57 protein-coding genes and 1 pseudogene (2 of these 58 cut by a window edge) are annotated in these 55,592 nt (G+C 64.1%); 29 read left to right on the forward strand and 29 right to left on the reverse strand.

What is annotated here, in order from left to right; all coding sequences use genetic code 11:
- From murA to RTI28_RS03830, 7 genes are all read right to left on the reverse strand, one after another.
- Positions 1–91: the beginning of a UDP-N-acetylglucosamine 1-carboxyvinyltransferase gene (gene murA, locus RTI28_RS03800; protein WP_042120731.1), read on the reverse strand. 1,175 nt of this gene lie to the left of the window's left edge; the window shows 91 of its 1,266 coding nt (coding positions 1–91); its start codon is at positions 89–91; its stop codon lies beyond the left edge, outside the window.
- A gap of 22 nt (positions 92–113) precedes the next feature.
- Positions 114–353 (reverse strand): BolA family protein, encoded by a 240-nt coding sequence (locus RTI28_RS03805; RefSeq protein ID WP_042120732.1) that lies wholly within the window; start codon positions 351–353, stop codon positions 114–116.
- A 117-nt stretch (positions 354–470) separates the two neighbouring features.
- Positions 471–776, reverse strand: a complete 306-nt coding sequence (locus tag RTI28_RS03810) for an STAS domain-containing protein (RefSeq protein ID WP_316919205.1) — start codon at positions 774–776, stop codon at positions 471–473.
- Positions 773–1,426 (reverse strand): ABC transporter substrate-binding protein, encoded by a 654-nt coding sequence (locus RTI28_RS03815; protein WP_316919206.1) that lies wholly within the window; start codon positions 1,424–1,426, stop codon positions 773–775. The genes RTI28_RS03810 and RTI28_RS03815 overlap by 4 nt, the downstream gene beginning before the upstream one ends.
- Before the next feature lie 9 nt (positions 1,427–1,435).
- Positions 1,436–1,903: an outer membrane lipid asymmetry maintenance protein MlaD gene (mlaD, locus tag RTI28_RS03820; RefSeq protein WP_316919207.1), complete on the reverse strand. Its 468-nt coding sequence runs from the start codon at positions 1,901–1,903 to the stop codon at positions 1,436–1,438.
- Positions 1,903–2,700 (reverse strand): lipid asymmetry maintenance ABC transporter permease subunit MlaE, encoded by a 798-nt coding sequence (gene mlaE / locus RTI28_RS03825; protein WP_316919208.1) that lies wholly within the window; start codon positions 2,698–2,700, stop codon positions 1,903–1,905. The genes mlaD and mlaE overlap by 1 nt, the downstream gene beginning before the upstream one ends.
- A complete protein-coding gene (locus RTI28_RS03830; RefSeq protein ID WP_316919209.1) occupies positions 2,701–3,510 on the reverse strand; it encodes an ATP-binding cassette domain-containing protein in 810 nt (269 codons plus the stop codon).
- Positions 3,511–3,800: 290 nt separating this feature from the next.
- On the opposite strand from RTI28_RS03830, the gene RTI28_RS03835 reads away from it, so the two are divergent.
- The 10 genes from RTI28_RS03835 to RTI28_RS03880 all read left to right on the forward strand — a co-directional run bounded on the left by RTI28_RS03835 (position 3,801) and on the right by RTI28_RS03880 (position 10,805).
- On the forward strand, positions 3,801–4,775 hold the full coding sequence (locus RTI28_RS03835) for a KpsF/GutQ family sugar-phosphate isomerase (protein ID WP_316919210.1): 975 nt from the start codon (positions 3,801–3,803) through the stop codon (positions 4,773–4,775).
- On the forward strand, positions 4,775–5,296 hold the full coding sequence (locus RTI28_RS03840) for a KdsC family phosphatase (protein ID WP_042120742.1): 522 nt from the start codon (positions 4,775–4,777) through the stop codon (positions 5,294–5,296). Before RTI28_RS03835 ends, RTI28_RS03840 begins: the two co-directional genes overlap by 1 nt.
- 8 nt (positions 5,297–5,304) lie before the next feature.
- Positions 5,305–5,877, forward strand: coding sequence for an LPS export ABC transporter periplasmic protein LptC (gene lptC / locus RTI28_RS03845; RefSeq protein WP_316919211.1), 573 nt, complete (start codon positions 5,305–5,307; stop codon positions 5,875–5,877).
- Positions 5,864–6,391, forward strand: coding sequence for a lipopolysaccharide transport periplasmic protein LptA (gene lptA / locus RTI28_RS03850; RefSeq protein WP_316919212.1), 528 nt, complete (start codon positions 5,864–5,866; stop codon positions 6,389–6,391). Before lptC ends, lptA begins: the two co-directional genes overlap by 14 nt.
- Entirely contained in the window at positions 6,391–7,116 is a 726-nt protein-coding gene (lptB, locus tag RTI28_RS03855) for an LPS export ABC transporter ATP-binding protein (RefSeq protein ID WP_042120746.1), read from the forward strand. The genes lptA and lptB overlap by 1 nt, the downstream gene beginning before the upstream one ends.
- 178 nt (positions 7,117–7,294) lie before the next feature.
- Positions 7,295–8,788 (forward strand): RNA polymerase factor sigma-54, encoded by a 1,494-nt coding sequence (locus RTI28_RS03860; protein WP_316919213.1) that lies wholly within the window; start codon positions 7,295–7,297, stop codon positions 8,786–8,788.
- An 81-nt stretch (positions 8,789–8,869) separates the two neighbouring features.
- Entirely contained in the window at positions 8,870–9,178 is a 309-nt protein-coding gene (gene hpf, locus RTI28_RS03865) for a ribosome hibernation-promoting factor, HPF/YfiA family (RefSeq protein WP_042120748.1), read from the forward strand.
- A 12-nt stretch (positions 9,179–9,190) separates the two neighbouring features.
- Positions 9,191–9,655 (forward strand): PTS IIA-like nitrogen regulatory protein PtsN, encoded by a 465-nt coding sequence (gene ptsN, locus RTI28_RS03870; RefSeq protein ID WP_316919214.1) that lies wholly within the window; start codon positions 9,191–9,193, stop codon positions 9,653–9,655.
- A 2-nt stretch (positions 9,656–9,657) separates the two neighbouring features.
- Entirely contained in the window at positions 9,658–10,512 is an 855-nt protein-coding gene (gene rapZ / locus RTI28_RS03875; protein WP_316919215.1) for an RNase adapter RapZ, read from the forward strand.
- Between the two features lie 20 nt (positions 10,513–10,532).
- Entirely contained in the window at positions 10,533–10,805 is a 273-nt protein-coding gene (locus tag RTI28_RS03880; RefSeq protein WP_042120752.1) for an HPr family phosphocarrier protein, read from the forward strand.
- Positions 10,806–10,851: 46 nt separating this feature from the next.
- Here RTI28_RS03880 and RTI28_RS03885 read toward each other — a convergent pair whose 3' ends face one another.
- The 6 genes from RTI28_RS03885 to pmbA form a co-directional block, all read right to left on the reverse strand.
- Complete coding sequence (locus tag RTI28_RS03885; protein ID WP_316919216.1) at positions 10,852–11,745, reverse strand: ZIP family metal transporter; 894 nt, start codon at positions 11,743–11,745, stop codon at positions 10,852–10,854.
- Between the two features lie 11 nt (positions 11,746–11,756).
- Entirely contained in the window at positions 11,757–12,368 is a 612-nt protein-coding gene (locus tag RTI28_RS03890) for a superoxide dismutase (RefSeq protein WP_316919217.1), read from the reverse strand.
- A complete protein-coding gene (locus tag RTI28_RS03895; RefSeq protein WP_316919218.1) occupies positions 12,368–12,829 on the reverse strand; it encodes a tetratricopeptide repeat protein in 462 nt (153 codons plus the stop codon). Before RTI28_RS03895 ends, RTI28_RS03890 begins: the two co-directional genes overlap by 1 nt.
- Positions 12,830–12,856: 27 nt before the next feature.
- Positions 12,857–14,233 (reverse strand): class II fumarate hydratase, encoded by a 1,377-nt coding sequence (locus RTI28_RS03900; RefSeq protein ID WP_316919219.1) that lies wholly within the window; start codon positions 14,231–14,233, stop codon positions 12,857–12,859.
- Positions 14,226–14,627, reverse strand: coding sequence for a hypothetical protein (locus tag RTI28_RS03905; RefSeq protein ID WP_042120759.1), 402 nt, complete (start codon positions 14,625–14,627; stop codon positions 14,226–14,228). The genes RTI28_RS03900 and RTI28_RS03905 overlap by 8 nt, the downstream gene beginning before the upstream one ends.
- A 121-nt stretch (positions 14,628–14,748) precedes the next feature.
- Positions 14,749–16,095, reverse strand: coding sequence for a metalloprotease PmbA (gene pmbA / locus RTI28_RS03910; RefSeq protein WP_316919220.1), 1,347 nt, complete (start codon positions 16,093–16,095; stop codon positions 14,749–14,751).
- 108 nt (positions 16,096–16,203) lie between these two features.
- On the opposite strand from pmbA, the gene yjgA reads away from it, so the two are divergent.
- A complete protein-coding gene (yjgA, locus tag RTI28_RS03915; protein WP_042120762.1) occupies positions 16,204–16,725 on the forward strand; it encodes a ribosome biogenesis factor YjgA in 522 nt (173 codons plus the stop codon).
- A 42-nt stretch (positions 16,726–16,767) separates the two neighbouring features.
- Here yjgA and tldD read toward each other — a convergent pair whose 3' ends face one another.
- From tldD to mreB, 8 genes are all read right to left on the reverse strand, one after another.
- Positions 16,768–18,207, reverse strand: a complete 1,440-nt coding sequence (gene tldD, locus RTI28_RS03920; RefSeq protein WP_316919221.1) for a metalloprotease TldD — start codon at positions 18,205–18,207, stop codon at positions 16,768–16,770.
- A gap of 2 nt (positions 18,208–18,209) precedes the next feature.
- Positions 18,210–19,061 carry a carbon-nitrogen hydrolase family protein gene (locus RTI28_RS03925; RefSeq protein WP_316919222.1) on the reverse strand — a complete coding sequence of 284 codons (852 nt, stop codon included), beginning with the start codon at positions 19,059–19,061 and terminating at the stop codon, positions 18,210–18,212.
- Positions 19,062–19,070: 9 nt separating this feature from the next.
- On the reverse strand, positions 19,071–22,880 hold the full coding sequence (locus RTI28_RS03930) for a YhdP family protein (RefSeq protein ID WP_316919223.1): 3,810 nt from the start codon (positions 22,878–22,880) through the stop codon (positions 19,071–19,073).
- 85 nt (positions 22,881–22,965) lie between these two features.
- Positions 22,966–24,423 (reverse strand): ribonuclease G, encoded by a 1,458-nt coding sequence (rng, locus tag RTI28_RS03935; RefSeq protein ID WP_316919224.1) that lies wholly within the window; start codon positions 24,421–24,423, stop codon positions 22,966–22,968.
- An 84-nt stretch (positions 24,424–24,507) separates the two neighbouring features.
- Positions 24,508–25,116, reverse strand: coding sequence for a Maf family protein (locus RTI28_RS03940; RefSeq protein WP_316919225.1), 609 nt, complete (start codon positions 25,114–25,116; stop codon positions 24,508–24,510).
- Between the two features lie 36 nt (positions 25,117–25,152).
- A complete protein-coding gene (gene mreD, locus RTI28_RS03945) occupies positions 25,153–25,641 on the reverse strand; it encodes a rod shape-determining protein MreD (RefSeq protein ID WP_042120768.1) in 489 nt (162 codons plus the stop codon).
- Positions 25,641–26,699 (reverse strand): rod shape-determining protein MreC, encoded by a 1,059-nt coding sequence (mreC, locus tag RTI28_RS03950; RefSeq protein ID WP_316919611.1) that lies wholly within the window; start codon positions 26,697–26,699, stop codon positions 25,641–25,643. The genes mreD and mreC overlap by 1 nt, the downstream gene beginning before the upstream one ends.
- A 165-nt stretch (positions 26,700–26,864) precedes the next feature.
- Positions 26,865–27,902 (reverse strand): rod shape-determining protein MreB, encoded by a 1,038-nt coding sequence (gene mreB / locus RTI28_RS03955; protein ID WP_008371426.1) that lies wholly within the window; start codon positions 27,900–27,902, stop codon positions 26,865–26,867.
- Positions 27,903–28,098: 196 nt separating this feature from the next.
- On the opposite strand from mreB, the gene gatC reads away from it, so the two are divergent.
- The 6 genes from gatC (at position 28,099) to RTI28_RS03985 (ending at position 33,333) form a co-directional block, all read left to right on the forward strand.
- On the forward strand, positions 28,099–28,386 hold the full coding sequence (gene gatC / locus RTI28_RS03960; RefSeq protein ID WP_042120770.1) for an Asp-tRNA(Asn)/Glu-tRNA(Gln) amidotransferase subunit GatC: 288 nt from the start codon (positions 28,099–28,101) through the stop codon (positions 28,384–28,386).
- Positions 28,387–28,402: 16 nt separating this feature from the next.
- Positions 28,403–29,854 carry an Asp-tRNA(Asn)/Glu-tRNA(Gln) amidotransferase subunit GatA gene (gene gatA / locus RTI28_RS03965; RefSeq protein ID WP_316919226.1) on the forward strand — a complete coding sequence of 484 codons (1,452 nt, stop codon included), beginning with the start codon at positions 28,403–28,405 and terminating at the stop codon, positions 29,852–29,854.
- A gap of 11 nt (positions 29,855–29,865) precedes the next feature.
- On the forward strand, positions 29,866–31,311 hold the full coding sequence (gatB, locus tag RTI28_RS03970; RefSeq protein WP_316919227.1) for an Asp-tRNA(Asn)/Glu-tRNA(Gln) amidotransferase subunit GatB: 1,446 nt from the start codon (positions 29,866–29,868) through the stop codon (positions 31,309–31,311).
- A gap of 155 nt (positions 31,312–31,466) precedes the next feature.
- Positions 31,467–31,838: a septal ring lytic transglycosylase RlpA family protein gene (locus tag RTI28_RS03975; protein ID WP_316919228.1), complete on the forward strand. Its 372-nt coding sequence runs from the start codon at positions 31,467–31,469 to the stop codon at positions 31,836–31,838.
- A 63-nt stretch (positions 31,839–31,901) separates the two neighbouring features.
- A complete protein-coding gene (locus RTI28_RS03980) occupies positions 31,902–32,945 on the forward strand; it encodes a calcium/sodium antiporter (RefSeq protein ID WP_316919612.1) in 1,044 nt (347 codons plus the stop codon).
- Positions 32,946–32,955: 10 nt separating this feature from the next.
- Entirely contained in the window at positions 32,956–33,333 is a 378-nt protein-coding gene (locus tag RTI28_RS03985) for a carboxymuconolactone decarboxylase family protein (RefSeq protein ID WP_316919229.1), read from the forward strand.
- 24 nt (positions 33,334–33,357) lie between these two features.
- Here the strand turns inward: RTI28_RS03985 and RTI28_RS03990 are convergent, their stop codons facing one another.
- The 4 genes from RTI28_RS03990 to RTI28_RS04005 all read right to left on the reverse strand — a co-directional run bounded on the left by RTI28_RS03990 (position 33,358) and on the right by RTI28_RS04005 (position 37,745).
- Positions 33,358–34,719, reverse strand: a complete 1,362-nt coding sequence (locus RTI28_RS03990) for an amino acid permease (RefSeq protein ID WP_316919230.1) — start codon at positions 34,717–34,719, stop codon at positions 33,358–33,360.
- Between the two features lie 51 nt (positions 34,720–34,770).
- Positions 34,771–35,712, reverse strand: a complete 942-nt coding sequence (locus RTI28_RS03995) for an AEC family transporter (protein WP_316919231.1) — start codon at positions 35,710–35,712, stop codon at positions 34,771–34,773.
- A 210-nt stretch (positions 35,713–35,922) separates the two neighbouring features.
- The gene (locus tag RTI28_RS04000) at positions 35,923–36,483 is read right to left on the reverse strand and encodes a response regulator transcription factor (RefSeq protein ID WP_316919232.1); all 561 of its coding nucleotides are present in this window, start codon (positions 36,481–36,483) and stop codon (positions 35,923–35,925) included.
- Positions 36,483–37,745, reverse strand: coding sequence for an ATP-binding protein (locus tag RTI28_RS04005; protein WP_316919233.1), 1,263 nt, complete (start codon positions 37,743–37,745; stop codon positions 36,483–36,485). Before RTI28_RS04005 ends, RTI28_RS04000 begins: the two co-directional genes overlap by 1 nt.
- A 201-nt stretch (positions 37,746–37,946) precedes the next feature.
- On the opposite strand from RTI28_RS04005, the gene RTI28_RS04010 reads away from it, so the two are divergent.
- The 9 genes from RTI28_RS04010 to RTI28_RS04050 all read left to right on the forward strand — a co-directional run bounded on the left by RTI28_RS04010 (position 37,947) and on the right by RTI28_RS04050 (position 49,580).
- Positions 37,947–38,654, forward strand: coding sequence for an SIMPL domain-containing protein (locus RTI28_RS04010; RefSeq protein ID WP_316919234.1), 708 nt, complete (start codon positions 37,947–37,949; stop codon positions 38,652–38,654).
- Positions 38,655–39,000: 346 nt separating this feature from the next.
- Positions 39,001–40,626 carry an ABC transporter substrate-binding protein gene (locus RTI28_RS04015; RefSeq protein WP_316919235.1) on the forward strand — a complete coding sequence of 542 codons (1,626 nt, stop codon included), beginning with the start codon at positions 39,001–39,003 and terminating at the stop codon, positions 40,624–40,626.
- Between the two features lie 262 nt (positions 40,627–40,888).
- Positions 40,889–42,484: an ABC transporter substrate-binding protein gene (locus RTI28_RS04020; protein ID WP_316919236.1), complete on the forward strand. Its 1,596-nt coding sequence runs from the start codon at positions 40,889–40,891 to the stop codon at positions 42,482–42,484.
- A gap of 100 nt (positions 42,485–42,584) precedes the next feature.
- Positions 42,585–43,967 carry an OprD family outer membrane porin gene (locus RTI28_RS04025; RefSeq protein ID WP_410478955.1) on the forward strand — a complete coding sequence of 461 codons (1,383 nt, stop codon included), beginning with the start codon at positions 42,585–42,587 and terminating at the stop codon, positions 43,965–43,967.
- A 60-nt stretch (positions 43,968–44,027) separates the two neighbouring features.
- Positions 44,028–45,623, forward strand: coding sequence for an ABC transporter substrate-binding protein (locus RTI28_RS04030; protein WP_316919238.1), 1,596 nt, complete (start codon positions 44,028–44,030; stop codon positions 45,621–45,623).
- Between the two features lie 71 nt (positions 45,624–45,694).
- On the forward strand, positions 45,695–46,705 hold the full coding sequence (locus tag RTI28_RS04035) for an ABC transporter permease subunit (RefSeq protein WP_316919239.1): 1,011 nt from the start codon (positions 45,695–45,697) through the stop codon (positions 46,703–46,705).
- A 10-nt stretch (positions 46,706–46,715) separates the two neighbouring features.
- The gene (locus RTI28_RS04040) at positions 46,716–47,633 is read left to right on the forward strand and encodes an ABC transporter permease subunit (RefSeq protein WP_316919240.1); all 918 of its coding nucleotides are present in this window, start codon (positions 46,716–46,718) and stop codon (positions 47,631–47,633) included.
- Between the two features lie 10 nt (positions 47,634–47,643).
- Positions 47,644–48,612, forward strand: a complete 969-nt coding sequence (locus RTI28_RS04045; protein WP_316919241.1) for an ABC transporter ATP-binding protein — start codon at positions 47,644–47,646, stop codon at positions 48,610–48,612.
- Complete coding sequence (locus tag RTI28_RS04050) at positions 48,612–49,580, forward strand: peptide ABC transporter ATP-binding protein (RefSeq protein ID WP_316919242.1); 969 nt, start codon at positions 48,612–48,614, stop codon at positions 49,578–49,580. The genes RTI28_RS04045 and RTI28_RS04050 overlap by 1 nt, the downstream gene beginning before the upstream one ends.
- A gap of 236 nt (positions 49,581–49,816) precedes the next feature.
- Here the strand turns inward: RTI28_RS04050 and RTI28_RS04055 are convergent, their stop codons facing one another.
- The gene (locus RTI28_RS04055; RefSeq protein ID WP_316919243.1) at positions 49,817–50,728 is read right to left on the reverse strand and encodes a hypothetical protein; all 912 of its coding nucleotides are present in this window, start codon (positions 50,726–50,728) and stop codon (positions 49,817–49,819) included.
- 200 nt (positions 50,729–50,928) lie between these two features.
- Between RTI28_RS04055 and RTI28_RS04060 the strand changes: the two are divergent.
- Together RTI28_RS04060 and RTI28_RS04065 are read left to right on the forward strand one after the other, a co-directional pair.
- Positions 50,929–51,042 (forward strand): annotated as a pseudogene (locus tag RTI28_RS04060) (DUF4440 domain-containing protein); the annotation flags it as partial.
- A 43-nt stretch (positions 51,043–51,085) separates the two neighbouring features.
- Positions 51,086–52,492 (forward strand): FAD-dependent oxidoreductase, encoded by a 1,407-nt coding sequence (locus RTI28_RS04065; protein ID WP_316919244.1) that lies wholly within the window; start codon positions 51,086–51,088, stop codon positions 52,490–52,492.
- Positions 52,493–52,636: 144 nt separating this feature from the next.
- On the opposite strand, the gene RTI28_RS04070 is transcribed toward RTI28_RS04065, so the two are convergent.
- The 3 genes from RTI28_RS04070 to RTI28_RS04080 all read right to left on the reverse strand — a co-directional run bounded on the left by RTI28_RS04070 (position 52,637) and on the right by RTI28_RS04080 (position 55,009).
- Entirely contained in the window at positions 52,637–54,220 is a 1,584-nt protein-coding gene (locus tag RTI28_RS04070; RefSeq protein ID WP_316919245.1) for a peptide chain release factor 3, read from the reverse strand.
- Positions 54,221–54,327: 107 nt separating this feature from the next.
- On the reverse strand, positions 54,328–54,657 hold the full coding sequence (locus RTI28_RS04075) for an XRE family transcriptional regulator (protein ID WP_316919246.1): 330 nt from the start codon (positions 54,655–54,657) through the stop codon (positions 54,328–54,330).
- Positions 54,641–55,009 carry a type II toxin-antitoxin system RelE/ParE family toxin gene (locus RTI28_RS04080; protein WP_316919247.1) on the reverse strand — a complete coding sequence of 123 codons (369 nt, stop codon included), beginning with the start codon at positions 55,007–55,009 and terminating at the stop codon, positions 54,641–54,643. The genes RTI28_RS04075 and RTI28_RS04080 overlap by 17 nt, the downstream gene beginning before the upstream one ends.
- Before the next feature lie 402 nt (positions 55,010–55,411).
- Here RTI28_RS04080 and RTI28_RS04085 point away from each other — a divergent pair, with 402 nt between their 5' ends.
- A protein-coding gene (locus RTI28_RS04085; protein WP_316919248.1) for an ABC transporter permease crosses the window boundary here: on the forward strand, positions 55,412–55,592 show its start. It continues 533 nt past the right edge of the window; 181 of the gene's 714 nt are visible here — the first part of the coding sequence; the start codon lies at positions 55,412–55,414; its stop codon lies beyond the right edge, outside the window.

The raw sequence follows: 55,592 nt of genomic DNA on the forward strand, positions 1-55,592 counted from the left end.
CCGAGAGAATCGGCAGGGCCGCGTTCTTGGCACCGGAAATGCGGATTTCGCCGTCGAGGCGAGCGCCGCCAGTAATAATCAGTTTGTCCATTTGCAATCTCGCGCCAGTTGGCTCAGGTGCGCTCAGCCCAGGCTGCGCTGCTGAAAAATTTCATGGTGACCGCGTGGATACTGCCATCGGCGATCCACGGGTTCAGATGAGCATAGATCTGCTGCTGACGCTTGACAGGGCTCAGTGCCGCCAATTCGTCGCTGATCACGTTCAACTGGAAGTTGCAGCCCTCGCCTTCAACTTCGACCCGGGTTCCCGGCAACTTTTCTTCAAGGAAGCTCTTAACTTCTACGGCCTGCATGCTCAACCTCAATCGGCGCCCTGTGCGCGCGGGTCGGCCATCATACAAAAAAGCCCCTCGCCTGCGAACCCCGTAAACGAGGACTCTGACAGAGGGGCCGTGCTTTGTCGCGCTTGCTCACTGCAACGCGAGAATCTCGTCCAGCCCGTAGACCTCGGCGATCTCCCGCATGCCATGGGGCATGCCGCGGACTTCCAGGGCCTTGCCGGCGCCCTTGGCATCGCGCATGAAGGCCAGCAGCAGGGACAGGCCGACGCTGCTGGACATCTCCACCGCCGTGCAGTCCAGCACCAGCGCGGCAGCCGGGCTGGACGCGATCAGCGCCCTGCCCTGCTCGCGCAACTGCGGACCGGAGCGGTAGTCGAGGATGCCGGCCAGGCTCAATACCCCGGGCTCGGCCAATTGCACACTGCCACCCCTCATTGCGCCTGCTTCTCCGCGGCATCCTCGGTGACCGCCTTGGCCTTGGCGACTTCGCCAGCCCAGTTGTCGATGGTCTTGTCGAGGTCGTTGCCGTTGCGCTGCATGGCGTCGGCGAACTGGTCACGGAACAGCTTGCCGATGTTGATGCCGTTGACGATGACGTTACGCACTTTCCATTCGCCCTGGATCTTCTCCAGGGTGTAGGACACCGGATAGACGGCGCCATTGGTGCCGGTGACCTTCATGCCGACGCTGGTGCGATCGCCATCCTCGGGCTTGGCCGGATCCACGGTGATGCCCTGGTTGTTGTATTCCAGCAGGGCGTTGCCATAGAACTGCATCAGGCTGCGCTTGAAGTTTTCCTGGAAGCGCTGCATCTGATCAGGGGTCGCCCGTTTCGAATACTTCACGGTCATGATGCTTTTCGAGATGCCGTCGGCATCCACCACAGGACCGAGGATGCTGTTCATCGCGTCATAGAACGCACTCGGGTTGGCCCGGTACTGCTCCTTGTTGGACTTCAGGGCATCCAGCATTTGCGTGGTGGTGCCCTGAATCACATCACGGGCCGACTGGCCAGGTGCCGCAAGGGCCAGCATCGGCAGGGCAGCCAGCAGTACCAGCAAGCCACGGCGCAGGATCGAAATCATGGAAACTCCTTATTTAGCTTCTTTGCCTACGGTATTGAGCAGGAACTTGCCAATCAGATCCTCCAGCACCAACGCCGACTGGGTGTCATGGATGGTCCCGCCATCCTTGAGCACAGTGTCTTCCCCGCCGACGCTGATGCCGATGTACTTCTCGCCGAGCAAACCGGCGGTCAGGATCGATGCAGTGGAGTCGGAGGGCAGGTTGTCCACCCGTTTCTCCAGTTGCAGGGTCACCCGACCGGTGTAGGTATCGCGGTCCAGATCGATGGCAGTGACCTTGCCGATGGTCACACCGGCCATGGTCACTTTTGCTCTGACAGTCAAACCGGCGATATTGTCGAAATATGCATAAAGTTTATAGGTATCGCTGCTGGGGCTGGCGGACAGGCCGCTGACGCGCAGGGCCAGCAGGAGCAGCGCCAGGATCCCGGCCAGGAGGAACAGGCCGACACCGATTTCCAGGGTGCGGTTTTGCATCAGAAATCTCCAAACATCAGGGCGGTCAGAATAAAGTCCAGGCCCAGGACTGCCAACGAGGCGTAGACCACGGTCCTGGTGGTGGCTCGACTGATCCCCTCTGACGTGGGCTCGCAGTCATAGCCTTGAAATACGGCAATCCAGGTAACGACGAAGGCAAAGACGATGCTCTTGATGATGCCGTTGAGCACATCGTCGGTGAACGACACGCTGTTCTGCATGTTCGCCCAGAACGAGCCTTCATAGACCCCCAGCCAGTCCACGGCGACCCACGAACCGCCCCAGATACCGACCACGCTGAAGATCATTGCCAGCAGCGGCAGGGAAATGAAGCCGGCCCAGAGCCGCGGCGCAACGATGTACTTGAGCGGGTCGACACCGATCATTTCCAGGCTGGAGAGCTGCTCGGTGGATTTCATGTTGCCGATCTCGGCAGTCAGCGCGGAGCCGGCGCGCCCGGCGAACAGCAGCGCGGTGACCACCGGACCGAGCTCGCGCAGCAGGGTCAGGGCGACCATCTGCCCCACGGCCTGCTCCGAGCCGTACTTGGTGAGGATGCTGAAGCCCTGCAAGGCCAGGACCATGCCGATGAACACGCCGGAGACGACGATGATCGCCAGCGACAGCACGCCCACCGAGTACAGCTGGCGGACCAGCAGCTGGAAACCGCCGCCGATGCCACCACGCCCGACCAGCGCGTGCAGCAGGAACAGGCAGGAACGTCCCATCACCGCGACCACATCGATGGCCGAACGACCGAAACGGCGGATACGTTCGAGTAAGGATTTTCTGCGCATCTAACGCTTCCCCAGCAGATCGGCGCGATAGTCAGGCGCAGGAAAATGGAAAGGCACCGGACCGTCCGGGTCGCCCTTCATGAATTGGCGGATGCGCGGGTTGTCCGAATCCATCAGCTCGGCGGGCGTACCCTGGCCGAGCACCTGGCCGTCACCGACCACATAGATGTAGTCGGCGATGCTGGCGGTTTCCGCGAGGTCGTGGGACACCACGATGCTGGTGATGCCCAGGGCGTCGTTGAGCAGGCGGATCAGACGCACCAGAACGCCCATGGCGATCGGGTCCTGGCCCACGAACGGCTCGTCGTACATGAGGATCTGCGGATCCAGGGCAATCGCGCGGGCCAGCGCCACGCGGCGCTTCATGCCGCCGGAAAGCTCGTCCGGCATCAGCTCGATGGCGCCCCGCAGGCCGACGGCCTGGAGCTTCATCAGGACGATGTCGCGGATCATCTCTTCGGACAGCTTGGTGTGCACGCGCAGCGGAAAGGCGACGTTCTCGAACACGTCGAGGTCGGTGAACAGCGCGCCGCTCTGGAACAGCACGCCCATCTGCTTGCGGGCGTCGAACAGGTCACTGCGCGACAGTGTCGGCAGGTTCTGCCCCGCCACCCAGACTTCGCCACTGGCGGGCCGCAGTTGCGCGCCCATCAGGCGCAACAGCGTGGTCTTGCCACACCCGGAAGGCCCCATGATGCCGGTGACCTTGCCCTTGGGAATGCGTATGTCGACATTATTGAAGATGCTGCGCGAGCCGCGCTTGAAGGTCACGCCCTTCAACTCGACCGCGTAGGCGTTATCAACGCTCATCTAGACTCCTTGCGATGCAGCCTCGTCACTCAGACGCACGCCCCCTTCATGGAGGCACGCATGCATCGAGCGGGCCGAACTGGTGGCGAACTATAGCACCGCTGGCAAGCGCTTCCCAAGGCCATCGCGCGGCCTGTTCAGGCCCTGTACAGGCGTTTTCGGCTCATCCTTCCATGGAACCGGGAAGCGCCAAAACACTCCAAGGGGCCGCCGCCGGGTAATCCACAGGTGAGCCTTTCGCGCATAACCGCTATAATCCCGGCCTTTTCATCAGGCACCCGATTTTCGACATGAGCCAATCCACCGACCTGATCCAATCCGCACAGCGCACAATCCGTTATGAAATCGAAGCGGTGGAGGGCCTGCTGGCCCATATCGACGCCGATTTCGTCAAGGCCTGCGAACTGATCCTGGGCAGCAAGGGCCGTGTTGTCGTGGTGGGCATGGGCAAATCCGGACACATCGGCAACAAGATCGCCGCGACCCTGGCCAGTACCGGAACGCCGGCGTTCTTCGTGCATCCCGCGGAGGCCAGCCACGGCGACATGGGCATGATCACCCGGGACGACATCATCCTGGCCCTGTCCAACTCCGGCTCCACCGCCGAAATCGTCACCCTGCTGCCGCTGATCAAGCGCCTGGGCATCAAGCTGGTCAGCCTCACCGGCAATCCCGACTCACCGCTGGCCAAGGCCGCCGAGGTCAATCTCGACGCCCGCGTCGCCCAGGAAGCCTGCCCGCTGAACCTGGCGCCGACTTCCTCGACCACCGCCGCGCTGGTGCTCGGCGATGCCCTGGCCATCGCCCTGCTGGAAGCCCGCGGCTTCACCGCCGAGGACTTCGCCTTCTCGCACCCCGGCGGTGCCCTGGGCCGCCGCCTGCTGCTGAAGGTCGAGAACGTCATGCATGCGGGCGACGAACTGCCACAAGTGCAGCGCGGCACCCTGCTCAAGGACGCGCTGCTGGAAATGTCGCGCAAGGGCCTGGGCATGACCGTGGTGGCCGAGGCCGACGGTACCCTGGCCGGGATCTTCACCGACGGCGACCTGCGCCGCAGCCTCGATCGCAATATCGACGTGCACAAGACCCGCATCGAAGAAGTCATGACCGTCCATGGCAAGACCGCCCGGGCCGAGATGCTCGCGGCCGAAGCCCTGAAAATCATGGAAGACCACAAGATCAGCGCGCTGGTGGTGGTAGACAAGGCCGACCGTCCGGTCGGTGCCCTGAACATGCACGACCTGCTGCGCGCCGGAGTAATGTGATGAACACCCTGTTGCAACGCGGCAAAGCCATCAAGCTGGCGGTTTTCGACGTGGACGGCGTACTGACCGACGGTCGCCTGTACTTCCTCGAGGACGGCAGCGAATTCAAGACCTTCAACACCCTCGACGGCCAGGGCATCAAGATGCTGATGAACTCCGGGGTGACCACGGCGATCATCAGCGGCCGCAAGACCCCGGTGGTCGAGCGCCGGGCGAAGAACCTCGGCATCCCGCACCTGTACCAGGGCCGCGAGGACAAACTGGTGGTGCTGGACGAGCTTCTCGCCCAGCTCGGCCTAAGCTACGAAGAAGTCGCCTACCTGGGTGACGACCTGCCCGACCTGCCGGTGATCCGCCGGGTCGGCCTGGGGATGGCGGTCGCCAACGCTGCGGCGTTCGTCCGCGAGCACGCCCATGGCGTGACCCAGGCCCGCGGCGGAGAAGGCGCAGCCCGCGAATTCTGCGAGCTGATCCTGCAAGCCCAGGGCAACCTGGAAGCGGCAAACGCCCACTACCTGTAGAGCACGTCATGTTCAGCAAGAAGATCCGCCTGATTGCGCTGTTCGGCGCAATCGCCGCGTTGTTCGCGGCCATTGGCTACTGGAACATCAGTCCCGAGCGCTTCCTCGACCAGCCGGTTTCCCAGGTCGACGAAAGTGCCATCGACTACTACGCGATCAACGCCCACAGTGTGCAGTTCCTGCCCGACGGCAAGATGCAGTACGAGATGACCGCCGACAAGGTCGAGCACCTCAAGGCCAGCGAAGTCACCCTGCTGACCAAGCCGGACCTGCAGATGTACCGCGGCACGACTTTCCCCTGGCACGTGCAGAGCGAGCGCGGCGAGGTCAACCCCGATGGCACCGAGGTCGAGCTGATCGATTCGGTCCGGGTCGCGCGTACCGATGAACAGAACCGCACCACCATCATCACTTCCAGCCGCATGACGGTATTCCCGCAGAAGCAATATGCGCAAACCGAGCAAGACGTTAGAATCGACGGCGCCGGTGGCGTGACTACGGGCAAGGGAATGAAAGCGTATTTGAAAGACGGCAGGATGGACCTGCTGTCCAACGTAAGAGGACAGTATGAGGCTCGTTAAAACCCTCCCTTTTTTGCTCAGCCTGAGCGCAGCACTGGGAAGCGTGAATGCCTGGGCCCTGCCTACCGATCGCGACCAGCCCGTACGCATCCAGGCCGACCAAGCCCAGATGGACGACAAGAACAAGGTCGCCACCTACACCGGTGACGTGATCATCACCCAGGGCTCGATGATGATCAAAGGCAACGTCGTGACCATCACCCTGAACCAGGCTGGTGACATCGATACCGCAACCTCTGTGGGCAAGCCGGCTTATTTCGAACAGCAGCAGGACGCCGCCAAGCCGGACAAGATGCAGGGCTACGCCAAGCAGATCCAGTACCAGGCGGGCCGTGACCTCATCGTGCTGACCGACCAGGCCAAGGTGGTCAACGCCGGCAACACCACCGAAGGCGAGAAGATCGTCTACAACTCCAAGACCCAGGTCGCTACTGCCGGTCGCGGCGGCAAGGACATCCAGACACCACGTCAGCGTATCGACATGGTGATCCAGCCGAAGAAGAAGGCCGAGTAATGGCAACTCTCAAAGCCCAGCATCTGGCCAAGAGCTACAAGAGCCGGCAAGTCGTGCGTGACGTCAGCCTGTCCATCGACAGCGGCCAGATCGTCGGCCTGCTGGGGCCCAACGGCGCCGGCAAGACCACCTGCTTCTACATGATCGTCGGCCTGGTCCAGGCCGATCAGGGCCGCGTCCTGATCGACGACCTGGACGTCAGCCACCAGCCGATGCACGGTCGCGCCCGCGCCGGCATCGGCTATCTGCCGCAGGAAGCGTCGATCTTCCGCAAGCTGTCGGTGGCCGACAACATCATGGCCATCCTGGAAACCCGCAAGGACCTCGATCGCGATGGGCGCCGCAAGGAGCTGGAAAGCCTGCTGCAGGAATTCCACATCAGCCACATCCGCGACAACCTAGGCATGAGTCTGTCCGGTGGCGAGCGTCGCCGCGTGGAAATCGCCCGCGCCCTGGCGACCGCACCAAAGTTCATCCTGCTCGACGAACCCTTTGCCGGTGTCGACCCGATTTCGGTCGGCGACATCAAGCAGATCATCCACCACCTGAAGGCCAAGGGCATCGGCGTTCTGATCACCGACCACAACGTCCGTGAGACCCTGGATATCTGCGAAACCGCTTACATCGTCAACGATGGTCAACTGATCGCCGAAGGCGACTCGGAAACCATCCTGGCCAACCAGTTGGTGAAAGAGGTGTACCTCGGCCACGAGTTCCGCTTGTAGGTTCGAGGTCGTTGGAATGACCGGGCGCTGGCCTTAAGCCACTATTCGCGGCTTAATTGTTACAGCGCTCTAGGCAAACGCTACAATTTCAGGCATATATCTTGCTTAAAATTGGCGCCCCGCGTCCGTGTAGTAGATGGCGCATGCGCGCCGGCGAATAAGGTGTTAAGCCCCAGCCATGAAACCATCGCTCGTCCTAAGAATGGGCCAGCAACTGACGATGACCCCGCAGTTGCAACAGGCCATACGTCTGCTCCAGCTTTCCACGCTGGACCTGCAGCAGGAAATCCAGGAAGCCCTGGAGTCCAACCCGATGCTCGAACGTCAGGAAGAAGGCGACGACTTCGACAACAGCGACCCCATGGCCGACAACGCCGAGAGCAAGCCGGTCGCGGAAACGCAGGAAAGCAGCTTCGAACAGTCCGCACCGAGTGCGGAGAACCTCGAAGAAGGCGAATGGAACGAGCGCATCCCCAACGAACTGCCGGTCGACACTGCCTGGGAAGACATCTACCAGACCAGCGCCAGCAGCCTGCCCAGCAATGACGACGACGAGTGGGACTTCACCACCCGCACCTCGGCGGGCGAGAGCCTGCAGAGCCACCTGCTCTGGCAACTGAACCTGGCGCCGATGTCGGACACCGACCGGCTGATCGCCGTCACCCTGATCGACTGCATCAACAACCAGGGCTACCTCGACGAAACCCTGGAAGAAATCTGCGACTCCTTCGATCCCGAACTGGATATCGAGCTGGACGAGATCGAAGCCGTCCTGCACCGCATCCAGCAGTTCGAACCCGCCGGCATCGGCGCGCGCAACCTCGGCGAATGCCTGCTGCTGCAACTGCGTCAGCTGCCCGCCAATACGCCGTGGATGGGCGAAGCACAGCGCCTGGTCAGCGACTACATCGACCTGCTCGGCAGCCGTGACTACAGCCAGCTGATGCGCCGCATGAAGCTCAAGGAAGACGAACTGCGCCAGGTCATCGAACTGGTGCAGAGCCTCAATCCGCGCCCTGGCTCGCAGATCGAATCCAGCGAGCCCGAATACGTGGTTCCCGACGTGATCGTGCGCAAGGACAACGAGCGCTGGCTGGTGGAACTCAACCAGGAAGCAGTACCGCGCCTGCGGGTCAACCCGCAGTACGCCGGTTTCGTCCGCCGCGCCGACACCAGCGCCGACAACACCTTCATGCGCAACCAGTTGCAGGAAGCGCGCTGGTTCATCAAGAGCCTGCAGAGCCGTAACGAAACCCTGATGAAGGTGGCGACCCAGATCGTCGAGCACCAGCGCGGTTTCCTCGACCATGGCGACGAGGCCATGAAGCCGCTGGTCCTGCACGACATCGCCGAGGCGGTGGGCATGCACGAATCGACCATCTCCCGGGTGACCACGCAGAAATACATGCACACGCCCCGCGGAATCTATGAGCTGAAGTACTTTTTCTCCAGCCATGTGAGCACCTCCGAAGGGGGGGAATGCTCCTCCACCGCTATCCGCGCGATCATCAAGAAACTGGTTGCCGCGGAAAATCAGAAAAAGCCATTGAGTGACAGCAAGATCGCTGGTTTACTGGAGGCACAAGGCATCCAGGTAGCACGTCGCACCGTCGCCAAGTACCGCGAGTCGCTCGGCATCGCACCCTCGAGTGAACGCAAGCGATTGATGTGACAGTTCCTGAGATGTGCCATCGCAATTCAGTGGCAGGCGCAACACCTGCCTCTTTATGCACGGCAACAAAGGAGAAGCAGTATGCAAGTCAACATCAGTGGACAACATGTAGAAGTCACTCCACCGCTTCGTGAATATGTCGAATCGAAGCTGAAGCGTCTGGAGGGTCATTTCGACAGGATCACCAACGTGCAGGTCATCATGAAGGTCGAGAAACTCCAGCAGAAAGTGGAGGCGACCTTGCAGATTCCGGGTGGTGAAGTGGTTGCGAATGCCGAAGACGCCGACATGTATGCCGCCATCGACTCCTTGACCGACAAGCTCGACCGCCAACTGAAAAAACACAAGGAAAAACAGCAAAGTCTGCTGCAAGGTGCAGCGGCACGCTGATCCCCCTCATCCATGATCCGACTTGAATCCATCCTGACCCCCGGCCGTTCCCTGGTGAACGTGCCGGGCGGCAGTAAAAAGCGCGTACTCGAACAGATCGCCAACCTGATCGGCCAGGAAGTCCCCGAGCTGGACACCCAGGACGTATTCAAAAGCCTGATCGACCGGGAAAAACTCGGCTCGACGGGTTTCGGCAACGGCATCGCCATTCCCCACTGCCGCCTCAAGGGCTGCAACAGTCCAATCAGCGCGCTGCTGCATCTGGACGCCCCCATCGATTTCGACGCCATCGACGGCGCCCCGGTAGACCTGCTGTTCGTCCTGCTGGTACCGGAAGCCGCCACCGATGCGCACCTTGAGCTGCTGCGCCAGATCGCCAGCATGCTTGACCGCAAGGACGTGCGTGACCGACTGCGCGCCGCCCCGAGCAGCACCGCCCTTTACCAGGTTGTCCTGGACGAGCAGAACGGAAGCTGACCATGCGCCTGATCATTGTCAGCGGCCGTTCCGGATCCGGCAAAAGCACCGCCCTCGATGTCCTGGAAGACAATGGTTTCTACTGTATCGACAACCTCCCCGCCGGCCTGTTGCCGCAGTTGGCGGAGAGCGCGCTGATCAACACCGAATTGCTGCAACCGCGGGTCGCGGTGTCGATCGACGCCCGCAACCTGCCCAGCCACCTGACGCGCTTCCCGGAATTGCTCGACGAAGCCCGCGCACGGCACATCCAGTGCGATGTCCTGTATCTGGATGCAGACGAAGAAACCCTGCTCAAGCGTTTTTCCGAAACCCGTCGACGCCACCCGCTGACCAACCAGGACCGTTCCCTGGCCGAGGCGATCCGTGTCGAAAGCGACCTGCTCGGCCCCATCGCCGACCTCGCGGACCTGAAGATCGACACCACCAGCCTGAACCTGTATCAGCTGCGTGACACGATCAAGCTGCGCCTGCTCAACCAGCCGGAGCCCGGCACCGCCTTCCTCATCGAGTCCTTCGGCTTCAAGCGCGGCATGCCGGTCGATGCCGACCTGGTGTTCGATGTTCGCTGCCTGCCCAATCCGTACTGGAAACCCGAGCTGCGCGAGCATTCGGGCCAGGATCAACCGGTCATCGACTACCTGGCGACACAGCCCGACGTAGAAGAGATGTTCCAGGACATTTCGTCCTACCTGCTGAAATGGTTGCCGCGCTTCGCCGCCAGCAACCGCGCTTATGTCACCATTGCCATCGGCTGCACGGGTGGCCACCATCGCTCCGTCTACCTGACCGAACGTCTGGGCCAATTGCTGCAACCCATATTGAAGAACGTCCAGGTCCGCCACCGAGACCTCTAGTCCACAGGATTCCACGCGCGATGCCCGCAATCGAAATCGAGATCATCAACAAGCTGGGGCTGCATGCCCGTGCCGCCGCCAAGTTCGTCGGGGTGGCCGGCAAGTTTCCCTGTGCGGTCAAGGTTGGACGGGCGGCGGACCGACTGGTCGACGGCAAGAGCATCATGGCCGTGATGATGCTGGCCGCCGGCAAGGGCACCCAGGTGCACCTGCTGACCGAAGGGGACGAGGATCAGGCAGCGCTGGATGCACTGATCGAGTTGATCAACAACCGGTTCGACGAAGGCGAGTGATCCCCTTCAACAAAAAAGCCCGCCAATTGGCGGGCTTTTTCATGCATCACGACAACGCGGTATCCATCACCATCATCAGACAGAAACCGACGCAGAGCCCCAGACTGGCCAGACGATGATGACCATTGGCCCGTGACTCGGGAATGATCTCCTGGGTCACCACCAGCAACATGGCCCCGGCCGCAAAAGCCAGGCCCAGCGGCAACAGCAGCTCGGCCACCTTCACCAGCCAGGCGCAGAGTATCGCTGCAGCAGGCTCCACCAGCCCCGACGCCGCGCCGATCAGGAAGGCCTTGAAACGCGCCATCCCCGCCCCCGCCAGCACCAATGCGATCACCAGGCCTTCCGGGACGTCCTGCAAGGCGATACCCATCGCCAGACTGTCCGCGTCCGGCATGCCGCCGCCGGCGGAAACGCCGATGGCCATGCCTTCCGGAATGTTGTGGGCGATGATCGCGATGACGAACACCCAGATCCGCGCCGGAACCACCGGCTGAGTACCGCACGCGACCATGGCCTCCGGTGACGCACCGGTGATCTTGCGATCCACCAGGTACAGGCAGAAGGCACCGAACATCAGCCCGGCACTGATCAGGCCACCCGCGCCCCACTTGCCGAAACCGACGGCCTGGGCGGCGTCCAGCCCCGGAATGATCAGCGAGAACGCCGTGGCGGCCAGCATCACCCCGGCACCGAACCCCAGCAGGGTATCGGCCACCGTCACCGGCATATTGCGGATCACCAGCACCGGCACGGCCCCCAGTGCCGTACCCAGGGCACACAGCGCCCCACCCTCCAGCGCGCGCATCATGCGCGGCTCCAGGTCGAGCCAGGCGATTCCCTGGGCCACCAGCAACGCGGTACCGACCAGCAACAGCAAGGTACCCAGGGCCAGACGGAACAAGCGCACACTGCCTATCGACAAGACATCCGAACGCATCCGTCTGTCACTCACGCCAGGGCAGCAACGTAGCGCCGCTCAACTTCGGCCCAGTCGACCACGTTGTAGAAGGCATTGATGTATTCCGGACGACGGTTCTGGTACTGCAGGTAGTAGGCATGCTCCCAGACGTCCAGGCCGAGGATCGGCGTATTGCCGTTCATCAGCGGGCTGTCCTGGTTGCCACTGCTCTCGACCACCAGTGTCTTCTCCGGGGTGACGCTCAGCCAGGCCCAACCGCTGCCGAAGCGGGTAAGCGCAGCCTTGGTGAAGGCATCCTTGAACGCCTCGAAACCACCCAGTTGCTCTTCGATGGCCTTGGCGACCGCGCCGTGGGGCACGCCGCCACCGCTTGGCGACATGACGGTCCAGAACAGGGTGTGGTTGGCGTGACCACCGCCCTGGTTGATCACCGCAGGCTGCAGGTTCTGTGGCAATTGCTTGACCGCGCCCACCAGTTTTTCCACCGGCCACTCGGCCCACTCGGTGCCCTCGATGGCCGCGTTGAGGTTGTTGATGTAGGTCTGATGGTGCTTGGTATGGTGGATCTGCATGGTCTGGGTATCGATGTGCGGTTCCAGCGCATCGTAGGCGTACGGCAATGCAGGCAAGGTATGAGGCATTAGTGAATTCCTTGTTGGAAGGCTTGGTGGATCACGGGGTCCTGACCAGCCAGCACGCCGGGCTGGGGTTCCTGCCGGTACAGCAGGCGCTCGGTGCGCGGGTACTGGCCGTACTCGCTGATGAAGCTCAAGAGTTCGGTGTAGGTCTTGCCGCTCTGGCGCAGCGCTGCTTCACGCAGACTGCGCGCCAGACGCATGTCCTGGCTGGCCCCCAGCAGGCGCTGGTGGATAGCGCAGAGGTATTCGGCGCTTTCCTGCGGCTGCTGGAGGCGCAGATGAAGGTCCGCCAGGTTGTGATGGGAAATCACACAGGCGGCCACCGCTTCGTCGGCGTCATGCCAGCGTTCGAAGAGCACCTGGGCCAGGGCCAGGGCCTGCAAATACAGCTCGCGGGCATCGACCAGATCGCCCTGGTGGAACAGGCGGTTGGCGATTTCGGTGGTGCGTTTCCAATGCTGCATGGCGAACCTCCAAAGCGGTGGGCGGTGTCAGATGCCGCCGGCGGTGAGCTTCTCCGGGTCCAGCAGGACTTCCAGCTGGGCACGCGACAGCTCGGTGTGTTCCAGGGCCACGTCGATGATCGGACGGCCTTGCTTGTAGGCGGTCTTGGCGATTTCGGCGGCCTTCTGGTAACCGATGATCGGGTTCAGCGCAGTAACCAGGATCGGGTTGCGCGCCAGCGCCTCCTTGAGCTTCGGCTCGTTGACCCTGAAGCTGGCGATGGCCTTGTCGGCCAGCAGGCGGCTGGCGTTGGCCATCAGCTCGATGCTGTCGAGCAGGTTCAGGGCGATGACCGGCAGCATGACGTTCAGCTCGAAGTTGCCCGACTGGCCGGCGACGGCGATGGTGGCGTCGTTGCCGATGACCTGCGCGGCGACCATGGCGGTCGCTTCCGGAATCACCGGGTTGACCTTGCCCGGCATGATCGAGGAGCCCGGCTGCAGGCCTTCCAGCTCGATTTCACCGAGACCGGCCAGTGGACCGGAGTTCATCCAGCGCAGGTCGTTGGCGATCTTCATCAGCGCCACGGCGGTGGCCTTCAGTTGGCCGGACACGGCAACCGCGGTGTCCTGGGAACCGATCAGGGCGAACAGGTTGTCACCGGGCACGAAGTCGAGCTGGGTCAGCCCACTCAACTGCCTGGCGAACAGCGCGGAGAACTGCGGATGCGCGTTGATCCCGGTACCGACCGCGGTACCGCCCTGGGCCAGGGCCTGCAGGCTCGGCAGGGTGTTTTCCAGGTGACCGATGCTGGCCTTGATCTGCGCCGCCCAGCCGCCAAGCACCTGGCTCATGCGCACCGGCATGGCGTCCATCAGGTGGGTGCGGCCGGTCTTGACGAACGGATGGACCTGCTCGGCCTTGGCCTCGATGGTCTGGACCAGGTGCTTCAGTGCCGGCAGCAATTGTTCGTGCAGGGTCAGCGCGGCACTGACGTGGATCGTGGTGGGGATGATGTCGTTGCTGCTCTGACCGCAGTTGACGTGATCGTTGGGATTGACCTGCTCGCCCAGCACGCGGCTGGCGAGCGTCGCGATCACCTCGTTGGCGTTCATGTTGGAACTGGTGCCGGAACCGGTCTGGAACACATCCACCGGGAAGTGCTGCATGAAATCGCCGGCGAGCAGTTGCTCCACCGCGGTGACAATCGCCTCACCCTGGGCCGCGCTCACCTGCTCCAGCTGCACGTTGGCCTTGGCTGCGGCGGCCTTGGCCAGCAGCAGCGCCCGGATGAACTGGGTCGGCATGGGTTGCTGGCTGATCGGGAAGTTGTTGACCGCGCGCTGGGTCTGGGCGCCGTACAGGGCCTCGGCCGGCACCTGCAGTTCACCCATGCTGTCACGCTCGATACGGGTATTACTCATCGTCAAGTCCTTGCATCAGTTCAGCGGAAGAAATCGAAGGCAACAGCGTGCAGTTCGCCAGTTGCAGGGCCAGCGGCTGCCAGCGCTGGCCGTGCTCGCCGCCATCGAGCTTGCGCAGCTGCAGCAGCGGTCGCCAGGCCTGGTCCAGGCACAGGCAGCGCCAATGCCACGGCAGCATGCGGTCGCAGGCGGTATCGAGCAGAAGTCGGAAAGACGTCAGGGACACGGTCCACGCCGAGGTATCGGTGCAGCAGACCAGATAGCGTCCTTCAGCGAGGTAGTGTTCGATCAGACGCGGCTCGTCGGGCTCGAGCGCGCAGCGGATGCGCCGACTCAGCCAGCGCCAGTTTTCGAGGTAGGGCAATTCGTGAAGGACGGGTTTCATGAACATCATCGCTCAGATAATGATATTCATTATTAATTGATAAATAGAATCAATTCAAGTTGGTTTCGCCAGGAAAACAAAAAGCCCGGCGCTGAGGCCGGGCTTTCGGGTACTGCGACAGGCGCTTGAATCAGCTACCGGCAACCGTCATGCGCTCGATCAGAATCGAGCCTGTGTGAATGTTGCTTCGAGTCTCCAGATCGCTGCCGATAGCGACAATCTGCTGGAACATATCTTTCATATTCCCGGCGATCGTCACCTCCTGCACGGCGAACTGAATTTCGCCGTTTTCCACCCAGTAACCGGCCGCGCCACGGGAATAGTCGCCGGTGACCATGTTCAGGCCATGCCCCATCAGCTCGGTTACCAGCAACCCGCGCCCCATGCGCCGGATCAGCGCCGCCTGGTCCTCGACGCCATGGCTGACGAACAGGTTGTGCACGCCGCCGGCGTTGGCGGTACTCGGCAGGCCCAGCTTGCGCCCCGAGTAGGTCCCGAGCACATAGGACACCAGTTGGCCGTTTTCGACGAACGGTTTGGCGTAGGTCGCCAGGCCATCGCCGTCGAACGCCGCGCTGCCCAGCGCCCGTGGCAGGTGCGGGCGCTCATCCAGGGTCAGCCAGCTGGGAAACAGGCGCTGGCCGATGGTGCCTTCGAGGAACGACGACTTGCGATACAGGTTGCCGCCGGAAATCGCCGACAGGAAACTGCCGAACAGCCCGCCGGCCAGTTCCGCGGAAAACAGCACCGGGACCTCGCAGGTCGGCACCGGCCGCGCGCCCAGGCGACTCGCGGCACGCTGGGCGGCACGCTGACCGATGCTCAACGGGTCGGCCAGCAGCTCGCCCTGGCGATTGACGTCGTACCAGTAGTCGCGCTGCATCTGCCCGTCGCCTTCGGCGATCATCACGCAGCTCAGGCTGTGCCGGGTCGAGGCATAGCCGCCGATGAAGCCGTTGCTGTTGCCATAGACGCGGCAGCCCTGATGGGTGTTCAGCGTGGTGCCATCGGCATTCTTGATCCGCGCATCGGCGTCGAAGGCCGCGGCCTCGCAGGCCAGGGCCTTTTCGATGGCCTGCTCGGGAGTGATGTCCCAGGCGTGATACAGGTCGAAATCGACGACATCGCGAGCCATCAGGGCCGGATCGGCCAGGCCCGCGCAATCGTCTTCAGAAGTATGCTTGGCAATCGCCAGTGCGGCGGCGACCGTCTCGCGAATCGCCTCGGCACCGCTGGCCGAGGTGCTGGCCGAGCCCTTGCGCTGGCCCACATAGAGGGTGATGCCGAAGCCCTGGTCACGGTTGAACTCCACCGTTTCCACTTCGCGCTGGCGCACCGAAGTCGACAACCCCTGCTCCAGCGACACCGCCACTTCGCAGGCGCTGGCGCCCTGGCGTTTGGCTTCGGCGATGATCTGTTCGACCTGCTCCTGCAAGGCCGGCAGGGCCTGCGGACCGACGCTCTGGACTGCACTCATGGTTTTCTCCACTCAAATACGGCGTTCGGCGAGGGTCATCGAGCGACCGGGCCGGACAAGCGGCCCCCGACTGGTTATCATGGCGGCGTTTCTCAGCGGACTGCCCCCATGGTTGATTCTTACGATGCCTTCGACGAAGGCGAAAAAAGCAAAACCCAGATCAAGCGCGAACTTCAGGCGCTGGTCGAAATGGGCGAGCGCCTTACCACGCTCAAGCCCGACACTCTGGCCAAACTGCCCCTGACCGACGAGTTGCGCAAGGCGCTGGAAGAGCACAAGCGGCACACCGCCAACGAGGCGAAACGCCGTCACCGCTCGTTCATCGGCAAGCTGATGCGCGACCAGGACCTCGACGCGATCAACGCCCTGCTCGATCAACTCGATGCCTCCAGTCGCCAGTACAACGAGCGCTTCCACAACCTGGAACGCTGGCGCGACCGCCTGATCGGCGGCAGCGACGATGTACTGGAGAAGTTCGTCCAGGAATACCCGGACGCCGATCGCCAGCAACTGCGCTCGCAGATCCGCCAGGCCCAGCACGAGGCGAAGACCAACAAGCCGCCAAGTGCCGCACGCAAGCTCTTCAAGTACATCCGCGATCTCGACGAAACCCAGCGCGGCCTGCGCTGAGTTCCAGTGCCGGGCAGGCACCCTGCCCGCCCGGCATCCTCTTCATGCGCCCGTGCCACCCACGGTGATCGCATCGATCTTCAGGGTCGGCTGACCCACACCCACCGGTACCGACTGTCCATCCTTGCCGCAGGTGCCGACGCCGCTGTCCAGGGCCAGGTCGCTGCCGACCATCGACACCCGGCTCATGGCTTCAGGACCGTTGCCGATCAGGGTCGCGCCCTTGACCGGAGCGGTGATCTTGCCGTCTTCGATGAGATAGGCCTCGCTGGTGGAGAAGACGAACTTGCCACTGGTGATATCCACTTGGCCGCCGCCGAGGTTGGCGCAGTACAGACCGCGTTTGACCGAAGCGATGATCTCCGCCGGGTCGCTCTCGCCGGCGCGCATGTAGGTGTTGGTCATGCGCGGCATCGGCAGGTGCGCATAGGACTCGCGCCGCCCGTTGCCGGTGACCGCCATGCCCATCAGGCGCGCGTTGAGCTTGTCCTGCATGTAGCCGACCAGCTTGCCGTTCTCGATCAGGGTGGTGCATTCGGTCGGCGTGCCTTCGTCGTCGACGCTCAGCGAACCGCGACGCCCTTCCAGGGTGCCGTCATCGACGATGGTGCACAGGCTCGATGCGACCATCTCGCCAATGCGTCCGCTGTAGGCCGAACTGCCCTTGCGGTTGAAGTCGCCTTCCAGGCCATGGCCGACCGCTTCGTGCAGCAGCACACCGGACCACCCCGAACCGAGGACCACCGGCAGCGTGCCGGCCGGCGCCGGAACGGCCTCGAGGTTGACCAGCGCCTGGCGCAGCGCCTCACGGGCGAAGCCCATGACGCGATCTTCGGTGAAATAGCGGTAATCGGTACGCCCGCCACCGCCATGGCCGCCACGCTCGCGACGGCCGTTCTGCTCGACGATCACACTGACATTGAACCGCACCAGCGGACGGATATCCGCGGCCAGACTACCGTCGGCGGCGGCGATCAGGATGCGCTCCCAGACCCCGGCCATGCTCACGCTGACCTGCTGGATGCGCGGATCGAGCGCACGGGTGGCGACATCGACACGCTTGAGCAGGTCGACCTTTTCCGCACGGCTCATGACGTCCAGCGGGTTGTCCGGCGCATACAGCGCAGTGACCGCCTGGCTGCGGAAGGCCTGCACCGTGCCGTTCTGCCCGGCCCGGGAAATCGAACGGGCGGCGTGGGCGGCGGAGGTCAGGGCTTCGAGGTTGATCGCGTTGCTGTAGGCGAAGCCGGTCTTCTCGCCGGACTGGGCACGCACGCCCACGCCCTGGTCGAGGTTGAAGCTGCCTTCCTTGACGATGCCGTCTTCCAGCGCCCAGGACTCCGAGATCTGGCCCTGGAAATACAGGTCGGCCGCGTCGATGCCCGGACCGGCCAGCTCACCCAGCACGCTCTGCAGGCTGTCGAGGCTCAGGTCGCCGGGAGCCAGCAGTTGCTCGCTGACGCTTGTTAACAACTCGCTCATAGTCACTCCGAGAGGTGCGCGGGCCGCAAGGCGTCCCGCGAAAAGAAGCGCCGGTGCAAGGTCACCGGCATCCGCGCCCGAATGGACGCTTGTTCGGCGCTGTCGCGCGTGGCCAGCAGCACGGCTTCGCCGCGGGCCTGTTGGGCGAGGATCCGTCCCCAGGGATCGACGATCGCCGCATGACCGTGGGTTTCCCGCGGTCCCGGATGTACGCCGCCCTGGGCGGCGGCCAGCACATAACACTGGTTCTCGATGGCGCGCGCGCGGATCAGCACGTCCCAGTGCGCCGCACCGGTGACCGCGGTGAACGCGGCCGGCGCGCTGATCAGCTCGGCCCCGGCCTCGCGCAAGGCGCTGTACAACTCAGGAAAACGCAGGTCGTAGCACACGCTCAGGCCCAGCTTGCCCACCGGGGTATCGGCGACCACCACCCGCGCGCCGTGGGCATAGTCATCGGACTCGCGATAGCGACCGCGGTTATCGGCAACATCCACGTCGAACAGGTGCAATTTGTCGTAGCGGGCGACCAGCTCGCCGTGCTCGTCCACCAGCAGGGAGCAGGCATGGGCTTTGGCCTCGGGCCGGTCGACAGGCGGCAGCGGCAGGGTGCCCGCCACAATCCATAAGCTGAGGTCACGAGCGGTCTGTTTCAACCACGGCAGGATCGGCCCTTCTCCGCGGGCCTCGGCCAGGCCGATGGCGGCGCTGTCGCGACGGCCCATGGCGGCGAAGTTTTCCGGCAACACGGCAAGCCGCGCGCCCTGCTCCGCAGCCTGTTCAAGCAGGGCCCGGGCCCGGGCCAGATTGCCCGCGATATCGTCCTGACTGATCATCTGAATGACGGCGCTGGTCATATCCATGCTCTACCTGGACTTCTCGAAAGGTTTGATAAAGGTGATTTTAGGCTCTTTCACCGGGCCTTCGACCCGATAGTTGACGCTGGCATAGCGCGCGACCTTGTCGCCGAGCAGCCGATCGACGAGAAACAGCGCCCCGCCAATGGCCGGGGCGCCAACGATCAGCGCGGCCAGCGGCAGATTGTTGGTCACCGGCAGCGTGACCATCAGGTTGGCGTCGATACGGTCACGGACCATGTCCAGGGTGCCATCCAGCTCGAAATTGCTCGACGGCCCGGTCATGGCGATCGGACTGCGGGTCACGTAGACCCCGTCGCTGGCCACCAGCAGGCCTTTCACCCGGTCGTAGCTCAGCCCCTTGTCGAACAGGTCGGAGAAGTCCAGGCGCAGGCGCCGGCCGATCGAGTTGAAATTCAGCAGACCAAACACCCGCAGGGCCTGGGCGCCACCTTCCACTTCGACGAACTGGCCGCTGCGCAAGGTGGCATCCATGGTTCCGGAGAATCGCTTGAGGCTGATCCAGGCCGGCGACCCCTGCCAGCGGCCATCGACATCCATATGGAATTCGCGACTGGTGACGGACGGCGCGAAGTTCCATGCCTTCAGTACATCCGCCAGGTTCTTGCCTTCCAGACGCCCCTTGAACCAACTGCCGCTGGCCCCCGGCGCGCCTTCCCAGCCGGCAGTGCCATCGATCATCAGGCCGTTGAGATCAAGGTCGAGATCGTTGAAGGCGATACCTCGCGCGGTGGGACGCACTTTCAGCGACCAGCTCCCCAGCAGGTCGTCGCCGCGGAACAGCTTGGCGATGTTCAGGTCCAGCGCCGGAATGTTGCGCGGATCCACCGAAGCCAGCGGGTCGGGAGCATCGGGCGAGGCCTCCTCGCTCGGATCGGCGGCGGGCAGGTGCAGGGTCTGCAGGTTGATGGCGATGGGCGCGGCCTTGGCATCGGGGATGCGCGCATTGCCGATGACTTCCTGGCTGTCCAGGCGCAGGCCCCAGTTGTCGCTGTTGCGGTCCAGGCGCACTACCGCCTGGTTCAGTTCGAAGCTGTAGGCTTTCAACTTGCCGATGCTCAGGTCGATATCCCGCAGGATCTGCCGCGCGCTGCCGCCGGGGTCGCTGCCGGCATAGGCGCTGGCCTTGTTCTGCCAGCCTTCCACATCCACTTCGGCCAGCTTGCCCTTGACCCGCAGCCCCGGGATCGACGGCACCTGCGCAGTGCCGCCACCCAGCACCAGCTCACCGCGGACCTGCTCGGTCTTGCCCGGCTGCGCGGCCATGGCCAGACTGGCCAGGTCGGCATAGGTCGCATCGATCCGCCGCTCGGCGCCCTGCAGGTTCATGCGGAACTGGCTGGCACGGGTGTCGTTGGCGCCCTTGCCGAAAGGCGCCGGCAGATCGATGCTCAGTCCCTTGAGGTTGGAGTCGACGCTGAGTTCGCTGGTGCTGCCCAGCAACACCTGCAGTTGATAAGGCAACTCGCCCGAAACCGGCAGCGGCTGGTTGAACTGCAACCAGTCGGTCAGGGACTTAAGGGCGATCTGCCCCTTGGCGGCGATCCGCGTCTGCAGTTGACCAGGCTTGCCTTCGGCGAAGATCTCCGCGCTGACCGGCTTGCCGAACGCCGTGAGGGCGATGTTCCTGCCGCTCAGGCCCTTGTCCAGGTCGAAGCGGAAATCGCCCTTGAGCTGACTCAGTTCGAGCAGCGGTTCGCTGAGTTTCAAGCGTGCATCCCGGGTCTGGAAGTCCACCACCACCTTGGGCGTCTGGCCATGGGCCAGCGGGATGTCCAGTTTCAGCGAACCGTCGAGGCCGCCCTCGCCTTCCCAGCCGGCGAAGGTGGCAGCGGTGCCGATCGGCGCTTCCTGGAGAATCTTCAGGCCATCGCCGAGGGTGCCATCGAAGGCCCCGTCGACGTACAGATGGCTGTGCTCCCCCGCCGCAACATGGGGAATGTCCACCAGCACATCACTGACATAGGTGTTGAGCATCTGCCCGCGGCTGGCCTTGATCCGCACACCGTGATCGTCGATGAACACATCACCGTCGACCTTGCTCAGTTGCGGCCAGCCCGGCTGGAAGTCCAGGACCGCATCCTCGACCTTGAAGAACAGCGTGATGCTGCGGGCATGATCCGGCGCCCCATGATTCAGCGAGCCCTGATACTGGAAATAGCCCTCGTCGACCTTGCCCTTGAGGATTGCGGTACGCAGCCAGTGGGCCACATCGGGGCTGAGCACTTCCGGCAGGTACTTGCCGGTGTAGCGGCCATCGCCCTCGACCAGACCGACCCGCAGGTCCATGTAGTCCTCGCTGCCTTCGTCGAACAGCAGGCGGATAAGGAAGTCACCGGCGATCTTGCCCTCTTCGCCCAGGACCTTGAGATAGGGGGCGATCAGGGTGAAGCCGTCCTTGTCCAGCTTCCAGGTCAGCTGCGCGTTGGCTTTCAGGTAATGCCAGGGATCGGCGAAGATCGGCACCAGGTGCAGCATGAACTTCTCGGTATCCAGACGCAGTTCGCCGTGACCAAGGTCGCCGCTGATGCTGCCGCTGACATTCCCCGCCGCCGGCGCGCCATGGTAGGCATCGAAGCCGACCCGGTCGAGGTTGGCGGCGAAACTGAACATGCGATCGCCTTCGACCTGCGGGCGGATATCCAGCAGCACGTTGCGCAGGCCGCCGGTCACCTTCAGCCCATCGACCACCGCCATGCCCTGCTTCGGCAGCGGACCGAGGGCCTGGATCAGTGGCGTCAGGGGTGTCAGGTCAACACGGTCGGCCTGGATATGCCACAGCTCGCCATCCGTCTCATCGTTGCGCTGGCGGATCTGCACGCGGGATTCCCAGCGGGTGTCGCCAAGGCTCAGGGCCAGGGAGTCGAGGGTGATCTCCATGCCCTGCTCGCTGCGCCGCAGCCAGGCATTCAGCGCCAGGTTTTCCAGGCTGACCGGTTTGCGCTCGGCGTAGCCGGCGCGCAGTTTCGGTGCGTTCAGGCGCAGCGTCGCGCTCTGCAGCCGGCCTTCGCGCCAGTCGATCCAGACTTCGCCGCCGGCCCGCGCTTCCGGCAGTTGCCATTGGCCCAGCAGGCGCGCCGGCAACCATCGGGCCCAGTCGCTCTGCGGCAGGCTGAGATAGCCTTCGACCTGGCCATCGCGCCACTGCGCCGGGCGAATCCGACTCTTCAGGCTGATCGCCATGGGCTGGCCATCGGGCAGGGTCAGGCGCGCATCGAGGCGCTGGCGCACGCTGCCGGTCTGCAGGCTCAGGCCGACATAGGTCAGGGTCAGCGGATCGTGATCGAAGGGTTCCAGGGTGATCTGGCTGTCGAGAAGGGAGACTTTCGCCACCACCTGCATGCGTTGCAGCAGTTGCTCGACATCCAGCGGCTGGTCGTCGGTTACCGGCAAGCCCTTGAGCGTCCAGCGACCGTCCTCGGACTCATGCAGATTGAGCTGCAGACCGCCCAGTTCGACGCGGGCCAGGCGTACATCGCGATGAGTCAGGGAGGCCCACAGGTCGGGCACCACCTTGACCGCGTCCAGGCGCAGGGCCGAGTTGCCCTCGCCAACCTGCACGTCGCGCACCACCAGGATCGGTGCCAGGCCACTCCAGCGGCCCTCCAGCGCACCGATGTGCAGCGGCATGCCGAGCGCGGCCTCGGCCTTGTCCTGGACTTCGGTACGGTATTCGGCGACCAGCGGAATCAGCTCGCGACCGAGGCTGACGTACAGAGCAACCAGCACCGCCAGGAGCGCGCAGGCACCCAGCCCCCAGCGGGTCAATGCAGCCAGAACGCGGATCAGACGCTCCATAGTGGCCCCCCGAGTCGTTCTGTAACTATGGCCCGACGTGCCGGGTTTGCCAGCACCTGGGAGGCGGTCGAGGGTTCAGGACGAATCAGAGCAGCACCACGTCATATTGTTCCTGGGAATACATGGACTCCACCTGGAAACGAATGGTTCGCCCGATGAAGGCTTCAAGTTCGGCGACGTTGCCCGATTCCTCGTCCAGCAGGCGGTCCACCACCTTTTGATTGGCGAGCACTCTATACCCTTCGGCCTGATACGCCCGTGCCTCGCGAAGGATTTCCCTGAAAATCTCGTAGCAGACTGTTTCCGGGGTCTTCAGCTTGCCGCGCCCCTGGCAGCTGACGCACGGCTCGCAGAGCACCTGCTCGAGGCTTTCCCGGGTGCGCTTGCGGGTCATCTGCACCAGGCCCAGCTCGGTCAGGCCAATGATGTTGGTCTTGGCATGGTCGCGTTCGAGCTGTTTTTCCAGCGTGCGCAGGACCTGGCGCTGGTGCTCTTCGTCTTCCATGTCGATGAAGTCGATGATGATGATCCCGCCGATGTTGCGCAGGCGCAGCTGGCGGGCAATGGCGGTGGCGGCTTCGAGGTTGGTCTTGAAGATGGTTTCCTCGAGATTGCGATGGCCGACGAACGCCCCGGTGTTGACGTCGATGGTGGTCATGGCCTCGGCCGGGTCCACCACCAGGTAGCCGCCGGACTTGAGCGGCACCTTGCGCTCGAGGGCGCGCTGGATCTCGTCCTCGACGCCGTAGAGGTCGAAGATCGGCCGCTCGCCCGGGTAATGCTCCAGGCGATCGGCGATTTCCGGCATCAGTTCGGCGACGAACTGCGTGGTTTTCTGGAAGGTTTCCCGCGAGTCGATGCGGATCTTCTCGATCTTCGGGTTGACCAGGTCGCGCAGGGTACGCAGGGCCAGGCCCAGGTCCTCGTAGATCTCCGTGGGCGCACCGACGGTCTTGATCTGCACGCCGATCTGGTCCCAGAGGCGGCGCAGGTAGCGGATGTCCATGAGGATCTCGTCGGCCCCGGCGCCTTCGGCGGCGGTACGCAGGATGAAACCACCGGAATCCTGGATGTTCTCCTGGGCCACGCACTCGCTGACCACCTGCTTCAGGCGTTCGCGCTCGGCTTCGTCCTCGATCTTCAGGGAAATGCCGACATGCTTGGTGCGCGGCATGTACACCAGGTAGCGCGATGGAATCGACAGCTGCGTGGTCAGGCGCGCGCCCTTGGAGCCGATCGGATCCTTGGTCACCTGCACCACCAGGCTCTGGCCCTCGTGGACCAGCGCGCTGATGCTCTCCACGGTCGTGCCTTCGCGCAGGGAGATTTCCGAGGCATGGATGAAGGCGGCCCGCTCCAGGCCGATATCGACGAACGCCGCCTGCATGCCCGGCAGCACCCGTACCACCTTGCCCTTGTAGATATTGCCGACGATGCCGCGGCGCTGGGTGCGCTCGACATGGACCTCCTGAAGGACGCCGTTTTCCACCACCGCCACGCGGGATTCCATCGGGGTGATGTTGATCAGAATCTCTTCACTCATGGCAGGCTCTCGTCAAAGGGTCTTCAGGTAATCATGGATTGCCCGGCGCTGGCTGGCGAGCAATAAACGGTGATCAGGACATCCTCACGCTACGCCCGGCACGCCCTGCCAGCAGGGAATGCCGAAACGGGCCAGCAGTTCGGCGGTCTCCGCGACGGGCAGGCCGACCACGCCGGAATAGCTGCCCTGCAGGCCCTGCACGAATACCGCGCCGAGGCCCTGGATGGCGTAGGCGCCGGCCTTGTCGCACGGCTCGCCGCTGGCCCAGTAGGCCTGCGCCCGGGATTCGCTGATGGCGTTGAAGGAAACGCGGCTGGTGATGCACAGGCTTTCCGTGCGCTGGCCATCGGTGACGGCGACAGCGGTCAGCACTTCGTGCTCGCGACCGGACAGGGCAGCCAGCATGGCCAGGGCATCGTCGCGATCGAGCGGCTTGCCGAGAATCCGCCCATCGAGGACGACGGCAGTATCGGCGCCCAGCACGGCCAGGGGTTCGCGGGTGCCGCTGGCCGTGAGCAGGGCCAGGCCGGCGGCAGCCTTGCCCCGGGCCAGGCGCTCGACATAGGCACCGGCCTGTTCGCCGGGCAGTGGGGTTTCATCGATGGAAGCGCTGACGACCGTGAAGGGAATGCCGATCTGGGTCAGCAGTTCACGGCGGCGCGGCGAACCGGAAGCCAGGTACAGCGGGGTCATCTTGACGTCTCCCTGTCAGCGTCGAAACGCGGTGGTTCAGTAGATGCTCAGGCGGCTGCGCAGACCGCGCAGACCGAAACTGATCCATGGCCAGAGCAAGGCGCTGGTCACCGCCGGCCAGATCAGCGCCAGGGTCGGCTGGCGGTTGCCGGTCAGCGCGCTGAGCCAGAGCTGCACCAGTTGCGCGACCCCGAACACCACGAGGATGGTCAGGCTCTGCTGCCACATCGGGAACATGCGCAGACGTTGCTGCAGGCTGAGCACGAGGAAGGTGATCAGGGTCAGCACCAGGGCGTTCTGCCCCAGCAACGTGCCGTAGAGCACGTCCTCGCACAGGCCGAGAAGAAATGCGGTGGTCATGCCGATCTTGTGCGGCAGGTTGAGGGTCCAGAAGGCCAGCAGCAAGGCCAGCCACAACGGACGGAAGATATCCATGAACGGCGGCATCGGCCAGACGCTCAGGAGCAGGCCGATCAGGAAGGTCAACCAGACCACCCAGCCGTTCTTGCCTTGGGTACTGACCATCAATGTCTCTCCCGGGAGGGGGTCGTTGCCGCGCCGTGGCTGTTCGCCGCGGCGGCAGGCGCTGCTGGCGCGGCCGCCGGCGCCTGTGGAGCGACCGGGGCGGTGGCGGCAGGTGCGTTGGCGGCAGGTACCGCGGGAGCCGGGAGCGGATGCGCCGGATCACTGGCCGGGAGCGTCTGCACCGGGTGATCCGCTTCCTGGGCCTTGACCGCATCGCTGGCGCGTTCTTCCGGGGTACGGCTGTCGGAGAACACCAGCAGCAGGTAGCGGCTGCGGTTCAGCGCCGCGGTCGGTACCGCGCGAACGATGGCGAATGGCTGGCCGGAATCGTGGATCACTTCCTTGACCGTGGCCACCGGATAACCGGCGGGGAAGCGCTGGCCAAGGCCGGAGCTGACCAGCAGATCGCCTTCCTTGATATCGGCGGTGTCGGCGACATGGCGCAGTTCCAGGCGCTCCGGGTTGCCGGTACCGCTGGCGATGGCACGCAGGCCGTTGCGGTTGACCTGCACCGGGATGCTGTGGGTGGTGTCGGTGAGCAGCAGCACCCGCGAGGTGTACGGCATCAACTCGACCACCTGGCCCATCAGGCCGCGGGCGTCGAGCACCGGCTGGCCGAGGACCACGCCATCGCGCTCGCCCTTGTTGATCAGGATGCGATGGGTGAACGGGTTCGGATCCATGCCGATCAGCTCGGCAACCTCGACCTTCTCGTTGACCAGCGCCGAGGAGTTGAGCAGTTCGCGCAGGCGTACGTTCTGCTCGGTCAGCGCCGCCAGCTTCTGCAGGCGACCTTGCAGGAGCAGGGCTTCGGTCTTGAGTTTCTCGTTCTCGGCGATCAGCTCGGTGCGGCTGCCGAACTGGCTGGCCACGCCTTGCCACAGACGCAGCGGCAGATCGGTGATGGTGTAGGACTGCATCAGCACCAGGGACATCTGGTCACGCACGGGCTTGAGCACGGTGAAGCGGGCATCGACCACCATCAGGGCGATCGACAGCACGACCAGCACGAGCAGGCGCACGCCCAGCGACGGGCCTTTGGCGAAAAGCGGTTTAATGGGCCGCTCCTCGTGGTCGACGGTTCAGCAGGTCATTCATACGGCAACGCACCGGCCTGGCTTGCGGAGTGGGTGGAATCGACGTCCGGACGGACATCAGCCCGGGTTCGGAAAGCACTGCGCAGGCTAGCCGAAAACCGGGCGACGGGGAGGCGATCCGGCGAATCACTCGCTGGAAAGCAGGTCCATGGTGTGCTTGTCCATCATTTCCAGGGCGCGACCGCCGCCACGGGCGACGCAGGTCAGCGGATCCTCGGCGACGATCACCGGCAGACCGGTTTCCTGGGCCAGCAGCTTGTCCAGGTCGCGCAGCAGGGCACCACCACCGGTCAGCACCAGGCCACGCTCGGCGATGTCCGAAGCCAGTTCCGGAGGCGATTGCTCCAGAGCGCTCTTGACCGCCTGGACGATGGTCGCCAGGGACTCCTGCAGGGCTTCCAGCACTTCGTTGGAGTTCAGGGTGAAGGCACGTGGCACACCTTCGGCCAGGTTGCGGCCGCGGACGTCGACTTCGCGCACTTCGCCGCCCGGATAGGCGGTACCGATTTCCTGCTTGATGCGCTCGGCGGTGGATTCGCCGATCAGGCTGCCGTAGTTGCGGCGCACGTAGGTGACGATGGCTTCGTCGAAGCGGTCGCCGCCGACGCGGACGGATTCGGCGTAGACCACGCCGTTCAGGGAGATCAGCGCGATTTCGGTGGTACCGCCGCCGATATCGACGACCATCGAGCCACGGGCTTCCTCCACCGGCAGGCCGGCACCGATGGCCGCGGCCATCGGTTCTTCGATCAGGAATACTTCGCGGGCACCGGCGCCCAGGGCCGATTCACGGATGGCGCGGCGCTCGACCTGGGTCGACTTGCACGGCACGCAGATCAGCACGCGCGGGCTTGGCTGCAGGAAGCTGTTCTCGTGCACCTTGTTGATGAAGTACTGCAGCATCTTTTCGCAGACGCTGAAGTCGGCGATCACGCCGTCCTTCATCGGACGAATGGCAGCAATGTTGCCCGGAGTACGGCCGAGCATGCGCTTGGCTTCGGTACCGACCGCGACGACACTTTTCTGGTTGCCGTGAGTACGAATGGCCACGACGGAGGGCTCATTCAGGACGATACCGCGCTCACGCACGTAAATAAGGGTGTTGGCAGTGCCCAGGTCGATGGAGAGATCGCTGGAAAACATGCCACGCAGTTTCTTGAACATGGGAAAGGGACCCTGGCAACGCGTGGGTAAAAAAGTGCGGCAAACTCTAACAATGGCGGGGATTTTGGGCAAGGCGCCAATATGTTAAATTGGCGGTTTTTCCGAGCAGGCCAGCACACGATCGGGCCTTATGACCGCGTGTATACCGGCATGTTCCTCACCTCGGACAATTCCGTTTTTTCTCCAGGAGATCCCCATGGCGCTTGAACGCTGCGATGTGGAAAAGATCGCTCACCTGGCCCGACTGGGCCTGAACGAAGCCGATCTGCCACGCACTACCGATGCCCTGAACAGTATTCTGGGACTGGTCGACCAGATGCAGGCCGTCGACACCACTGGCATCGAGCCGCTGGCCCACCCTCTGGAAGCCAGTCAGCGCCTGCGCGCCGACGTTGTAACAGAAAGCAACCATCGCGACAGCTACCAGGCCATCGCCCCGGCGACGGACAGCGGCCTGTACCTCGTTCCAAAAGTCATCGAGTAAGGGAATAGCGCCTGCCATGCATCAACTTACCCTGGCCGAGATCGCCCGCGGACTCGCCGACAAATCGTTTTCCTCCGAAGAGCTGACCCGTGCCCTGCTGGCGCGCATCCACCAGCTCGACCCGCAGATCAACAGCTTCATCAGCGTCACCGACGACCTGGCCATCAGCCAGGCGCAGGCCGCCGATGCCCGCCGTGCCGCCGGCGAGAGCGGTGCCCTGCTCGGCGCGCCGATCGCCCACAAGGACCTGTTCTGCACCCAGGGCATCCGCACCAGCTGCGGCTCGAAGATGCTCGATTCGTTCAAGGCGCCGTATGACGCCACCGTGGTCGCCAGACTGGCCGAGGCCGGCACCGTGACCCTGGGCAAGACCAACATGGACGAATTCGCCATGGGTTCGGCCAACGAATCCAGCCATTACGGCGCGGTGAAGAACCCGTGGAGCCTGGAGCACGTCCCGGGCGGTTCGTCCGGTGGTTCCGCCGCTGCGGTCGCCGCGCGCCTGCTGCCGGCCGCCACCGCGACCGACACCGGCGGCTCGATCCGCCAACCCGCCGCGCTGACCAGCCTGACCGGCCTGAAACCGACCTACGGGCGTGTTTCGCGCTGGGGCATGATCGCCTACGCCTCCAGCCTCGACCAGGGCGGCCCGCTGGCGCGCACCGCCGAGGACTGCGCCCTGCTCCTGCAAGGCATGGCCGGCTTCGATCCGAAGGACTCCACCAGCATCGACGAACCGGTGCCCGACTACAGCGCCAGCCTGAACACCTCGCTGCAGGGCCTGCGCATCGGCCTGCCGAAGGAATACTTCGGTGCCGGCCTCGACCCGCGCATCGCCGACCTGGTCCACGCCAGTGTCAAGGAGCTGGAAAAGCTCGGCGCGGTGATCAAGGAAATCAGCCTGCCGAACGTCCAGCACGCCATCCCGGCGTACTACGTGATCGCCCCGGCCGAGGCCTCCTCGAACCTGTCGCGTTTCGACGGCGTGCGCTTCGGCTACCGCTGCGAGAACCCGAAGGACCTGACCGACCTGTACAAGCGTTCCCGTGGCGAAGGCTTCGGCAGCGAAGTGCAGCGCCGCATCATGGTCGGCACCTACGCCCTGTCGGCCGGCTACTACGATGCCTACTACCTGAAGGCACAGAAGATCCGTCGCCTGATCAAGAACGACTTCATGGCCGCCTTCGAGGGCGTCGACGTGATCCTCGGCCCGACCACGCCGAACCTGGCCTGGAAGATCGGCGAGAAGAACGCCGACCCGGTCGCCGCCTACCTGGAAGACGTCTACACCATCACCGCCAACCTCGCCGGCCTGCCAGGCCTGTCGATGCCGGCCGGCTTCGTCGACGGCCTGCCGGTCGGCGTGCAACTGCTGGCCCCGTATTTCCAGGAAGGCCGCCTGCTCAACGTCGCGCACCAGTATCAGCAAGTGACTGACTGGCACACCCGCGCACCCAACGGCTTCTGAGGGACAGACACATGCAATGGGAAGTTGTCATCGGGCTGGAGATCCATACCCAGCTCGCCACCCAGTCGAAGATTTTCTCCGGCAGCGCCACCACGTTCGGCTCCGAGCCGAACACCCAGGCCAGCCTGATCGATCTGGGTATGCCCGGCGTGCTGCCGGTGTTGAACCAGGAAGCAGTGCGCATGGCCTGCATGTTCGGTCTGGCGATCGACGCCGAGATCGGCCAGCACAACGTGTTCGCGCGCAAGAACTACTTCTATCCGGACCTGCCCAAGGGCTACCAGATCAGCCAGATGGAGCTGCCGATCGTCGGCAAGGGCCACCTGGACATCGCCCTTGAAGACGGCACCGTCAAGCGCATCGGCATCACCCGCGCGCACCTCGAAGAGGACGCCGGCAAGAGCCTGCACGAAGACTTCAGCGGCTCCACCGGCATCGACCTGAACCGCGCCGGCACCCCGCTGCTGGAGATCGTTTCCGAGCCGGAAATGCGCAGCGCCAAGGAAGCCGTGGCCTACGTCAAGGCGATCCACGCCCTGGTGCGCTACCTGGGCATCTGCGACGGCAACATGGCCGAAGGCTCGCTGCGTTGCGACTGCAACGTGTCGATCCGGCCGAAAGGCCAGGTCGAGTTCGGCACCCGCTGCGAGATCAAAAACGTCAACTCGTTCCGCTTCATCGAGCGCGCCATCAACAGCGAAGTGCAGCGCCAGATCGACCTGATCGAGGACGGCGGCAAGGTCATCCAGGAAACCCGCCTGTACGACCCGAACAAGGACGAGACCCGCTCCATGCGCAGCAAGGAGGAAGCCAACGACTACCGTTACTTCCCCGATCCGGACCTGCTACCGGTGGTGATCGAGTCGGCCTACCTGACCGACCTGCGCGCCACCCTGCCGGAACTGCCGCCGCAGAAGGTCGAGCGCTTCCAGAGCCAGTACGGCCTGTCGGCCTACGACGCCAACGTGCTGGCTTCCAGCCGCGAACAGGCGGAGTACTTCGAGAAGGTCGCGGCCATCGGCGGCGACGCCAAGCTGGCGGCCAACTGGGTCATGGTCGAGCTGGGCAGCCTGCTCAACAAGCTGGGTGTCGAGATCGACCAGGCGCCAGTCAGCGCCGAGCAACTGGGCGGCATGCTCCTGCGCATTCGCGACAACACCATCAGCGGCAAGATCGCCAAGACCGTGTTCGAAGCGATGGCCGCCGGTGAAGGCGATGCCGACCAGATCATCGAGACCCGCGGCCTGAAGCAGGTCACCGATACCGGTGCGATCGAGAAGGTGCTGGATGAAATGCTCGCGGCCAACGCCGAGCAGGTCGAGCAGTACCGTGCGGCGGACGAAGCCAAGCGCGGCAAGATGTTCGGCTTCTTTGTCGGCCAGGCGATGAAAGCGTCGAAGGGCAAGGCGAACCCGCAACAGGTGAACCAACTGCTCAAGAGCAAGCTCGAAGGGTAACTTGCGGCACCGCTCACCTGTAGGAGCTGGCTTGCCTGCGAAGGACCGCGAAGCGGTCCCAGATACCAATGAAGTCTGGGACCGCTAACGCGGTCCTTCGCGGGCAAGCCACGCTCCTACAGGACATCGGCCACCTCAATGGAGCACTGTAATAAATGTGGCGTTCCCTCAGCGCCCTAGCGCTGTTCACCCTCCTCGCCGGCTGTGCCAGCCACGACATCGACCCACGCGGCTACGATGAAACCGGCACCGCCTCCTATTACGGCGCGCGCCATCACGGCAAACGTACTGCCAGTGGCGAAGCCTTCGACCAGCATGGCCTGACCGCCGCCCACCGCAGCCTGCCGTTCGGCACCAAGGTACTGGTCACAAACCTGAAGAACGACCGTAGCGTAGTGGTACGCATCAACGATCGTGGCCCGCATACCCGCGGTCGCCTGATCGACCTGTCACGCGCCGCCGCGCAACGCCTGGACATGATCCGTAGCGGAACGGCGCGAGTCCGGGTACAAAGCCTGAGCGACTGATTTCGTTTTCGGAGCACGACCATTTTCAACCTGGCCGCATTACCCACCTTCAGCCTCCTGCAACTGTGCAGCGGCCTGATCCTGCTGATCCTCGGCGCCGAACTGCTGGTGCGCGCGGCACTGCGCATCGCCGCCAGCCTGCATGTGCGGCCGCTGATCATCGGCCTGAGCCTGGTGGCCTTCGGCAGCAGCGCGCCGCAACTGACCGTCAGCCTGCAGGCCGCCTATACCGGGGCCCCGGACGTGGCGGTGGGCAGCGTGATCGGCAGCAATATCTTCAATGTGCTCGTCACCCTCGGCCTGGCCGCACTGATCATCCCGCTGCGGGTATCACGCCAGCTGGTGCGCCTGGATATCCCGCTGATGATCGGCGCCAGCCTCGCGGTCTACCTGCTGGCCCTCAACGAAGTGCTCGGGCGCTGGGAAGGCGCCCTGCTCCTGGCCGGTCTGCTGGCCTACCTGGCCATGCTCTGGCATCAGTCGCGGCATTACGCCCGCACCTACCCGGCGCCGAATCCGCGCGTCGATCGTGGCGTGGGCTTCTGGTTCGCCAGCCTGCTGCTGATGGCCCTGGGTCTGGGCCTGCTCAGCCTGGCCGGGCACCTGTTGCTGGAAGCCGCGGTGGAAGTGGCGACGGACCTGGGCCTGTCCGAGCGGGTGATCGGCCTGACCGTGGTCGCCGTGTGCACCTCGCTGCCGGAACTGGCCACCTCGCTGATCGCCGCCATCCGCGGCGAACGGGAGATCGCCGTGGGCAACGTGATCGGCAGCAACCTGTTCAACCTGCTGGCCGTGCTCGGCCTGACGGCGGTACTGACGCCGCAACCGCTGTCCATTTCGCCCAATGCCCTGGATTTCGACCTGCCGGTGATGCTCGGCGTCGCGGTGCTGACCCTGCCGGTGTTCTATTCCGGTTACCGGGTGACCCGCGCCGAGGGCCTGGTGTTTCTCTGCCTGTATCTGGCCTACGGCCTGCATGTGGTGGCCTTCACCACCGGCATGCCGCTGGCCAACCGCCTGGAGCAACTGATGTTGTTCTATGTCCTGCCAGTGCTGGGGTTGCTGCTCTGCTATACGACCCTGCGCGCCTGGCGTCGTCAACACTAAGGAAAACAAGATGGGCGATACGAAGAAAACCGGCGAACAGGTTCGCCGCCAGGTCATGGGCGATGCGTTCGTCGACCGCGCGCTGGGCAATGCCACCGAGTTCACCGCACCGCTGCAGGAGTTCGTCAACGAACACGCCTGGGGCAGCGTCTGGAGCCGCGACGGCCTGCCGCTGAAAACCCGCAGCCTGATCACCCTCGCCGCCCTGACCGCGCTCAAATGCCCGCAGGAACTCAAGGGCCACGTGCGCGGCGCATTGAACAATGGCTGTACGGTGGAAGAGATTCGCGAAGCCCTGCTGCATTGCGCAGTCTATGCAGGCGCGCCGGCGGCGATCGATGCATTCCGCGCGGCCCAGGAAGTGATCGACGCCTGGCAACAGGGCTGATCGATCACCTCCCGACCGGGGTCGTCAGGCGCTGGCCTTGCGACCCTTGGTGAGCTTGAAGACCACCCACAACACCGCCAGCCAGACCGGGATCAGCTCGACGGAAATTCGGATGCCCTCGGTCTGCCACATGATGACCAGGATGAAGGCGAGGAACGCCAGGCACAGGTAGTTGGTCAGCGGGTAGCCCAGGCTCTTGTAGAAGGTTTCCTGGCCCGCGGCCGCCTTGGCCTTGCGGAATTTCAGGTGGGTGATGCTGATGATCCCCCAGTTGATCACCAGCGACGACACCACCAGCGCCATCAGCAGGCCGAAGGCTTCACGGGGCATGAAGTAGTTGATGAGCACGCACAGGCCGGTGGCCAGCGCGGAAATGCCCAGTGCCACCAGCGGCACGCCCTTGGCATTGACCTTGAGCAGCTTCTTCGGTGCATCGCCCTGGGTCGCCAGGCCGAAGAGCATGCGGCTGTTGCAGTACACGCAGCTGTTGTAGACCGACAGTGCGGCGGTCAGGACCACCAGGTTGAGCACCGTTGCGACCACGTTGGAGTCCAGGTCGTGGAAGATCATCACGAACGGGCTGCCGCCATCGACCACTTTCTGCCACGGGTACAGCGCCAGCAGCACGGCCAGGGCACCGACATAGAACAGCAGGATGCGGTAGATCACCTGGTTGGTCGCACGCGGGATGCTGTGGCGCGGGTTGTCCGCTTCCGCGGCGGTGATGCCGACCAGCTCCAGGCCACCGAAGGAGAACATGATCACCGCCATGGCCATCATCAGCCCGGTGACACCGTTGGGGAAGAACCCGCCGTGCTGCCACAGGTTGGCGACGCTGGCGTCCGGGCCGCCGTTGCCGCTGATCAGCAGGTAGCCACCGAAACCGATCATGCCGAGGATCGCCACCACCTTGATCAGGGCGAACCAGAACTCCATCTCGCCGTAGACCTTCACCTGGCTGACGTTCATCAGGTTGATGATGACGAAGAAGATCGCCGCCGTGGCCCAGGTCGGGAACGTCGGCCACCAGTACTGCACGTAGATGCCCACGGCGGTCAGTTCCGCCATGCCCACCAGGACGTACAGCACCCAGTAGTTCCAGCCCGACATGAAGCCGGCGAACGGCCCCCAGTAGCTGTGGGCGAAGTGGCTGAAGGTCCCGGAAACCGGCTCTTCCACCACCATCTCACCGAGCTGGCGCATGATGAAGAAGGCGATCAGGCCGGCGATGGCGTAGCCCAGCAACACCGACGGGCCGGCCATCTGGATGGTCTGGGCGATGCCCAGGAACAGACCGGTACCGATGGCCCCGCCCAGGGCGATCAGCTGGATATGGCGATTTTTCAGGCCGCGATGCAAACGCTCGGGCGTGATCTGGTCTTGCATGAAGTGTCCTCAGACGTGAGACGCAGTGTTTGTATTATTTTTCCGCAGCATCTAGATCCATCCTCCCCACTGCAAGAGGAAGATTCCGATGTTGGTTGTCAGAGCCGCCGCCAAAGTCGTGATGACAATGATCGACGCCGCCAACTCGTGATTGCCATTGGCCGCGCGGGCCATGACATAACTGGCCGCCGCCGTGGGGCTGCCAATATAAAGGAACAGGATGCCCAGTTCCGCCCCGCGAAAGCCGCATAGCCAGCCGCCGAAGGTGAAGACCAGCGGCAACCAGACCATTTTCACCAGGCTCGAGCTCAGCGCCAGGCGCCCGCTGACCCGCAACGAGGCCAGCGACAGCGTGCCGCCGATGCACATCAGCGCCAGCGGCAAGGTCATCTGCGCGACATAGTCGGCGGACGTCAGCAGCCAGTTGGGCAGCGCCACCTTGGCGTAGGCCAGCGGTGTCGCCGCCAGCACGCTGATGATCAGCGGGTTGCGCAGGATACTCTTGAAGATGCTCCACGGATCGGACTTCAGCGTCGGGCTGTACACCGCGAGGATCACCGACGACAGCGAGTTGTACAGCAGGATCACCAGCCCGGCGAGGATCGCCCCGAGGGAAATGCCGTAGTCACCGTACAGGCTGGCCGCCAGGGCCAGCCCCACCACGCCGTTGTTGCCGCGGAACGCGCCCTGGGTATAGATGCCGCGATCTTCGCGGGGACAGCGCCATATGGCAATCAGCCAGGCCAAGCCAAAACTGCCGAAGGTGGCGGCGATGAAGTACAGCAGCAGCGCCGGCTTGACCGCAGCGTCGAGGTCGGCGTGGTAGATGCCGAGGAACAGCAGCGCCGGCATGCACAGGTTGAACACCAGCGACGAGGCGGTCTGGATGAAGTTGTCGTTGATCGCATCGATACGGCGCAGCAGCACGCCCATGAACAGCATCGCGAAGACCGGTGCGGTGATGTTCAGTGTCTGGATGAAGAGGGCGAGCATGCGGGGAAGGAGTCCGTGGCCTGTCGATAGGGGGCTAATGATACGCCAGTGCCAGTGTCAGGGACGGGGGATTCCGGATGAATTGCAGAAAAAAAGGCGGTCTTTCGGGCCTCATCGCTGGCAACGCCAGCTCCCACAAGGATCGCGTGCAGCGCTAACCCTGTAGGAGCTGGCGTTGCCAGCGATAAGCCCGAAAGAGCAATGAAGAAATCAGCGCCGCACGGGGCGCTTCTGCAGCTTGCGCTGCAAGGTCCGCCGGTGCATGCCCAGCGCCCGCGCCGTGGCGGAGATATTGCCCTCGTGCTCGTTCAGCACACGCTGGATGTGCTCCCACTGCAGGCGATCCACCGACATCGGGTTGTCCGGCACCAGGGTATCCAGGTCGGCGTGCTGGGAGACCAGCGCCGCCAGCACGTCATCGGCATCCGCCGGCTTGCACAGGTAGTTGCAGGCACCACGCTTGATCGCCTCCACCGCCGTGGCGATGCTGGAGTAACCGGTGAGGATCAGCACTTTCATCTCCGGGTCCAGTTCCAGCAGCTTGGGCAGCAGCACCAGGCCCGAGTCGCCCTCCATCTTCAGGTCCAGCGCGGCGTAGTCCGGCACATCCTGCTGGGCCAGGACCAGACCCTCCTCCGCCGAATTCGCGGTGCTGACGCGAAAACCGCGGCGGCTCATGGCCCGGGCCATCACCCGGGTAAAGGTCGTGTCGTCGTCGACCAGCAGCAGGTGCGGCTGTTCTTCACCCTCAACCTGGATTTCATCAGTCATCACACGTCTCCTCGCGCATCACGGGGCAAGCGCAGCTCGGTGAGCGTGCCGCCTTCTTCGTGACTATAGAGTTTTACCGAGCCACCAGCGCGCGTGACGCTGGCCTTGCTCAGGAACAGGCCGAGGCCGAAGCCCTTGCCCTTGGTGGTAAAGAAAGGTTTGCCGATCTGCTCGGCGATGGCCACCGGCACGCCGGGACCGTGGTCGCGGATGCTGATGACGATATCCGACGCATCCCAGTCGAGGTGCACTTCCAGGCCCTCGGGGCAGGCATCGGCGGCGTTGTTCAGCAGGTTCAGCAAGGCCTGGGTCAGGTCCGGCGGCGGCGCCAGGTGCGGGATCAGGCCCTGGCCGAGGCGCTGGAAACGGTAGCTGGCTTCGGGACGCATCAGGTGCCAGCGGTTCAGCGACTCGTCCAGCCAGAAGGTCACCGGCTGCTCCTCCACCACCATGCGCCGATTGGCTTCGGCGGCGCGCACCAGTTGCTGCAGGGTGTGCTTGCACTGCTTGACCTGCTCCTGGAGCACCGCCAGGTCATCCTGCAGCAGGGGGTCGGTGTGGTCCTGGCGCATCTCGTTGATCAGCACGCTCATGGTCGCCAGCGGCGTGCCCAGTTCGTGCGCGGCACCGGCGGCCTGGGTCGCCACGGCCAGCAACTGCTGGTCGCGCAGGCCTTCTTCGCGGCGCTGGGCCTGGAACTGCTCCTGGCGGCGCAGTTCCTCGGCCATCTTCGCGGCGAAGAAGGTGATCACCGCCGCGGCCAGGGCGAAGCTCAGCCACATGCCGTAGATCTGCATCTTTTCCCGGGCCATGGGGAAGGTGTCGAGCGGATAGAACTGCACCAGCAACAGGGTGTAGGCCACCAGCGCGATGCCGGAGAGGATCAGCGAATAGACCCAGGGCAAGGTCACCGCGGCGATCGCCAGCGGTACCAGGTAATAGGACACGAAGGGGTTGGTCGAACCGCCGGAGAAATACAGCAGGGCACTGTGGATCAGCAGGTCGCAGGCCAGCTGCACCGCGTATTCCAGCTCGGTGACTGGCAGCGAGGCACGCAGCCGCAGGGCGGTGACCAGGCACAGCACCATGGAGAAACCAAGGGTGACGCTCAGTGCCAGCCAGGGCAGCGGCAGCAGTTCGGTCCAGTAGGCGACAGCGACCGAACCGGCCTGGGCGGCCAGCACCAGGGTGCGGATAAACGTCAGGCGCCAGAGGTTCTGGCGTGTGGCAGACAACATTTGCATTTTGACCGGGGCGAGCATGAGCTCTCCTGATGAGTGCTCCAGGTAAACCCCGGCGAGTATACGCCAAGCGGCCTCCCGGGCTGCAGCGATGCGGCAACTCGCCACACCACAGAGGGCGAAATGATGGCTATGTGGAACCTTGGTGCTACTTTCAAGGTCGGATAGGGTCTGCGTGGCACAGGATCGTATCGGCCACGCCCATTTTTCAAGGAGTCGCACATGCATACCCCACGCCGTAGCGCCAAAGCCCTGCTGGCCGCCAGTGTCCTGGTCAGCCTTCCCGTGCTGGCGGACGAGCCGCGCTACAACCAGATCTCCCTGCGCGCCGAAGCCAGCAAGGAAGTCGCGCGCGACCTGATGGTCGTGACCCTGTACAGCGAAGCGCAGAACAGCGACCCGGCCAAGCTGGCCAACGAAATCACCACCACGCTGAACAAGGCCCTGGAGCAGGCGCGCCAGGTCAAGGGCGTGAAGATCAGCCAGGGCAGCCGCAACGCCTACCCGATCTACGACGACAAGGGCCAGAAGATCACCGGCTGGCGCGAGCGCGCTGAAGTGCGTCTGGAAAGCGCCGATTTCCCGGCCCTGTCCAAGCTGACCGGCGAACTGCTGCAGCAGTTGAAGATGGGGGGCATGGACTTCGCCATCGCCCCGGCCACGCGCAAGGCCAGCGAGGACGCCCTGCTCAAGGACGCGGTCGACGCCTTCAAGGCCCGCGCGCAGATCGCCACCGAGGCACTGGGTGGCAAGGGCTACAAGGTGGTCAGCCTGAACCTCAACAGCAGTGGCTATCCGCAGCCGTATGCACGGGCACCGATGATGATGAAGGCCAGCATGGATGCCGAGGGCGCGGCGGCGCCGCAGGTCGAGGCGGGCACCAGCGAGGTGAGCGTCAACGCCGATGGCACCATCGAAGTGCAGATGTAATCCCCGGCGGACTGCCCGCTCCGCGCAGGAGCGGGCAGTCCGCGAAAGGACCGCAAAGCGGTCCCATATCACGCTGTCATGAGGGACCGCTGCGCGCTCCTTTCGCGGTGGTTCGTCACACGACAAGCCGCGCTCCTACGAAGAATGCATCTCCAGCAGCAAACTTCTCCGCGCAAACGTTCAACCTGCGCAAAATTACAGTAAAGCGACATCCATTTACGTCACCTTCACTTTTCCCGCCACCAGCTATCCTCAAGCATTGCATCGGGTACAGCACCTGCATAAGTATCCTCGGGTCGGCTCACGAGGCCGCCCTCAGATAAACAATGACAACAATGAGGCCACCATGCTGAAAACCGCAGTCATTCCGTTCCTCCTCGGCGCCGGTCTGCTCGCCGCCACCCCCGCCGCACAGGCCGCATCCAACCTGGTGTACTGCTCCGAAGGCAGCCCCGCCGGCTTCGACCCCGCCCAGTACACCACCGGAACCGACTTCGACGCCTCGTCCGAAACCATCTTCAACCGCCTCGCCCAGTTCGAGCGCGGCGGCACCAAGGTCATTCCCGGCCTCGCCACCCACTGGGACGTCTCCGATGACGGCCTGACCTACACCTTCCACCTGCGCGAAGGGGTGAAGTTCCACACCACCGACTACTTCAAGCCGACCCGGCCGTTCAACGCCGACGACGTGCTGTTCAGCTTCAACCGCATGCTCGACAAGGACATGCCGTTCCGCAAGGCCTACCCCACCGAGTTCCCGTACTTCACCGACATGGGCATGGACGCGAATATCAAGAAGGTGGAAAAACTCGACGACCACACCGTCAAGTTCACCCTCGCCGACGTCGACGCCGCGTTCATCCAGAACATCGCCATGAGCTTCGCCTCGATCCAGTCCGCCGAATACGCCGAGCAGTTGCTCAAGCAGGGCAAGGCCGCGGACATCAACCAGAAGCCGATCGGCACCGGCCCGTTCGTGTTCAGCAAGTACCAGAAGGACGCGCAGATCCGCTTCAAGGGCAACAAGGACTACTGGCTGCCCGAGGAAGTGAAGATCGACAACCTGATCTTCGCCATCACCACCGACGCCTCGGTGCGCATGCAGAAGCTGAAGAAGAACGAGTGCCAGGTCACCCTGTTCCCGCGTCCGGCCGACCTTGAAACGCTGAAGGCCGACCCGAACCTGCAGATGCCCTCCCAGGCCGGCTTCAACCTCGGCTACATCGCCTACAACGTGATGGACAAGATCAAGGGCAGCAACGAGCCCAACCCCATGGCCCAGCTCAAGGTCCGCCAGGCGCTGGACATGGCGGTGAACAAGCAGCAGATCATCGATTCGGTGTACCAGGGCGCCGGGCAACTGGCGGTCAACGCCATGCCGCCGACCCAGTGGTCTTACGACGACACCATCAAGGACACCGCCTACGATCCGGAAAAAGCCAAGGCGCTGCTCAAGGAGGCCGGGGTCAAGGAAGGCACCGAGATCACCCTGTGGGCCATGCCGGTGCAGCGACCGTACAACCCCAACGCCAAGCTGATGGCCGAAATGATCCAGTCCGACTGGGCCAAGATCGGCATCAAGGCGCGCATCGTCAGCTATGAATGGGGCGAATACATCAAGCGCGCCAAGGACGGCGAGAACGGCGCCATGCTGATCGGCTGGAGCGGCGACAACGGTGACCCGGACAACTGGCTCGGCACCCTGTACGGTTGCGACGCGGTCAATGGCAACAACTTCTCCCACTGGTGCAACACCGACTATGACAAGCTGGTCAAGGAGGCCAAGCGCATCCCCGACCAGGCCAAGCGTACCGAGCTGTACAAGCAGGCCCAGCACATCCTCAAGGACCAGGTGCCGATCACGCCGATCGCCCACTCCACGGTCTACCAACCCATGCGCAAGAACGTCGATGACTTCAAGATCAGCCCGTTCGCCCTCAACGACTTCAATGGCGTCAGCCTGAAGCCTTGACCGCATGGTCGGCCCCGGTCGCATCCACGGGATGCGGCTGGGGACGCCAGGGGGCGGGCCGAGTCGCTGCGTGGATGAGTCGTCAGCTATCCGCTGAAAATTCCACGAATCACTCAGAAACCTCCTACCCGAATTTGCACCTTGTGTACCTCGTCGGACGCCGTTCCCCCACTTACCTTGGGACCGGTGCCGCGGCGCGTGAGCGAGGATTCGCCATGTACCGCGGAAACTTCCAATAACGACGACAAGACAGGGAATTCCCATGCGTATGACGTCTCTCTTCGCCGCCTTGCTCGGGGCCGGCCTGCTGGCCCATTCGCCGCTCGGCCTGGCCAAGGGCAGCCTGGTGTTCTGTTCCGAAGGCAGCCCTTCCGGCTTCGATACCGCGCAGTACCAGAGCGGCACCGACAACGACGTAGCCGAACCGCTGTACAACCGCCTGGTGGAGTTCGAACGCGGGGCCACCGGCGTGCTGCCGGCGCTGGCCACCGACTGGACCATCGCCGACGACGGCCTGACCTACACCTTCAACCTGCGCCCCGGGGTCAGGTTCCACAGCAACGCCGGCTTCACCCCGAGCCGCGAGTTCGATGCCGACGACGTGCTGTTCACCTTCAACCGCATGCTCGACGCGACCCACCCGTTCCGCATGGCCTACGGCACCGAGTTCCCCTACTTCACCGCCATGGGCATGGACAAGACCATCGCCAGGGTCGAGAAGACCGGGCCGCTGACCGTGGTCTTCACCCTCAACCACGTCGATGCCGCGTTCATCCAGAACCTGGCGATGAGCTTCGCCTCGATCCTCTCCGCCGAATACGCCGAGCACCTGCTCAGCCGCGGCACCCCATCGGACATCAGCCACAAGCCGATCGGCACCGGGCCATTCGTGTTCAGCCGCTACCAGAAGGACGCGCAGATCCGCTACCGCGGCAATCCCGACTACTGGGCACCGGAACAGGTGAAGCTCGACCAGCTGGTGTTCTCGATCAACCCGGATCCGTCGGTGCGCATCCAGAAGCTACGCAAGGGCGAATGCCAGGTCGGCATCCATCCCCGCCCCGCCGACCTCGAAGCGCTGCGCCAGGACCCGAACATCGACCTGATCGAGAAACCCGCCTACAACCTCGGCTATATCGCCTACAACACCCGGCACAAGCCGTTCGACCAGCTCCAGGTGCGCCAGGCGCTGGACATGGCGGTGGACAAGCAGGCGATCGTCAGGACCGTGTTCCAGGGCGCCGGCGAAGTGGCGGTCAACGCCATGCCGCCGACCCAGTGGTCCTATGACGAGAGCATCGTCGATACCCCCCACGACCTGGAAAAGGCCAAGGCGATGCTGCGTGACGCCGGGGTCAAGGAAGGCACCGAGATCACCCTCTGGGCCATGCCCGTGCAGCGCCCCTACAACCCCGACGCGCGGCTGATGGCGCAGATGCTGCAGAACGACTGGGGCAAGCTCGGCCTCAAGGTCAACATCGTCAGCTACGAGTGGGGCGAATACCTCAAGCGGGCCAAGGACGGTGAGCACGACACCATCCTGATCGGCTGGACCGGCGACAACGGCGATCCGGACAACTGGCTCGGCACCCTGTACAGCTGCGACGCCATCGGCAGCCACAACCACTCCATGTGGTGCGATCCGGAATACGACGCGCTGGTCAGGAAGGCCAAGGGCACCAGCGATCGCGAGCAGCGCTCCGAGCTGTACCGCCAGGCCCAGCAGTACCTCAAGCAGCACGTGCCGATCACCCCCGTCGCCCACTCCACGGTTAGCCAGCCGGTGAGCACGCGGGTGAAGGATTACCTGGTGAGTCCGTTCGGTCGGACTTCGTTCCTGGATGTCGGCATCGATTGAGCCGGTCCGGGACGGAGCGCGGTCCATCCGATCCGCTCCGTTGCACTGAGCGGTGGGTCCACGAAACCCGCCGCCTCACTGAGAAGAACAAGAAAGGAACATTGCCTTGAAACGACTCACTTCCGTAATCGCCCTGTCCCTGGGCAGCCTCACCGGTGTCGCCCACGCCGAAGCCGTCAGCCAGGACTACCTGCCGCTGACCGTCAAGAACACCAGCGCCCAGCACCAGGCCACAGGCTTCATCGAGGGCCAGAGCCTGTCCGGCTCGACCCGCAACTGGTATGCCCGCGAACGCGCGACCAAGGCTCCGCTGTACCGCTACTACAAGAGCGACGGCACCCGCCGCGACAGCCACAGCCGCGACAACTGGGTGCAGGGCACCATCCTCGACTACAGCTCGGGCTTCACCCAGGGCACCGTCGGTTTCGCCACCCAGGTCGCCGCCTACAACGCCATCGCCCTGGAACGGGGACGCGCCGCGGTCGCCGGGCCGAACAACCGCACCCTGACCCACAGCGACGGCGACGTCATCGGCCAGTGGAGCAAACTGGGCCTGGCCAACCTGCAGGCGCGCGTGTCCAACACCACCCTGACCGCCGGCCGGCAGTCGATCAACACCCCGGTGTTCGCCTACATCGGCAACCGCGCGCTGCCGTCGAGCTTCGACGGGGTCGCCGTGCACAGCGCCGAATTCGACAACCTGTCCGTCGACCTCAGCAGCTTCAGCCGGGTCTCGACCCGCACGGAGCAGGGCCGCAGCCGGTTCACCACGGAGTACTCGGCGATCGCCGCCAACAGCGACCGGGTCAGCCTGGCCGGCCTCAACTACCAACCGCTGCGCAGCCTGACCACCAGCCTGTATGTCGGCCATGTCGAGGACATCTGGAACCAGTACTACCTCGGCGCCTCCCACGAACTGGGGGATCGCGGCGTGCTCGGCCTGACCACCGGCTTCAACTGGTACGGCACCCGCGATACCGGCAGCGCCAGGCTCGGACCGATCGACAACGACACCTTCAGCCTGTCGTTCACCCTGGCGCACCAGGCCCACAGCCTGACCCTCGCCTACCAGGAAGTCAGCGGCGACGAGTACTTCGACTACGTACACGACACCAACGCGATCTTCCTCGCCAACTCGCTGTTCTCCGACTACAACGGGCCCAACGAGAAATCGCTGCAGTTCGGCTACGTCCTCGACCTCGCCGGCTACGGCGTGCCGGGGTTGCGCCTGAATGCCTACACCGCGCGCGGTTGGGGGATCGATGGCACCCACTACAAGGGCAACGGCTACAACGTGCGCAATCTCGATGGCGAACATCACCGGGAATGGTCGCTGGGTGCCAGCTACGTGGTCCAGAGCGGTCCGCTGCAGGCCACCAGCATCCGCGCGACCTACACCGCGCACCGCGCCACGCGCGCGCAGATCGACGGCAACGTCGATGAACTGCGGGTGGTGACCACCATTCCGTTCAACATTCTCTGAGCAGGTTCCGGGCGGCGATCGCGGTCGCCGTCCGGCCAGCAACCGACACAGGACATGCCGATGAAATCGCTACCCCTGCATGCCGCGCTGGCGGCCCTGGTGTTCGCCACCTCGACGAGCCTCTCGGCGCGCCCGCTGGTGGTCTGCACCGAGGCCAGCCCGGAAGGCTTCGATATGGTTCAGTACACCACCGCGGTGACCGCCGATGCCGCCGCGGAAACCCTGTTCAATCGCCTGGTGGACTTCAAGCCCGGCACCACCGAGGTCCAGCCGGCCCTGGCCGAACGCTGGGAGATCAGCGACGACGGCCTCACCTATACCTTCCACCTGCGCCGCGGGGTGAAGTTCCACACCACCGAGTGGTTCACCCCGAGCCGCGAATTCAATGCCGACGACGTCCTGTGGAGCTTCCGGCGCCAGCTCGATCCACAGCACCCGTGGCATGACAAGACCGCCATCGGTTTCCCCTACTTCGAGAGCATGGGCTTTCGCCAGTTGCTGAAAAGCGTCGACAAGACCGACGAACACACCGTGGTCTTCACCCTCAGCCAGCCGCAGGCACCCTTCCTGCGTGACCTGGCCATGGCCTTCACCTCGATCTATTCCGCCGAGTACGGCGACCAGTTGCTCGCGGCCGGACGCACCGGCGATCTCAACAGCAAGCCGGTGGGCACCGGGCCGTTCATCTTCCAGCGCTACGTCAAGGACGCGCAGATTCGCTACAAGGCCAACCCGGACTATTTCCGCGGCGCGCCGCCGAGCGAAAGCCTGGTCTTCGCCATTGCCAGCGACAACAACGTGCGCCTGCAGAAGCTGCGCGCCAACGAGTGCCAGATCGCGCTCTACCCCAAGCCTGACGACGTGCCGGCGATCAAGCGCGACCCGATGCTCAAGGTGGCCGAACTGGAAGCGCTGATCATTGGCTACATCGCCTTCAACACCGAACATCCGTTGCTCAACGACGTGCGCGTACGCAAGGCCATCGATATCGCCTTCGACCGCAAGACCCACGTCGACCAGCTGTTCGGCAAGGACAATGCGCTGCTCGCGGTGAACCCCTACCCGCCGACGATGATCGGCTACAACCACGACAACCGGAATCCGCCCCGCGACCTCGCCAAGGCCCGTGCCCTGCTCAAGGACGCCGGGGTCGCGCAGGGCACGGTACTGACCCTGTTCACCCGCAACGGCGGCGGCATGACCAACCCCAACCCGCGCCTGAGCGCGGAGATGCTCCAGGCCGACCTGGCGAAGATTGGCCTGAAAGTCGATATCCGTGTCATGGAGTGGGCGGAGATGCTGCGCCGCGCCAAGAACGGCGAGCACGACATGGTGTCCACCGGATGGGCCGGCGACAACGGCGACCCGGACAACTTCCTGACCCCGCTGCTCAGTTGCGAGGCGGTGAAGAATGGCGAGAACTATGCTCGGTGGTGCAACGAGAAATTTGACGCGCTGGTCACCCAGGCCCGCCGGGTGATCGCTCCGCAACAGCGGGAAGCGCTCTATAACGAGGCTCTGGCCGTGTACGATGCGGATCGACCGTGGATAACCATGGCCCATCCGAAGATGTTCACGGCCATGCGTCGGAACGTCGAGGGCTACATCATCAGCCCCCTGACCAATAACAACTTCGCCACTACCTCGGTGAAGTAGAACAAGAACGCCCGCTCACCCCACCAGGGAACAAGCGGGCACGCCTGACGGCTGACGAGGAACACCAGAGAATGTTGAGTTTCATTGCCCGGCGTCTGGGATTGCTGATCCCGACCTTTTTCGGCATTACCTTGCTGACCTTCGCACTCATACGGCTGATACCGGGGGACCCGGTGGAGGTGATGATGGGCGAACGCAGGGTCGACCCTGAAATGCACGCACAGGCCATGGAACGGCTGGGCCTGAACAAGCCCTTGCCCGAGCAGTACCTGGATTATGTCGGCAAGCTGGCCCAGGGCGACCTGGGCGAATCCCTGCGTACCCGCGAGAGCGTGTGGAACGAGTTTCTCGCGCTGTTTCCCGCCACCCTCGAACTGGCCTTCATGGCCCTGCTGTTCGCCGGCATCACCGGGGTCCTGGCCGGGGTCATCGCCGCGCTCAAGCGCGGTTCGCTGTTCGACCACGGGGTGATGGGACTGTCCCTCACCGGCTATTCGATGCCGATCTTCTGGTGGGGCCTGATCCTCATCATGTTCTTCTCGGTGAACCTGGGCTGGACTCCGGTTTCCGGGCGTATCGACCTGCTCTACGACATCGAGCCGAAGACCGGCTTCATGCTCATCGACACCCTTCTCAGCGAAGAGCAGGGCGCGTTCAAGGATGCCCTGATGCACCTGATCCTGCCGGCCATCGTCCTCGGCACCATCCCGCTGGCGGTGATCGCGCGGATGACCCGGTCGTCGATGCTCGAAGTGCTGCGCGAGGACTACATCCGCACCGCCCGGGCCAAGGGCCTGTCGCCGGCGCGGGTGGTGTTCGTCCACGGCCTGCGCAACGCGCTGATCCCGGTGCTGACGGTGTTCGGCCTGCAGGTCGGCACCCTGCTGGCCGGCGCGGTCCTCACCGAAACCATCTTTTCCTGGCCGGGCATCGGCAAGTGGCTGATCGAAGCCATCGGTGCCCGTGACTACCCCGTGGTCCAGAACGGTATCCTGCTGATCGCCTGCCTGGTCATCCTGGTCAACTTCGTCGTGGACATCCTCTACGGCCTGGTCAACCCACGCATCCGTCACCAGCGCTGAGGCCACCGTCATGAATACTCCCGCTCCGACCCCGGCTCCGGCGATCGACCAGAGCCTGCTCTACCCGTCTCCGTACAAGGAGTTCTGGCACGCCTTCTCGCGCAACAAGGGCGCGGTGGCCGGCCTGCTGTTCATGTGCCTGATCGTCTTCTGCGCGCTGTTCGCGCCGTGGGTGGCGCCGCACAACCCCAGCGAGCAGTACCGCGACTTCCTGCTGACCCCACCGGTGTGGCTCGAAGGCGGCCAATGGCAGTTCATCCTCGGCACCGACGAACTGGGTCGCGACCTGCTGTCGCGGCTGATCCAGGGTTCGCGCCTGTCGCTGCTGATCGGCCTTTCGTCGGTGGTCATCTCGCTGATCCCGGGGATCATCCTCGGCCTGCTGGCGGGCTTCTTCCCGCGCATGCTGGGCGCCTCGATCATGCGCCTGATGGACGTGATGCTGGCCCTGCCCTCGCTGCTGCTGGCGGTGGCGATCGTCGCCATCCTCGGCCCCGGCCTGGTCAATACGGTGATCGCCATCGCCATCGTGTCGCTGCCGTCCTACGTGCGCCTGACCCGCGCCGCGGTGATGGGCGAACTGAACCGCGACTACGTCACCGCCGCACGCCTGGCCGGTGCCAGCCTGCCGCGGCTGATGTTCGTCACCGTGCTGCCCAACTGCATGGCTCCGCTGATCGTGCAGGCGACCCTGAGCTTCTCCTCGGCGATCCTCGACGCCGCCGCCCTCGGTTTCCTCGGCCTCGGCGTGCAGCCGCCCACCCCCGAGTGGGGCACCATGCTGGCCTCGGCCCGCGACTACATCGAACGCGCCTGGTGGGTGGTGAGCCTGCCCGGCCTGACCATTTTGCTCAGCGTGCTGGCAATCAACCTGATGGGCGACGGGCTGCGCGATGCGCTGGACCCGAAACTCAAGAATGCCGCCTGAGGAGAAGCCCATGTCACTTCTGCAAATCCGCAATCTCAACGTGCGCTTCGGCGACGCCGATGCCGTGCCGGTGGTGGACGGTCTCGACCTGTCCGTGGAAAAGGGCGAAGTCCTGGCCATCGTCGGCGAATCCGGTTCCGGCAAGTCGGTGACCATGATGGCGCTGATGGGCCTGATCGACCCGCCCGGGCGCATCAGCGCCGACACCCTCAGCTTCGACGGCAACGACATGCTGAAGATCAGCGGCCGGCAACGGCGCAAGGTGGTCGGCAAGGACATGGCGATGGTCTTCCAGGACCCGATGACCGCGCTCAACCCCAGCTACACCGTGGGCTTCCAGATCGAGGAAGTGCTGCGCCAGCACCTTGGCCTGCGTGGCAAGGCGGCGCGCCAGCGCGCCCTGGAATTGCTGAAGAAGGTCGAGATCCCGGCCCCGGAAAGCCGCCTCGACGCCTACCCGCACCAACTCTCCGGCGGCATGAGCCAGCGCGTCGCGATCGCCATGGCGATTGCCGGCGAACCCAAGCTGCTGATCGCCGACGAACCGACCACCGCCCTCGACGTGACCATCCAGGCGCAGATCATGGAGCTGCTGCTGAACCTGCAGAAAGAGCAGGACATGGCGCTGATCCTGATCACCCACGACCTGGCCGTGGTCGCCGAGACCGCCAAGCGGGTCTGCGTGATGTATGCCGGCCAGGCCGTGGAGGTCGGGCAGGTACCGGAGCTGTTCGAGGTTCCCGCCCACCCCTACAGCGAAGCGCTGCTCAAGGCCATCCCCGAACACAGCCTGGGGGCCGAGCGCCTGGCCACCCTGCCCGGCATCGTGCCCGGTCGCTATGACCGCCCCAGCGGCTGCCTGCTGTCGCCGCGCTGCCCCTATGTCCGCGACAACTGCCGCCAGCAGCGTCCTGGCCTCGATCCCCAGGCCCACAGCCTGGCGCGCTGCTTCTATCCGCTGAACCAGGAGGTGGCGTGATGAGCGTCGTTCTGACCGCCCGTGACCTCACCCGTCACTACGAAGTTTCCCGTGGCCTGTTCAAGGGCTACGCCACCGTGCGCGCACTCAATGGCGTGTCGTTCGAGCTGGAGGCCGGCAAGACCCTGGCCGTGGTCGGCGAGTCCGGCTGCGGCAAGTCGACCCTGGCCCGCGCCCTGACCCTGATCGAAGAGCCGTCGTCCGGGTCGCTGCAGATCGCCGGGCAGGAGGTCAACGGTGCCAGCAAGCAGGAGCGCAAGCAGCTGCGGCGCGACGTGCAGATGGTCTTCCAGAGCCCCTACGCCTCGCTCAACCCGCGGCAGAAGATCGGTGACCAGCTGGCCGAGCCACTGCTGATCAACACCTCGCTGTCCAAGGCGCAGCGGCGCGAAAAGGTCCAGGCGATGATGCAACAGGTGGGCCTGCGTCCCGAGCACTACCAGCGTTATCCGCACATGTTCTCCGGCGGCCAGCGCCAGCGCATCGCCCTGGCCCGGGCGATGATGCTGCAGCCCAAGGTGCTGGTGGCGGACGAACCGACCTCGGCGCTGGACGTGTCGATCCAGGCCCAGGTGCTCAACCTGTTCATGGACCTGCAGAAGGAGTTCAACACCGCCTATGTGTTCATCTCGCACAACCTGGCGGTGGTACGCCACGTGGCCGACGAGGTGCTGGTGATGTACCTGGGGCGGCCGGCGGAAATGGGACCGAGCGAGGACCTCTACAACAAGCCGCTGCATCCGTACACGCAGGCGCTGCTGTCGGCGACCCCGACCATTCACCCGGATCCGCTGAAGCCGAAGATCAAGATCGCCGGTGAGTTGCCCAACCCGCTGAATCCGCCTGATGGCTGTGCGTTCCACAAGCGTTGCCCGCATGCGACGGAGCGCTGTGCGAAGGAAGTGCCGGCGTTTCGCAGGGTGGAGACGCGGCAGGTGGCGTGTCATTACGCCGAGCAGTTCCTGTAGAGCCGGTGTCGCCTGGTTGGGGCCTGCTTTGCAGGCCTTCGCGGGCAAGCCACGCTCCTACGGAGGCATGGCACCCACCCCGTAGGAGCGTGGCTTGCCCGCGAAAGGGCCGCAAAGCGGCCCCAATTGGATCAGTGCATGAACAGCGCGATCAGGATAATCACCGGAATCGGCACGCCCAGCATCCACAGCAGTAAAGAGCGCATAGCGTTTCTCCTTGTTCTTCGTTCAAAGACTCAGCTCATCGATACGGTACGTTGACGGCCCGGATAGTCGGTCGCAGCCCCTTCCAGCCAGATCACCCGATCCCGCTGACGACCACCCCAGAGCGCCGCCACACTGGCGAAGAACGCCCCGCACAGCAGCGCGATGAAGGTCCACAGCGAAGCCCATGCCGCTGCCTTGGCCGCGGTGTCGGCAGCCTGCTGCGCCTCGACCTTGGCCTGTTGCACCTGGGCCATGACCTGGTCGACCCGGGCTTCTGCTTCGGCCTGGCTCAGGCGGGTGCGCTGCGCCACCAGTTGCGCGAGATAGGTACGGTCTTCCGGCGACAAGCTGCCATCCTGCATCACGCCCCGCGCCAGGATGCGGCTGGCAACCCCATTGGCGGCATCCTCGCTGACCGCGGTGGGGCCTTCGCTGCGGAACAGGCTGTCGACGAAGTAACCCATCGGATCATTGTTGGTGTTGCTTGCCGCCATGCTGCCCGCGCCGACAGCCACAGCACTCGCCCCGGCCTGGGCACCGGCGCCCACCAGGTTGCCAGCGGTGCCGAGCACCAGCATCGCCGCCACCAGGGTGGCCACGGCCCAGGCCAGGAAGCCATGGGCGGTATCGCGGAAATACACCTCGTCGCCATGCAAATTGGCCCACTTCACCCGCAGGCGCCCGGCGATGTAGCCGCCCAGGCCGGAGGCGATGATCTGGGTGACCAGCAGCCAGACGATGGTGGAAATGCCCAGGGCCTTGGCGCTGGCACCCTCGTCGGCCCACGGCGACGTGGCGGCAAAGCCCAGGCCCGCGCCGAGAATCAGCAGGACCAGGGACAACGCCGCCGCGGCCGCGGCACCAGCGAAGATAGCGGCCCAGGACACACCTGAGCGGTTCGGGGCTTCTAGAGCAGTGGCGGAATATTCGGTAGTGATCATGGGTTTTCGCCTTGTTCGGGTGGAGGAAATCCATTCGCAAGGCAAGCGGTGCAGTGGCTGTGCCAACTGTGACAAAAGATGACATCAAGAAGAATCAATGAGTTAGGCAAAACACCTATCTGAGGACCGTGCAGAATGCGCGATTCACCACGAGCAGTCAGGGTGTTATGCACGTTGCCTTGAATGTGCACCGCGCCGGCGCCAGCAGCGACCCGCGCCCGGCCACCAGCCGCCTGGGCCTGTCACCGCGCCAGTTGAGCACCATGGCCCAGGACCTGGAACACTATTTCCAGCGCCAGCGGCCCTACCTCGACTAGGATCGACGCCAGACCTTTCGCGGATGTGGAGCACTACCCGATGCACGCCTGGCGCACGATCAGCCTCTGGATGGACCAGCTCGACGAGCCGCTCGAACCGCGCCCGGCCCTGGACCGGGACCTCGACGTCGATGTGTGCATCATCGGCGCCGGCTACACGGGGCTGTGGACCGCCTACTACCTCAAGCAGCAGGCGCCACAGCTGAACATCGCCATCATCGAGGCGAAGTTCGCCGGCTTCGGCGCGTCCGGACGCAACGGCGGCTGGCTGATGGGCAACCTGCTCGGCGACGATCGCCTGCTCGCCAGCCTCTCCCCGCAGCAACGCCGGGCCAGCATCGACCTGCTCCACGACATCCCCGATGAAGTCCGCCGCGTGCTGGACCGCGAAGGCATCGACTGCGACTACCGCAAGGGCGGCGTGCTGTATTGCGCGGCGCGCTACCCGGAGCAGGAAAGAAGCCTGCGCGGCTGGCTCGACGACCTCTACCGCCAGGGCATGAACGCCGACGACTATCGCTGGCTGCGCCCCGAAGAACTGGAGGGCCAGCTGCGGGTCAGCAATGCCTACGGCGCGATCTTCAGCCCGCATACCGCGACCCTCCAGCCGGCGAAACTGGCCCGTGGCCTGGCCCGGGCGGTGGAACGCCTCGGCGTGCCGATCTACGAGAACACCCCGGCCATCGACTGGCGTCCCGGCCAGGTCCGCACCTCGCAAGCGACGATCCGCAGCCACTGGGTGGTACCCGCCGTGGAGGGGTACGCCGCCAGCCTGCCGCCGCTGGGCAAGCATCAGTTGCCGGTGCAGAGCCTGCTGGTGGCCACCGAGCCGCTGGAGGATTCGGTGTGGGACGAGATCGGCCTGAAGGAAGGCCAGGCGTTCAGCGAGAACAGCCGTCAGGTCACCTATGGCCAGCGCACCCGCGACAACCGCCTGATGTTCGGCGCCCGTGGCGGCTATCGCTTCGGCGGGCGCCTGCGCGAGGACTTCAGCCTCACGCCCGGCGAAGTCGATCTGCGTCGCTACCTGTTCGGCGAGCTGTTTCCGCAATTGAAGAATGTGCGCATCACCCATTCCTGGGGCGGCAACCTGGGCATGGCACGGCGCTTCCGCCCACACATGCTCTGCGACCGCCAGCGCGGTATCGCCCTGTCCGGCGGCTACGGCGGCGAAGGCGTCGGCGCCACCAACCTCGGTGGACGCACCCTCGCCGCGCTGCTCCTCGGCCAGCACAACGCCCTCACCGCCCAGCCCTGGGTCCACGACAACCGGCCGCTGTCCAGCCTCGCCAGCTGGCCGCCGGAGCCGTGCCGCTGGCTGGGCTACAACGCCATCATCCAGAGCTTCGTCTTCGAGGACCGCACCCTCGCCAGCCCCGCCAGCCCACCCTGGCGCCGGCGCATGGCCAGCGGGCTGGCGGACTTCATGCAGGGCTTCATGAATTGAATCCGGACCAGGAGGAACCCGCCTGCTGGCTATTCGATTCCCAGGGAAGGCGCGCCGTGGTTCGACATGGTGACCAATGCAGGAGCTGGCTTGCCTGCGACGGTCCTTCGCAGGCAAGCCAGCTCCTGCAGCGAGAAAGCGAGCTTAGTGATGCTCGCGAGTAGCGCGGAATTTCACATCCGGCCAACGCTCTTCCATCAGCGACAGGTTGACCCGGGTCGGTGCCAGGTAGGTCAGGTGACCACCGCCATCCACCGCGAGGTTTTCCATCGCCTTGGTCTTGAAGTCTTCCAGCTTCTTCTTGTCATCGCAGGCAATCCAGCGCGCCGACCACACGGTGATCGGCTCGTAGGCGCACTCGACCTTGTATTCCTCTTTCAGGCGGCTGGCGACCACATCGAACTGCAGCACACCGACGGCGCCGAGGATGATGTCGTTGCTGCGCTCGGGGAAGAACACCTGGGTCGCGCCCTCTTCCGCCAACTGCTGCAGGCCCTGGCGCAGTTGCTTGGATTTCAGCGGATCCTTCAGGCGCACGCGGCGGAACAGCTCCGGAGCAAAGTGCGGGATACCGGTGAAGCCCAGGCTCTCGCCTTCGGTGAAGGTGTCGCCGATCTGGATGGTGCCGTGGTTGTGCAGGCCGATGATGTCGCCGGCCCAGGCCTCTTCCAACTGCTCACGCTCGGAGGAGAAGAAGGTCAGCGCGTCGCCGATGCGCAGGTCCTTGCCGGTACGCACATGGCGCATTTTCATGCCCTTCTCGTACCTGCCCGAGCAGATGCGCATGAAGGCGATGCGGTCGCGGTGCTTGGGGTCCATGTTCGCCTGGATCTTGAACACGAAGCCGCTGAACTTCTCTTCCACCGGCTCCACGGTACGCTCGTGAGCGACCCGGGCCAGCGGACGCGGCGCCCAGTCGACCACGGCGTCAAGGACGTGATCGACACCGAAGTTGCCCAGCGCGGTACCGAAGAACACCGGGGTCAGCTGGCCGTTGAGGAACTCGTCCTGGTTGAACTCGTGGCAGGCGCCCTGCACCAGTTCGAGCTGCTCGACGAAACTGTCGTACTGGTCGCCCAGGTGCGCGCGGGCCTCGTCGGAATCCAGCTTCTCGATGATCTTGGCTTCGGTGCGCTCGTGACCGTGGCCCGGGGTGTAGACCACGATGTAGTCCTGGGACAGGTGATAGACACCCTTGAAGTCCTTGTAGCAGCCAATCGGCCAGGTGATCGGCGCGGCCTTGATCTTCAGCACCGCCTCGATCTCGTCGAGCAGTTCGATCGGGTCGCGGATATCACGGTCGAGTTTGTTGATGAAGCTGACGATCGGCGTATCGCGCAGGCGGCAGACGTCCATCAGGGCGATGGTCCGCGGCTCTACGCCCTTACCACCGTCGAGCACCATCAGCGCCGAGTCCACCGCGGTCAGGGTGCGGTAGGTGTCTTCAGAGAAGTCTTCGTGGCCCGGGGTGTCGAGCAGGTTGACCATGTGCTCGCGGTAGGGGAACTGCATCACCGAGGTGGTGATGGAGATACCACGCTGCTTCTCCATTTCCATCCAGTCGGAAGTGGCATGGCGGTCGGACTTGCGCGACTTCACCGTACCGGCGACGGCGATCGCCTTGCCCATCAGCAGGAGCTTCTCGGTGATGGTGGTCTTACCGGCGTCGGGGTGGGAAATGATTGCGAAAGTGCGGCGCTTCGCGACTTCGGCGGCCTGGTGGGTCATGGGAAATCGCCTGACTGGGGATTGAAAAAAGGGGCGGTATCATACCTGAAGTTGGGCGGGGACCAAAATCGGGTCCCCGCATTTGCTGAGCAATAGACACGAATGTGTTAGTCGACCTTTTCGTGCTGGCTTCCAAAGCCTTCCAGCGTCACGGGCCTGCGGCCGGGAATGTTGACGATTACCTCCAGCCGCCCTCCTAACGCTTCCACATAATTGCGAAGCGTTGAAATCAACATATCGCTTCGCTTTTCAACCTTGGAAACGTTCGCCTGCCCGATCTCCATCTGTTCCGCCAGGCATTCCTGGGTAATCCCCAACTCGCGACGCAACGCCTGAATAGTCATTTCCTCGCGGATCAATTCCTGCCCGTACTCTTCAACCTCCGCACGAAAATCCGCGGGCAGGCTGTCAATCACTTCATCAAGTGTCTTGGACATCATCCTTTCCTCTCATCAGATGCATGATAAAGCGCTCATCCGCACGCTTGACCAGACTTCGATAGAACCGGCCCTGATCGACTCCCACCTTGTCGCCAGCGACCAGCATGACGGCACATCTTGAAGGGTCGAACGCGAAAGCAACGCGCCAGACACCGTCATCGACCCTGAACCTCAGCTCCTTCATGTTCGAGTAAACCGAGCCCTTCAAAGTATCGACCTGCGGCCGGCCCAGACTCGGTCCCATCTGTTCCAGCAATCTCAAGCGCCCCAAGAGCGACTTTTTGACCGACTTGTCGAAGCCATCGAACTCTCCAAGGAACTCCGTACAAAATCTGATCGACCACGCCATAAAATACCTCCGAAGGAATATTCCCTCAAGCGACTATTCGCAAGAAGTACGGAGGTAAATGCTGCCCTCGCGACTAACGGCCCAATAGCAGGCGTTTCAACGCCCGCCGGACAGAATCACGCTGCTTTCTCGCGCGAATTTTCCTACACCCCAGGGATGAACACTGGCCAAATGCCGCCTCAGATGGGAACCTTTAGCGCAACGGAGACGTCCATTCCCCTGTCCATGCCAACCTGGCGACCGCTGGTCGGGGGATGTTTCACCGACAACACGAGCCTGACGAGGTTTCGCTCATGGCGCGCCCAAGAAGCGCGCTGCTACTCGCGCAACGACTGCCCGTCGCCCGGAATGGCGACCCCCGCGGGCGTCGCTGCGCCGACGATGAAAAAGGAGTCCGCGCCTATGGCTGTACGCTATGGCAAGGGGCTGATGGGATGGGCCGCCGCGCTCGTCATCCTGGCCCTGCTGGTCCACTGGATCGGCATCGATACGATCGCGCACTACCGCGCCGATCTGTGGTTCTACCTGCAGGCGCACCTGATGCTGGTGCTGCTGTCGATGGTGGCGGCGCTCGCCGTGGGCA

The sequence above is a fragment of the Pseudomonas sp. zfem002 genome, assembly GCF_032621685.1.
Taxonomy (GTDB): domain Bacteria; phylum Pseudomonadota; class Gammaproteobacteria; order Pseudomonadales; family Pseudomonadaceae; genus Aquipseudomonas; species Aquipseudomonas japonica.

Excerpts from the sequence above, each read along its gene's own strand:
- RTI28_RS03930 (WP_316919223.1), bottom strand. The coding sequence starts at position 22,880 with ATGGAGCGTCTGATCCGCGTTCTGGCTGCATTGACCCGCTGGGGGCTG.
- RTI28_RS03860 (WP_316919213.1), top strand. The coding sequence starts at position 7,295 with ATGAAACCATCGCTCGTCCTAAGAATGGGCCAGCAACTGACGATGACC.
- mlaD (WP_316919207.1), bottom strand. The coding sequence starts at position 1,903 with ATGCAAAACCGCACCCTGGAAATCGGTGTCGGCCTGTTCCTCCTGGCC.
- RTI28_RS03985 (WP_316919229.1), top strand. The coding sequence starts at position 32,956 with ATGGGCGATACGAAGAAAACCGGCGAACAGGTTCGCCGCCAGGTCATG.
- gatB (WP_316919227.1), top strand. The coding sequence starts at position 29,866 with ATGCAATGGGAAGTTGTCATCGGGCTGGAGATCCATACCCAGCTCGCC.
- RTI28_RS04010 (WP_316919234.1), top strand. The coding sequence starts at position 37,947 with ATGCATACCCCACGCCGTAGCGCCAAAGCCCTGCTGGCCGCCAGTGTC.
- hpf (WP_042120748.1), top strand. The coding sequence starts at position 8,870 with ATGCAAGTCAACATCAGTGGACAACATGTAGAAGTCACTCCACCGCTT.
- mreD (WP_042120768.1), bottom strand. The coding sequence starts at position 25,641 with ATGGTCAGTACCCAAGGCAAGAACGGCTGGGTGGTCTGGTTGACCTTC.
- RTI28_RS03940 (WP_316919225.1), bottom strand. The coding sequence starts at position 25,116 with ATGACCCCGCTGTACCTGGCTTCCGGTTCGCCGCGCCGCCGTGAACTG.
- RTI28_RS03810 (WP_316919205.1), bottom strand. The coding sequence starts at position 776 with ATGAGGGGTGGCAGTGTGCAATTGGCCGAGCCCGGGGTATTGAGCCTG.
- RTI28_RS03840 (WP_042120742.1), top strand. The coding sequence starts at position 4,775 with ATGAACACCCTGTTGCAACGCGGCAAAGCCATCAAGCTGGCGGTTTTC.
- RTI28_RS04005 (WP_316919233.1), bottom strand. The coding sequence starts at position 37,745 with ATGCTCGCCCCGGTCAAAATGCAAATGTTGTCTGCCACACGCCAGAAC.
- RTI28_RS04040 (WP_316919240.1), top strand. The coding sequence starts at position 46,716 with ATGAATACTCCCGCTCCGACCCCGGCTCCGGCGATCGACCAGAGCCTG.
- RTI28_RS04020 (WP_316919236.1), top strand. The coding sequence starts at position 40,889 with ATGCGTATGACGTCTCTCTTCGCCGCCTTGCTCGGGGCCGGCCTGCTG.
- lptA (WP_316919212.1), top strand. The coding sequence starts at position 5,864 with ATGAGGCTCGTTAAAACCCTCCCTTTTTTGCTCAGCCTGAGCGCAGCA.
- mreB (WP_008371426.1), bottom strand. The coding sequence starts at position 27,902 with ATGTTCAAGAAACTGCGTGGCATGTTTTCCAGCGATCTCTCCATCGAC.
- RTI28_RS03990 (WP_316919230.1), bottom strand. The coding sequence starts at position 34,719 with ATGCAAGACCAGATCACGCCCGAGCGTTTGCATCGCGGCCTGAAAAAT.
- RTI28_RS03835 (WP_316919210.1), top strand. The coding sequence starts at position 3,801 with ATGAGCCAATCCACCGACCTGATCCAATCCGCACAGCGCACAATCCGT.
- mlaE (WP_316919208.1), bottom strand. The coding sequence starts at position 2,700 with ATGCGCAGAAAATCCTTACTCGAACGTATCCGCCGTTTCGGTCGTTCG.
- RTI28_RS04055 (WP_316919243.1), bottom strand. The coding sequence starts at position 50,728 with ATGATCACTACCGAATATTCCGCCACTGCTCTAGAAGCCCCGAACCGC.
- pmbA (WP_316919220.1), bottom strand. The coding sequence starts at position 16,095 with ATGAGTGCAGTCCAGAGCGTCGGTCCGCAGGCCCTGCCGGCCTTGCAG.
- rapZ (WP_316919215.1), top strand. The coding sequence starts at position 9,658 with ATGCGCCTGATCATTGTCAGCGGCCGTTCCGGATCCGGCAAAAGCACC.
- tldD (WP_316919221.1), bottom strand. The coding sequence starts at position 18,207 with ATGAGCGAGTTGTTAACAAGCGTCAGCGAGCAACTGCTGGCTCCCGGC.
- RTI28_RS03815 (WP_316919206.1), bottom strand. The coding sequence starts at position 1,426 with ATGATTTCGATCCTGCGCCGTGGCTTGCTGGTACTGCTGGCTGCCCTG.
- RTI28_RS04045 (WP_316919241.1), top strand. The coding sequence starts at position 47,644 with ATGTCACTTCTGCAAATCCGCAATCTCAACGTGCGCTTCGGCGACGCC.
- lptC (WP_316919211.1), top strand. The coding sequence starts at position 5,305 with ATGTTCAGCAAGAAGATCCGCCTGATTGCGCTGTTCGGCGCAATCGCC.
- RTI28_RS03885 (WP_316919216.1), bottom strand. The coding sequence starts at position 11,745 with ATGCGTTCGGATGTCTTGTCGATAGGCAGTGTGCGCTTGTTCCGTCTG.
- RTI28_RS03890 (WP_316919217.1), bottom strand. The coding sequence starts at position 12,368 with ATGCCTCATACCTTGCCTGCATTGCCGTACGCCTACGATGCGCTGGAA.
- RTI28_RS04080 (WP_316919247.1), bottom strand. The coding sequence starts at position 55,009 with ATGGCGTGGTCGATCAGATTTTGTACGGAGTTCCTTGGAGAGTTCGAT.
- RTI28_RS03895 (WP_316919218.1), bottom strand. The coding sequence starts at position 12,829 with ATGCAGCATTGGAAACGCACCACCGAAATCGCCAACCGCCTGTTCCAC.
- RTI28_RS03995 (WP_316919231.1), bottom strand. The coding sequence starts at position 35,712 with ATGCTCGCCCTCTTCATCCAGACACTGAACATCACCGCACCGGTCTTC.
- RTI28_RS03975 (WP_316919228.1), top strand. The coding sequence starts at position 31,467 with ATGTGGCGTTCCCTCAGCGCCCTAGCGCTGTTCACCCTCCTCGCCGGC.
- RTI28_RS04070 (WP_316919245.1), bottom strand. The coding sequence starts at position 54,220 with ATGACCCACCAGGCCGCCGAAGTCGCGAAGCGCCGCACTTTCGCAATC.
- RTI28_RS04065 (WP_316919244.1), top strand. The coding sequence starts at position 51,086 with ATGCACGCCTGGCGCACGATCAGCCTCTGGATGGACCAGCTCGACGAG.
- RTI28_RS03900 (WP_316919219.1), bottom strand. The coding sequence starts at position 14,233 with ATGAGTAATACCCGTATCGAGCGTGACAGCATGGGTGAACTGCAGGTG.
- RTI28_RS04050 (WP_316919242.1), top strand. The coding sequence starts at position 48,612 with ATGAGCGTCGTTCTGACCGCCCGTGACCTCACCCGTCACTACGAAGTT.
- RTI28_RS04035 (WP_316919239.1), top strand. The coding sequence starts at position 45,695 with ATGTTGAGTTTCATTGCCCGGCGTCTGGGATTGCTGATCCCGACCTTT.
- lptB (WP_042120746.1), top strand. The coding sequence starts at position 6,391 with ATGGCAACTCTCAAAGCCCAGCATCTGGCCAAGAGCTACAAGAGCCGG.
- RTI28_RS03805 (WP_042120732.1), bottom strand. The coding sequence starts at position 353 with ATGCAGGCCGTAGAAGTTAAGAGCTTCCTTGAAGAAAAGTTGCCGGGA.
- gatA (WP_316919226.1), top strand. The coding sequence starts at position 28,403 with ATGCATCAACTTACCCTGGCCGAGATCGCCCGCGGACTCGCCGACAAA.
- RTI28_RS04030 (WP_316919238.1), top strand. The coding sequence starts at position 44,028 with ATGAAATCGCTACCCCTGCATGCCGCGCTGGCGGCCCTGGTGTTCGCC.
- yjgA (WP_042120762.1), top strand. The coding sequence starts at position 16,204 with ATGGTTGATTCTTACGATGCCTTCGACGAAGGCGAAAAAAGCAAAACC.
- RTI28_RS04015 (WP_316919235.1), top strand. The coding sequence starts at position 39,001 with ATGCTGAAAACCGCAGTCATTCCGTTCCTCCTCGGCGCCGGTCTGCTC.
- RTI28_RS03880 (WP_042120752.1), top strand. The coding sequence starts at position 10,533 with ATGCCCGCAATCGAAATCGAGATCATCAACAAGCTGGGGCTGCATGCC.
- RTI28_RS04075 (WP_316919246.1), bottom strand. The coding sequence starts at position 54,657 with ATGTCCAAGACACTTGATGAAGTGATTGACAGCCTGCCCGCGGATTTT.
- rng (WP_316919224.1), bottom strand. The coding sequence starts at position 24,423 with ATGAGTGAAGAGATTCTGATCAACATCACCCCGATGGAATCCCGCGTG.
- RTI28_RS03905 (WP_042120759.1), bottom strand. The coding sequence starts at position 14,627 with ATGATGTTCATGAAACCCGTCCTTCACGAATTGCCCTACCTCGAAAAC.
- gatC (WP_042120770.1), top strand. The coding sequence starts at position 28,099 with ATGGCGCTTGAACGCTGCGATGTGGAAAAGATCGCTCACCTGGCCCGA.
- RTI28_RS03830 (WP_316919209.1), bottom strand. The coding sequence starts at position 3,510 with ATGAGCGTTGATAACGCCTACGCGGTCGAGTTGAAGGGCGTGACCTTC.
- ptsN (WP_316919214.1), top strand. The coding sequence starts at position 9,191 with ATGATCCGACTTGAATCCATCCTGACCCCCGGCCGTTCCCTGGTGAAC.
- RTI28_RS04000 (WP_316919232.1), bottom strand. The coding sequence starts at position 36,483 with ATGACTGATGAAATCCAGGTTGAGGGTGAAGAACAGCCGCACCTGCTG.
- RTI28_RS03925 (WP_316919222.1), bottom strand. The coding sequence starts at position 19,061 with ATGACCAGCGCCGTCATTCAGATGATCAGTCAGGACGATATCGCGGGC.